This window comes from Stenotrophomonas sp. AN71, assembly GCF_050435725.1.
Taxonomy (GTDB): domain Bacteria; phylum Pseudomonadota; class Gammaproteobacteria; order Xanthomonadales; family Xanthomonadaceae; genus Stenotrophomonas.
The window spans coordinates 1-53862 of the sequence record NZ_JBNDKU010000016.1 but is presented as its reverse complement, the minus strand read 5'-3'; the positions used below and the strand labels follow the sequence as shown (position 1 = coordinate 53862).

The following is a 53862-nucleotide window of genomic DNA, read 5'->3' as shown; positions in this document are numbered from 1 at the left end:
CCACCCGATCCCATCCCGAACTCGGAAGTGAAACGTAGCTGCGCCGATGGTAGTGTGGCCTAAGCCATGCGAGAGTAGGTCATCGCCAGGGTTTACACCCAAAACCCCGCTGCTCACGCAGCGGGGTTTTTCTTTGTGCGCAGGAAACACCGGGTAGTGCCGGCCGCTGGCCGGCAACCCCATGGCCCTGCGTCGCCCCGGTGGATCCACGCCGTGCGTGGATGGGCTGTTCCCGGGAAAAGCGGCGCCAACCAAGGTTGGCCGCTACCAACAGCAGGCCCACACAGCGATCGTTTGCCGGCCAGCGGCCGGCATTACCGTAGATCCAGGCCATGCGTGGATGCTCTCCGCGCGGAACCACGGCTGGCAGCTGGATCGCATGCAAAAAAAAACGGCGCCCCGTGGGGCGCCGCTCTGCTCCAAACGATGTGCAGTCGAGCATGGCTCGACGCTACTTGGCCGGGGCCTTGTCCTTCATCATCGCGTCGCGGGCCGCCTTGAACGGGTTGCCTGCATACCAGTTCGGCCAACGATCGCCACCGGCCAGCTCCTTGCCGACGCCGTACATCAGCTGCAGATCTTCGATGGTACCGTCCAGCTTCCAGGTGGCCGCATCGAACTCATCCTTCGGGCCGTGGTAACGGTTGGCGCCGTAGTCCGCCGCGGCCTTGCGGCCGGCGTCCACGCCACCCTCGCGCAGGTCCTCGCCGCCATCGGCATACAGGGCCGGCACGCCGGCCTTGGCGAAGTTGAAGTGGTCCGAACGGAAGTAGAAGCCACTCTGCACCGAGCTCTCACCGTGCAGGGTGCGGTCCTGTGCGGCGGCCAGCGGCTTGAGGATGTCCTCCAGTTCCGAGCTGCCGAAGCCAGTGACGGTCACGTCCTTGGCACGGCCCGCCACCGACATCGCGTCGATGTTGATCACGCCGGCGATCTTGTCCAGCGGGAAGGTCGGGTGGGTGACGTAGTACTTCGAGCCCAGCAGGCCGGATTCCTCGAGGGTCACGGCCAGGAACACCACCGAACGTTCCGGCTTCGGCTGCTGGTGGGCCATCGCTTCGGCCACTTCCAGAATGCCGGCCACACCGGTCGCGTTGTCGACCGCGCCGTTGTAGATGTTGTCGCCCGTCTCGCCCTCGTGCTTGCCCAGGTGGTCCCAGTGGGCCATGTACAGCACGGCTTCGTCGGCACGCTTGCTGCCCGGCAGCACGCCCACCACGTTGCGCGACTGCTTCTGTGCGATCTGGCTCTTCAGGTCGACCGCGGCAGTGGCTTTCAGCGGCACCGGCTTGAAGCCGCGCTTGCTGGCGTCCTTGTACGCCTGGGCCAGGTCCAGCCCCGCACCGGCGAACAGTGCCTTGGCGGCGTCGGCACTCAGCCAGCCCTGCACCGGGATGCGGGCGTCCGGGTCACCCTTGGCCGGCAGGTCGTACTGCGGGCCGGCCCAGGAGTTCTTCACCACGTCCCAGCCGTAGGATGCGCCGGCGGTATCGTGCACGATCAGCGCGGCGGCGGCGCCCTTGCGCGCGGCTTCTTCGAACTTGTAGGTCCAGCGGCCGTAGTAGGTCATGCGCTTGCCATCGAACAGCTTCGCGTCATCGACGTGGAAGCCGGGATCGTTGACGAACATCACCACCGTCTTGCCCTTCCAGTCCTGGCCGGCGTAGTCGTTCCACTTCTGCTCCGGCGCATCAACGCCGTAGCCGACGAATACCAGATCGCTGGCATCGACCTTCACTTCGGCCTGGCCGGTGCGGGTGCCGACCACCATGTCGGTGCCGAACTTCAGCTCGGCGGTCTTGCCGCCCTGGGTAATCTTGAGCACGGTCGATGCGTCGGCCGTGGTCTCGGTCATCGGCACATCCTGGAACCAGCTGTCGCCGTTACCGGGCTGCAGGCCGATGCGCTGCATCTGGTCGCGGATGTAGTTGACCGTCAGCTCTTCACCCTTGCTGCCCGGGGCACGGCCTTCGAACTCATCCGAGGCCAGGGTCTTGACCATCTCGGCGAAGTCGCCGGCGTTGATCTCTGGCGAGAACTGATGAGTGGCGGGCTTGGCAGCAGCGGTGTCGGTGGCCGGCGCGGCGGCCGGAGTGTCTTCGCCTTTGCAGGCGCTGAGCGCGGCCGCAGCGGCCAGGCACAGAAGGAGTTTGCGGGGCATCGTCGTTTCCTGGAAAACAAAGGGCGGCCGCCGCTGATGTGCGGCCGGTAGCAGCGAGTATCACCGAACCGATGGGCTCGGTGCGCTCAGTCCGCCGGAGCGGTTTCGGTGTCGAACGGGATGGGTTCGGCGCCGGTGACCGGCCCGATGCGCGCGGTACGATGCACGTACAGCACGACTTCGCGTTCGAACTGCAGCGGGCCGTTGACCACGGCATTCGGACCGATGATCACGCGCGGTTTGCGACTGGCGGTCAGCGAGACACTGAAGTTCGGCTTGCGCACGTGCACGCCACCGTTCACCTGCGAGCCGATACCGACGGTGATGTCTCCGTTGACGGTCTCCACGTCCTTGCCGACGCGGCTCTCGACCAGGCCGATGCCACCGTTCACGGTTTCAACGCCGCCTTCGATCTGGCTGCCGCGATCGGTGAAGATGCTGCCGTTGACGGTGCTGACGCCGCCACGAGCGATGACTTCACGGCCGAGCCGGACGCCTCCGTTGACGGTCTCGATCTTGCCGGTACGCGCGCGATCGGCGACTTTCACCCCGCCGTTGACGGTGTCGATGCTGCCGGTCTCGACGCCTTCTCCGACACGGATGCCACCGTTGACGGTATCCAGCTTGCCGTAGCGTTGGCCCGGTTCGGCGCTGATGCTGCCATTGACCTTGCTGATGTTGTCCTGGGCACAGACCGGGCCGGTGGCCAGAAGTACGCCCAACAGCAGCGGAATGGAAAGAGTTTTCATGGGGCCCTCGATGGATGTGCGGCTGGCAGGCCGCGTGCGGAGATGTCACCATTCCCGGGTACCCCCTGCAACTGCCTGAAGTCACTGGAAAGCCCTTGCGCGACAACGCCTCTCCATCACGCCGACATCACGCTGCCGCTGCCCGCGGCGGGCGTTGCCTGCTGCTGGGGCTGGTCCTGGCGCTGGCGCTACCGTTGCCTGGCGCTGCACAGACAACCCGCGAGACCGAGCGCAAGCTGCAGAAGCTGCGCAATGAGCTCAAGGGCGTGGCGCAGGAACGTCGGCAGATTGAAGGGCAGCGTGGACAGGCGTCGCAGCAGCTGCGCGCTGCCGATGAGAAGGTGGCACGCAGTGGTCGTGCACTGGCGCAGACCGAGTCGGCACTGCGCGAGCAGAACCATGCCCTGACTGTGGCCGAACAGCGCCGCAGCACATTGCAGACCAACCTCGCCCAGCAGCACCGTGAGCTGGCCGGCCTGCTGCGCGCGGCCTACCAGCTGGGCAACCACGCGCCGTTGAAGCTGCTGCTGTCACAGGACACCGTGGCCGACGCCAACCGCGCCCTGGCGTATCACCGTTACCTGCAGCGCGAGCGGGCCCAGCGCATCACCACGCTGACGGCTGACCTGAAGGAGTTGGAGGCGCTGCAGGCGCAGATCGCCGAGCGCCAGCAGAAGCTGCAGGGCGCACAGCGTGACCAGAAGCAGCAGGCCGCCACGCTGGCGGCCGACCGCCGTGACCGCGCGCAGACCGTGGCGTCGCTGGACGAGCGCTTCAAGGACCGGCGCGAGAAGGAACAGGCCCTGGGCCAGGATGCCAAGGCGCTGGAATCGCTGTTGGCCAACCTGCGTGCTGCGGCCGCCCGTGCCGAAGCCGAACGCCGGGCCGCCGCACGCCGGGCCGCCGCGGAAAAGGCTGCCGCCGAACGTGCTGCTCGCCAGGCGGCGGCACAGGGCCGTCCGCCACCGCCGACCAAGGTGCCGCCTGCGGTGGCCTCGGCACCGGCGCCGAAGGTCGGCGGCCTGGGCTGGCCGTTGTCCGGCAACCTGCTGGCCCGCTACGGCGGCAAGCTGCCGGATGGCCGTACCAGCAGCGGCGTGCTGATCGGCGCGCCGGCCGGCAGCACCGTCACCGCCGTCGCCGATGGCACCGTGGTGTTCTCCGATTGGATGACCGGCTACGGCATGATCCTGATCGTCGACCATGGCAACGGCTACATGAGCCTGTACGCGCACAACGACACCCTGCTCAAGGATGCCGGCGCACGGGTCAGCCGCGGCGATGCGGTGGCCAAGGTCGGCAATTCCGGCGGCCAGGGTGTCACCGCGCTGTACTTCGAGCTGCGTCGTGGTGGGCAGCCGGTCAACCCGGACAGCTGGCTGCAGCGGCGCTGAATCCGGCGCCGCCGATTGCGTAGTCGATTCAACGGGAATTTAGCTGTGCTTCGCGCATAATCGGCGCATGTGCCTTGGGCACGATGCCACCGTCGACAGGAGTGATCCATGCGCGCAGCCCGTACCGCCACCCTCTTGCTGGCCCTGTTGCCGGCGCTGTCCTGGGCGCAACAGACCGCGCCCGCCCCGAGCCAGGAAACCAGTGGGCAGGCAGCGAGCAGCGAGGAGGCGGTGACCTCGAAGGTGCCGCTGGAGGAGATCCGCCGCTTCGTGGCCGTGTACAACGCGGTGCGTGCCGCCTATGTCGATCCGGTCGATGACAAGAAGCTGATGCAGTCGGCGGTACGCGGCCTCCTGCTAGACCTCGATCCGCACAGCACCTACTTCAACAAGGAAGATGCGCAGGCCTTCGACGAGCAGGCCAACGGCGCTTACGAAGGCATTGGCGTGGAGCTGCAGCAGCAGCCGGACAACGCCAGCATGAAGGTGATCTCGCCGATCGACGACACGCCGGCGGCCAAGGCCGGCATTCTCGCCGGTGACCTGATCATCGCCATCGACGGCAAGCCGATCAGTGCGATCGATGCCAGCGAACCGCTGCGCGGCCCAGCCGGCAGCAAGGTGGTGCTGACCATCGTGCGCGCCGGCAAGCCCAAGCCGTTCGATGTCAGCCTCACCCGCCAGACCATCCGCGTGACCAGCGTGCGCGGCCGCCTGCTGGAACCAGGCTATGGCTACATCCGCCTGAGTACCTTCCAGGCCGATACCGGCTCGGACTTCCAGAAGCAGGTGCAGCAGTTGCAGAAGCAGTCCGGTGGCCAGCTCAAGGGCCTGGTGCTGGACCTGCGCAGCAACCCGGGCGGCCTGCTGACCGCCGCGGTGCAGGTGGCCGACGACCTGCTCGACAAGGGCAACATCGTCAGCACCCGTGGCCGCATCAGCATCAGTGATGCCCGCTTCGACGCGACCCCGGGTGACCTGCTGAAGGGTGCACCGGTGGTGGTGCTGGCCGATGCGGGTTCGGCCAGCGCCTCGGAAGTGCTGGCCGGCGCGCTGCGCGACAACAAGCGTGCACGTGTGGTCGGCAGCCGCACCTTCGGCAAGGGCTCGGTGCAGACCGTGCTGCCGCTGGACAACGGTGATTCGGTGAAGCTGACCACTGCGCGCTATTACACGCCCAGCGGCAAGTCGATCCAGGCCACCGGCATCGTGCCGGACGTCGAGCTGAAGCCAGCCGCCACGCCGGCGGAGGAAGCACTGCCGGCCAGCCTGAGCGATTACAGCGAAGCGACCCTGCCGGGCCATCTGCGTGGCGACGACGAAGGCACCGAAGGCTACCGCGCCGGCGCAGTGCTGCCGGGCGACGGCCCGATCAACGACGCACTGGCCGAGCTGAAGAACCCGGGCTCGGTGGCCGCACGGTTGAAGGCCGAAGCGGCCAAGGCAGAGGCGGCCAAGGCCGCGAAAGCCGCTGCAGCGAAGCCGGACGCGAAGGCCGAACCGAAGGCCGAGAGCAAGCCAGAAGCCAAGCCAGAAGCCAAGCCAGAAGCCAAGCCAGAAGCCAAGCCAGAAGCCAAGCCAGAAGCCAAGCCAGAAGCCAAGCCAGAAGCCAAGCCAGCACCGGCGCCGGTCAAACCCTGACGGTAGCGCCGGGCCACGCCCGGCGTCGGCTTGGGCCGGAAGAAGACGGCGATTGCCGGCCAGCGGCCGGCACTACCTGGGGTCAGAACCCGTGCCGCTTGCGCAGCCGGCGGGCGATCGCTGCGCGTACGTACACGCCGTACAGCAGGCCGAACAGAAAGCCACCGATGTGCGCCCACCAGGCCACCATGCCGAAGCTGGGGCCGATGTGGGCGAACACCACCTGCAGCGCGGCCCATACGCCGATCAACAGGTAGGCCGGGGCCCGCACGAACTCCAGGAACAGGCCGAGCGGGATCACCACGCCCAGCCGCGCGCCCGGGAACAGGGCCAGATAGGCGCCGATCAGTGCCGAGACTGCGCCGCTGGCGCCGATGATGATCTGGTCCGGGCTGCCCATGGTGTAGATCGCCACCAGGTTGGACACCGCGCCGCCGACCAGGAACAGCAGCAGCAGGCGCCACGGCCCCAGCACCCGCTCGGCGGGCAGGCCGAAGATCAGCAGGAACACCAGGTTGCCCAGCAGGTGCGACCAGTCGGCGTGCAGGAACAGGGCGGTGAACAGGCGCAGGACGCTGCCGTCCTGCAGGGTCGCCCACCAGTCCAGCGGGTGGGTCAGGCCGGTGGACAGGGCGCCCCAGTCCAGCCAGAGGCTGCTGCGGGCATCGTCCGGGCGCGAGATCGACCACAGGAATGCCAGCCACAATGACGCGAACAGTACGGGCGTAGCCCAGCGCAGGGCCGCCTTCTTGCGCGACGGGAGAGAGACGAACATGGGTACTAGCCTAGCCTGACGGCGCTTCCGGCGGGGATTGTCCTGTTCAGCTTTTGAGACGAAAAAAGCGCCGTTGCTGTTATTGTTTCATTAACAGCTCTGGGTAATACTCGCATACGGCGTCGTATGTCGGGAGGGGAATCCGGCGCGCTCCGAAAGGCCCCAGGGCCGGCCGGGCGCAGGCGCACTCAGAGCAACATCACCGCTTACCGGAGAGAGAACTACGATGCAAACCGCTTCCACCATTGCCCGTCTGACCCTGCTGGCCGTCGGCGTTGCCGGTGCGCTGGCCGCCGCCGATGCCAACGCCGCCGCCTTCCAGCTGAAGGAAAACAGCGCCAAGGGCCTCGGCCGCGCGTTCGCCGGCTCCACCTCCGCCGAAGGCGATGCCTCGGTGGTCGCCACCAACCCGGCCTCGATGCGTCTGCTCGAAGGCACCCAGATCCAGGGCGACGTCAGCGCCATCAGCTTCGGCGCCAAGTTCCGCGGCCAGGGCAAGTACGGCAACGGCGCTCCGATTTCCGGCGGCAACGGCGGCGACGCCGGCATGATCGCGCCGGTTCCGGCTGCCTACTTCCACCTGCCGTTCGGCGAGAACGACAACATGCACTTCGGTGCATCGCTGACTGTGCCGTTCGGCTTCAAGACCGAATACGACCGTGACTGGGTCGGCCGCTACAACGGCGTCAAGACCGAGCTGCAGGCGATCGACCTGGGCGTCGCGTTCTCCTACGACATCAACCCGTACCTGTCGTTCGGTGCGTCGGTGTTCGCCGAACGCCTGAACGTCGACCTGACCAGCGCTGTCGATACCGGCACCGCGATCAACGCCAGCGCCCAGCAGAAGGCTGCCGCTGCGGTCCTGGCCGCCGGTGGCAGCGCCGCCCAGGCCGCCGCTGCTTCGCGTCAGGCCGCCGTGGCCATGGCCCAGCAGGGCTTCGCCCCGGGCACCGCCGATGGTTACCTGCGCATCAAGGGTGATGAAGTGTCCATGGGTTACACCCTGGGCATGACCGTCAGCCCGGTGGAAGGCACCAACATCGCCTTCAGCTACCGCTCGCAGGTCAAGCACAAGATCAACGACGGCAAGGCCGATTTCACCATTCCGGGCAACGCTGCGACCTTCCTGGCCGCTGCCGCTCCGGGCACCTTCATCGACAGCAAGGGTCGTGCCTCGATCACGCTGCCGGCCAGCGCCACCGTCAGCTTCACCCACCGCGTGAACGACCAGTGGAAGATCATGGCCGACGTCTCGCGCACCGCGTGGAGCAAGTTCGACCAGGTCACCGTCGACTATGACTCCAACCAGCCGGACAGCGTGCTGCCGTTCCACTACCGCGACACCACCTTCGCGTCGATCGGTACCGAGTACCGCATGAACGAGAAGCTGACCCTGCGCGGCGGTCTCGCCTACGACCAGACCCCGACCACCGACGCCCACCGCGACGTGCGCGTGCCGGACACCACCCGCAAGTGGCTGTCGCTGGGTCTGACCTACGCGGCGTCGGAGAAGATGGAATACAGCGTGGGCTACACCCACCTGTTCACCAAGGATCCGAACGTCACCTCCACCTCGGCCACGGCCAACACCGTGACCGGCAAGTACAAGGTCAGCGGCGACGTGCTGGCGGCTTCGATGCAGTACAAGTTCTGATCCAGGCGATTGCCTGACGCAGGACACGGAGGGCCCCGCGCAAGCGGGGCCCTTTTTTGTGCTGCGCTGGGGCGTCCACGCATGGCGTGGATCTACCCGGGCGTTCACGCGGGGCGCGGATCTAAGACAATAGCGACATGAACCTGTCCGACCCGAACTTCCAACTGGAGCTGGCCGCCAACATCGCTGTTGCCGGCTCGATCCTGCTGGCCGGCCGCAACAACGTGCATACCTGGTGGCTGGGCATCGTCGGCTGCGCGCTGTTCGCGGCGGTGTTCGAGCGTTCGCACCTGTATGCGGACATGGTCCTGCAGTTCTTCTTCATCGCCATCAGCGTGCTGGGCTGGTGGCAGTGGCTGCGCGGCGATCACGGCGAGCCCCTGCCGATCACCCCGGTGCGCCCGCGCGCCTGGGCCTGGCTGCTGCCGTTGGCGGTGCTGGCGACTTTCGGCTACGGCTGGATGCTGACCCGACTGACCCATGCCTATGCGCCGTACATCGATTCGGCGGTGCTGGTGCTGAGCGTGATCGCGCAGATCCTGATGATGCGGCGCAAGCTGGAGTCGTGGTGGATATGGCTGCTGGTCAACACCATCGCGGTGCCGTTGTACTACAGCCGTGGCCTGCATCTGACGTCGATCCTGTACGTGGGCTTCTGGATCAATGCGCTGGTGGCATTGCGCCATTGGCGGACGCTGATGGATGCCCAGCCGCGCAGCACGTGAAACGGGCCCAGCTGCCTGGTTTCCGGGGCGGGGCTAGAAGTCGATCCGGTCCCGCAACAGCTTGGGCTTGTAGCTCGGAAGATACGCCGAGCCATGGAAGGTCATGATGTCTGCCTTCGGCGATCGCTCGACGAACTGTCGCAGCCGACCGGCCATGACCAGGGCGTGCTCGATCAGCGCGTCGATCTCCGACGCGCCGCCCAGCGGAGACAGCTTGCCAAGTGCAGCGTGCAGCCGTTGCAACCGTTGCAGCGGGGTTGGGTGGCTGCCGGACAACGCCATCGCCTGCATCCCGCACAGGTCGGCGATCTGGTTGAGGAACTCCAGGTAAAGCATCACCATCGTTGCGCTGCTGGCGACGGCAGCGCGTGCCTCGCGGTCATGTTCGATATGGCGGATGGCGTACTCGTCGGCTTCGAACTCCAAGGCGTGCGCATAGGTGCGCGCCTCGCCGGCACCGGCAACCTGGATGTCGTCCTGTTCCAGGTGCCCGCGAAGCAGATGGGCGAACTCATGGCCAAAGGTGAACTGCATCTGGGCGCGGACGCGTTTATGGATCTCCCGCGCCAACGGGGGATCCAGCTGGCCACGCGGGTCGATATCGAAATCGGCCGCTTCGCTACCGCGCGCAATGCGTGCGGCAATCAACAGCGCATGCAGCTGATCGATCATCGGGACGCCGAGGTCGGCACCGAAGAAACCCAATGTCATGAAGTGGTAGAAGTGTTCCAGGTTTTCCGAGGCGACGATCATGTCGCCGGCCAGCGAACGCACGCACATCGCGTTCATTTCCGGTACCCATGCCATTCCGCAGGGAAGGCCACGCAACTGCTTCTGATGCGCACGTGACAGCAGCGAAATGTAGCTTTTGTGGTGTGCGTCGAATGCGTGGTAATGCGCGCTGAGCGACCAGGGCCGTCCACCCGGCTCGAACGCCTGGCGCCGCGCCCGCATGACCCGGATGCCGCGTGGGGAATCGACCAGCGCACTGGCACGCAGGCGCAACAGGTAGTCGTGGCCATTGCGAAGCTCGCGCAGGCGGAGGATTTCCGTGCGGCTGCAGAACGCCGCGAAGAACTGCTCGTTGGCTGTCAGGTCCTGCAGTGAGGATGTGTCGACGATATCCTGCACATGGTAGAAGCCGCCGTCCTCCAAGGGCAGAAGAACACCGCCATTGGCTGCACGGCGTGCACCGGGTACCTGCAGGAAAGCGCGTTGCATCTCTTCACTGATGACCATGTCCTGCATCCTTGCGGGTGATTCCAGAGCATACCCGAGGAAGAAGGCAGGCCAGTCCTCACCGACAAAAAACCCCGCTTTCGCGGGGTTTTTCGTTCACTGCATCACGCAGGCAATCAGTCGCCCAGGGTCAGCAGCGAGGCGTTGCCGCCGGCCGCAGTGGTGTTCACCGTCACCGTCTTTTCGGTGGCGAAACGCAGCAGGTAGTGCGGTCCGCCAGCCTTCGGGCCGGTGCCGGACAGGCCCTGGCCGCCGAACGGCTGCACGCCGACCACCGCACCGATCTGGTTGCGGTTGACGTAGACGTTGCCGACATGGACGCCATTGCTGATGCGGTCGACCGTCTCGTCGATGCGCGAATGCACACCCAGGGTCAGGCCGTAGCCGGTGGCGTTGATCTGGTCGATCACCGCATCGAGCTGGTCGCCCTTCCAGCGGATCACGTGCAGGACCGGCCCGAAGATTTCCTTGTGCAGCTGGCCCAGGTCCTTCAGCTCATACGCACGCGGTGCGAAGAAGGTGCCATTGGCTGCTTCGGCAGACAGTTCAGCGGAGGCGATCAGGCGTGCTTCGCGGTCCATGCGCTCGGCGTGGTCCTGCAGGATCTTCAGCGCGTCTGCGTCGATCACCGGGCCGACGTCGGTGGACAGCAGGCCGGGGTTGCCGACCTTCAGTTCCTTCATCGCGCCGGCGAGCATGGTCATCACCTTGTCGGCGATGTCGTCCTGCACGAACAGAACGCGCGCGGCCGAGCAGCGCTGGCCAGCGGAGGTGAAGGCTGAACCGATCGCATCCTTGACCAGCTGTTCCGGCAGCGCCGAGGAGTCGGCGATGAAGGCGTTCTGGCCACCGGTCTCGGCGATCAGCACGCCGATGGCGGCATCGCGTGCGGCCATCGCGCGGTTGATCGCACGCGCGGTCTCGGTGGAGCCGGTGAAGGCCACGCCGGCCACGCGCGGGTCGGCGGTCAGTGCGGCACCGACGGTGGCGCCGTCACCCGGCAGGAACTGCACGACCTCGGCGGGCACGCCGGCGTCGTGCAGCAGCTTCACGGCGTAGTAGCCGATCAGGTTGGTCTGCTCGGCCGGCTTGGCGATGACGCTGTTGCCGGCAGCGAGGGCTGCTGCCACCTGGCCCAGGAAGATCGCCAGCGGGAAGTTCCACGGGCTGATGCAGACGAACACACCGCGGCCGTGCAGCTGCAGTTCGTTGGATTCGCCGGTCGGGCTGGGCAGCTTCTCGGCGTGGCTGAACTGCTCGCGCGCCTGTTTGGCGTAGTAGCGCAGGAAGTCCACCGCTTCGCGCACTTCGGCAATGCTGTCGGGCAGGCTCTTGCCGGCTTCCTTCACGCACAGCGCCATGAACTCCGGCATGCGCGTTTCCAGCTGGTCCGCGGCGTGCTCGAGGATGGCGGCGCGGCTGGCGGCCGGCGTGCGGTTCCAGGCCGGCTGCGCAGCCACGGCATTGGCCAGTGCCTTCTGCACGGTGGCGGCATCGGCGGCAAGCCACTGACCGACCACTTCGCGGCTGTCGGCCGGGTTGGTCACCGGCAGCGCGGCGCCGGCCGGGCTCGCACCCGGTACCAGCGGGGCGGCCTGCCAGGGCTTCACAGCCGCGTTGATCTGCTCGGCCAGGGCGCGCAGTTCGTTGTCGTTGGCGAGGTTGGCGCCCATGGAGTTCTTCCTGTCGTGGTTCTGGCTGCGCAGCAGGTCAACCGGCAGCGGGATCTTGGGATGCGGAATCGAAGCGAATGAGGCGACCATCTCGACCGGATCACGGATCAGGTCGGCGATCGGCACGCGCTCGTCGGTGATGCGGTTGACGAAGCTGGAGTTGGCGCCGTTTTCCAGCAGGCGGCGCACCAGGTACGGCAGCAGGTCTTCATGCGAGCCGACCGGTGCATACACGCGGCATGGCAGGTTCAAGCGATCGGCCGGCACGACTTCGGCGTACAGGTCATCGCCCATGCCGTGCAGCTTCTGGTGCTCGTACATGCCACCGTTGGCGATGCTGCGCACGGCCGCAATGGTGTGCGCATTGTGCGTGGCGAACATGGGGTAGATCGCGTCGGCATGCGTGAACAGACGCTTGGCGCACGCCAGGTAGGAGACGTCCGTGTTCTGCTTGCGGGTGAACACCGGATAGCCCGGATAGCCTTCGATCTGCGCGCGTTTGATCTCGGCATCCCAGTAAGCGCCCTTGACCAGGCGCACCTGCAGGCGTCGACCAGCGCGGCGTGCCATGTCGGCCAGGTGGTCGATCGTGTACGGCGTGCGCTTCTGGTAGGCCTGCACGACCACACCGAAGCCATCCCAGCCGGCCAGCGAGGCATCGGAGAACACCTGCTCGATGATGTCGAGCGAGAGTTCCAGGCGGTCGGATTCTTCGGCGTCGACGGTGCAGCCGATGCCGTAGCTCTTGGCCAGCTGCGCCAGTTCCAGCACGCCCGGGACCAGGTCCTTCAGCACGCGCTCGCGCTTGGCGTGCTCGTAGCGCGGGTACAGCGCCGAGAGCTTGATCGAGATGCCCGGCGCATTGTTGACGTCGCCGTCCGGACGGCCGCCGCGTGCCTTGTGATCGCCGCCGATGGCGTGGATCGCACGGCGGTAGTCCTCCAGGTAGCGCAGCGCGTCCTTCATGGTCAGCGCGCCTTCGCCCAGCATGTCGAAGGAGTAGCGGTAGCTGGCGTTGTCGCCCTTGTGCGAGCGCGACAGCGCTTCGCTGATGGTGCGGCCCATCACGAACTGGTGGCCCATGATCTTCATCGCCTGGCGCACGGCCAGGCGCACCACCGGCTCACCGACGCGGCCGACCAGACGCTTGAATGCGCTGGGCGCGTCGGCGCGGGTGGCGTCGTTCATCTGCACCAGCTTGCCGGTCAGCATCAGGCCCCAGGTGGAGGCGTTGACCAGCACCGAGTCGCTGCCGCCCAGGTGCTTTTCCCAGTCGGCGTCGGCCAGCTTGTCGCGGATCAGCTTGTCGGCGGTGTCCTGGTCCGGAATGCGCAGCAGCGCCTCGGCCACGCACATCAGCAGCACGCCTTCCTCGCTGCCCAGGTCGTACTGGCGCATGAAGGCTTCGATCGCGCCCTGGTCCTTGGCGCGCACACGCACGCGGCCGACCAGGTCGGCGGCCAGCGCCTGCACCTTGGCCTGCTCATCGGCGGGCAGGCGGGCCTGCGCCAGCAGCTCTCGGACGTGGCTGGCCTCGTCCTTCAACCAGGCGTCGGTGATGGCCTGGCGGAACGGGTTGGGGGACGCCGGCAGTTCCGGCGACAGCAGCGCGCCCGGACGCGGAGCGTCGCTGGCGGCAGGGGAGGAGGAAGGTGCGTTCATGCCGGTCCGGCCAATGGAAAACTTGGCGATTTTAAACATTTTTGCGGCCTTCGGAAGTGCCCCGCAGACACCTTCATGAAGGGCTGATAGCCCCTAACGGTGGTGGATTCAGCGTGTTCATAAAACCTTTCATTATTTGTGCCGAATTCGTCATTCGTGCCGCCGGTCTCATGCTGTGTTGCAGCATGGAAAAAGGTGTGAATGCACCCTTGCTACGGGTGAGAGGGCAGGGCTACCATCGAGACGTTTCCCGCGGCAGGAACGCGGTTGCGACATGATCGAGGTGCTTCAAGCTCCGGATGGGTCAGGTACGCAGCTGCGGCTGCGTCCCCCACGGGCGCTCGATGCCCGGCAGTTCGTCCTGTTGTTCACCGTGTTGTCGGGAGCGATGTGGCTGGTGTCCGCCTTCGGGTGGTTGGCCGGCAATGCATTCGCCCCCCTGTTCGCGCTGCTGTACAGCCTGGTGCTGGCGGCGGCGCTGCGTGCCTTGTGGCGCAGCGGTGAACGGCAGGAGGAGATCCGGGTAGTGCCGGCGTACGTGGAGGTCATCCCCGTACCCGGTGGATTGCCGGTGTTCCGGGCCCACCCCCACTGGGTGCGCCTGCTCACCGACGATGAGAGGGTCCGGCTGGCATCCAGCGGCCGGCAGGTGGAGGTGGGGAGTTTCCTCGCGCCGGCCGAACGTAAGACGCTCGCAGAGACACTTGAAAGCTTGCTCGCCGCCAGCGATGGCGGCAACCGACGACGCTAAGGGTCTAGGCAATGAAGCAAAGCAGCAGGTGGGGCACGAAGTGCGTCAACGCGGTCGCCGCAATGCTGGCGGCCGGGGGACTGATTCCGGCATCGGCCTGGGCCCAGGCGGCCGACCCGAAGCCGTGGCAGCTGAACATGGGCAAGGGGGTGACCCAGACCTCACGCCTGGCCTGGGAATCGAACAACCTCTCGTTGATCATCTGCACGGTGATCGGCGTCATCGTGTTCGGCGCGATGGCCTACGCCATCTTCAAGTTCCGCAAATCCAAGGGTGCGGTCGCCGCCACCTTCAGCCACAACACCAAGGCCGAAGTGATCTGGACGGTGATCCCGGTGATCATCCTGATCGTGATGGCGTGGCCGGCGACGGCCAACCTGATCAAGATGTACGACACCCGCGACGCCGAGATGACCGTCAAGGTCACCGGCTACCAGTGGATGTGGAAGTACGAATACCTTGGTGAGAACGTCACCTTCACCAGCCGCCTGGACCGCGAGTCCGATCGCATGCGGCAGAGTGGCAAGGTGCCGACCCGCGAGAGCCATCCGCACTACCTGCTGGACGTGGACAACCGGCTGGTGCTGCCGGTCGATACCAAGGTGCGTTTCGTCATCACCTCCGACGACGTGATCCACGCCTGGTGGGTGCCCGCGCTGGGCTGGAAGCAGGATGCGATTCCCGGCTTCATCAACGAGGCCTGGACCAGCATCGAGCAGCCCGGTGTCTACCGCGGCCAGTGCGCAGAACTGTGCGGCAAGGACCATGGCTTCATGCCGATCGTGGTCGAAGCCGTGTCCAAGGAAGACTTCAAGCAGTGGCTGGCGCAGCGCAAGCCGGCGCCGCCCGCCGAGCCGGCAACACCTGCCGAACCGGCTGCACCGGCGGGCGAGGCACCTGCTGCGCCTGCCGCTGCGGAAACCGGCAGTGCACCTGCCACCGCGGCCAGCGGAGCGTGATGTAAAGCCCGCGGCCGTCCGCGGCCGTGGCGACAACCGATTCTGAGAGGTGTTTTGCGATGGCGCACTCGGCAGTTGGGCACGACGATCACCACCACCACCCGGGCTTCTTCGAGCGTTGGTTCTTCTCGACCAACCACAAGGACATCGGCACGCTGTACCTGCTTTTCAGCTTCATCATGTTCGTCATCGGCGCGGCGATGAGCGTGCTCATCCGTCTGGAACTGGCCCAGCCCGGCATCCAGTACATCCGTCCTGAGATATTCAATCAGCTGACCACGGTGCATGCGCTGGTGATGATCTTCGGCGGCGTGATGCCGGCGTTCGTCGGTCTGGCCAACTGGATGATCCCGTTGCAGATCGGCGCGCCGGACATGGCGCTGCCGCGCATGAACAACTGGTCGTTCTGGCTGCTGCCGGTGGCCTTCAGCCTGCTGCTGCTGACCTTCCTGCTGCCCGGTGGCGCGCCTGCCGGTGGCTGGACGCTGTACCCGCCGCTGTCGCTGCAGGGGGGCTACAACGTGGCCTTCACCGTGTTCGCCATCCATGTGGCCGGCATCAGCTCGATCATGGGCGCGATCAACATCATCGCCACCGTGCTGAACATGCGCGCGCCGGGCATCGACCTGCTGAAGATGCCGATCTTCTGCTGGGCCTGGCTGATCACCGCGTTCCTGCTGATCGCGGTGATGCCGGTGCTGGCCGGTGCAGTGACCATGCTGCTGACCGACAAGTTCTTCGGCACCAGCTTCTTCAATGCTGCCGGCGGCGGCGACCCGGTGATGTTCCAGCACATCTTCTGGTTCTTCGGCCATCCCGAGGTCTACATCATGATCCTGCCCGCCTTCGGCGTAGTCAGCGAGATCATCCCGACCTTCAGCCGCAAGCCGCTGTTCGGCTACCAGGCCATGGTGTATGCGACTGCTGCGATCGCGTTCCTGTCGTTCATCGTCTGGGCCCACCACATGTTCACCGTGGGCATGCCGCTGGGTGGCGAGATCTACTTCATGTTCGCCACCATGCTGATCTCGATCCCGACCGGGGTGAAGGTGTTCAACTGGGTCAGCACCATGTGGCGCGGCTCGCTGACCTTCGAAGCGCCGATGCTGTGGTCGGTGGCCTTCGTGATCCTGTTCACCATCGGTGGGTTCTCCGGCCTGATGCTGGCGATCGTCGCAGCGGACTTCCAGTACCACGACACCTACTTCGTGGTCGCCCACTTCCACTACGTGCTGGTGACCGGAGCGGTGTTCGCGCTGATCGCCGCGGTGTACTACTGGTGGCCGAAGTGGACCGGGCGCATGTACAGCGAGAAGTGGGCCAAGGTGCACTTCTGGTGGTCGATCGTGTTCGTCAACCTGCTGTTCTTCCCGCAACACTTCCTTGGCCTGGCCGGCATGCCGCGCCGCATCCCTGATTACAGCGTGGCCTTCGCCGACTGGAACCTGATCAGCTCGATCGGTGCGTTCGGCATGTTCGCTACGCCGTTCATGATGGCCGCGATCCTGCTGTCCTCGCTGCGCAATGGCGAGAAGGCCGCCGACCGCTCCTGGGAAGGTGCACGTGGGCTGGAGTGGACGCTGCCGTCGCCGGCACCGGCACATACCTTCACCACGCCGCCGACCATCCGCCCGGGTGACCTCGCCCACGACGACATCACGCATTGAGGTGGGGCATGCATAACGAGAGCCCCGGCATCGAGCAGCAGCGGCAGCGCGCCAAGCGCACCGCGACATGGGTGGGCGCCATCGCGGTGCTGGTCTACGTCGGCTTCATCCTCAGCGGGGTGATCGGCCGATGAGCGAGGCGCCGGCCAGCACACCGTCCCGCAGTGCCGGGTTGCCGCGCCTGATTGGTGTGGCGGTTGCGGTGTTCCTGTTGACGTTCTCGCTGGTGCCGCTCTACCGCATCGCCTGCGAGAAAGTGTTCGGCGTGCGCCTGGAGCGCGGCCCGGGTGGCGAGGCCAGTGCGGGCGCGGCGGCTGGCAGGCGCACCGTGCGGGTGGAATTCGATGGCGGCGTCAATTCGCGGCTGCCGTGGTCGTTCCATCCCGAGCAGCTGACCATGGACGTGGTACCGGGTGAGCTCAACGAGGCGCTGTATTTCGCCCGCAACGACAGCGCCCAGGCGGTGGTCGGCAGTGCGGTGCCTTCGGTGGCGCCGGCGCGCGCGTCGGGCTTCTTCAGCAAGACCGAGTGCTTCTGTTTCACCGCGCAGACGCTGCAGGCCGGCGAGAAGCGCGACATGCCGGTGCGCTTCATCGTCGACCCTGACCTGCCGCCGGAAATCAAGACGATCACCTTGTCCTACACCTTCTACCGCAACGATGCGCTGTCCGATCGGCTGGCTCCGGCCGCCACCTCGGAAGGCGCTCACGCCGCACCCTGACCCGGATACCGACATGGCCCAGACACCGACCGACGCCAACGTGTACTTCGTCCCGGCCCAGAGCAAATGGCCGTTCGTGGGCTCCATCGCGATGATGGTGACCATGGTGGGCGTGGCCAGCTGGCTCAACGACGCCAGTTGGGGGCGTTGGACGTTCTACATCGGCGTGGCGATGCTGGTGCTGACCCTGTTCTGGTGGTTCAGCGACGTGGTGCGCGAGTCGCAGGCCGGCAACTACAACCATCAGGTCGATGGTTCATTCCGGATGGGGATGATCTGGTTCATCTTCTCCGAAGTGATGTTCTTCGGCGCCTTCTTCGGCGCGCTGTTCTACACCCGCAACCTGGGCCTGTCGTGGCTCAGCGGTGAAGGCCGCGGAGTGATGACCAATGAGCTGCTCTGGCAGGGCTATTCCGCAGGATGGCCGACCAACGGCCCGGCGGCGATTGGTGGCGCGTTCCAGACCATTCCGGCATGGGGCCTGCCGCTGATCAACACGCTGATCCTGCTGACGTCCGGTGTGACCCTGACCATCGCCCATCACGCGCTGAAGGCCGGCAACCGCCGCCAGCTGCTGATCTGGCTGGGCCTGACCGTGGTGCTGGGCCTGGGCTTTCTGACCCTGCAGGCGGAGGAGTACATCCACGCCTACAAGGAACTGAACCTGACACTGGGTTCGGGCATCTACGGTTCGACGTTCTTCATGCTGACCGGCTTCCACGGCGCGCATGTGCTGCTGGGCACGATCATGCTGGCCGTGATGTGGCTGCGCTCGGCGAAGGGACACTTCACCCGTGACAACCACTTCGGTTTCGAAGCCGCCGCGTGGTACTGGCACTTCGTCGACGTGGTGTGGCTGATGCTGTTCCTGTTCGTCTACGTGCTCTGACCGCGCCGTCGATGGCGGTGTCAGCCGCCGATGCCATGGGGCTTGATCCAGCCCATGTAGATGCTCACGATCACCAGTACGATCAAGGCCACCGACACCGCGATGCGGCGTGTCAGTGCGTTGACCGTGCGCTTGGTCTGGCCGCGGTCGACCACCAGGTAATACAGGCCGGCGCCCAGGTTCCAGACGATGACGATCAGAAACGCGATTACCAGCAGGGTCTTCAGCGAATCACTCATGCGCGGCTCGAGGGCAGGGTGGATGCACCTATCTGACCGCGTTTGCGCGGACTTGTCATGATGCGCCAGCACACGCGCGTGATCGGATGGCTGCTGGCGGTGCTGGCGATGGCCGGTTTCACCGCATTGGGGCTGTGGCAGCTGCAGCGCATGCATGCCAAACAGGCAATGTTGGATGCGCAGGGGCCGGCTTTGGCACAGGCGCTGCCGCTGGCGCGCGCCCTCGCAGCCCCGGGCGCGCTGCACGGTGTGGCCGATCATGGCCGTTTCCTGCCCGGCGTGGTGCTGCTGGACAACCAGACCCGGCACGGCCGTGCCGGAGTGAAGATCTATCGGCCGTTCCGCAGTGAAGATGGCAGCGTGCTGCTGGTCGATCTCGGATGGCGCGCGCTGCCGCCGGACCGCACGCTGCCCGATGTCGTGCCGCCGCCTTCGCCGGTGGCGGTACGCGGACTGCTGGCACCACCGCCGTCAGCCGGGCTGGCACTGGGGCCGGCGTTCTCCGCCACCGGTGAGGCCGGGCGCTGGCTCGCCAGCCGCCTGCCGGCCGAAGGACTGGCGACGGCGCTCGGCTTGCCGACCCTGCCTGAGCGGGTACTGCGGCTGGACCCGGCGCTGCCGTTCGGTGATGAGCGCGATCTGGATCTGCTGCCGAACACGCTGCCGCCGCAACGCCACCTGGGCTATGCCGTGCAGTGGTTCGGGCTGGCCCTGACCGTGCTGGTGGTGACGCTGGTGCTGGAGTGGCGCAGGAGGCCCCGCATCGCTCGGTAGTGCCGGCCGCTGGCTGGCAACCCCTCGGTTTCCTGGATGCCGGCCAGCGGCCGGCACTACCGGGGCGTCACCCCGGCATCCCCCACCCAACCATGAGAAAATGTCCCGCATGAACACTGCTACGTCCCCGCAGGCGCGCGGCTCTGGCCGCCGGACCCTGGTGCTGCTGTTTGCCGTGTTCTTCGGGGCGATCGCGCTGGCCGCCGTGTTGCGCTTCTCCGGCTGGCAGCCGACCGGGCACCGCAATGCAGGCCAGCTGCTGCAGCCGCCAGTGGACCTGCGCCAGCAGGCGCCGACCCTGGCCACGGGGCAACCGTACCCCTGGAACCCCGAGGCCCGTACCTGGCGCCTGCTGGTGGCGCCGGCCGGCGTCTGCGACGCGCAGTGCGTCACTTTGTCGCAGGGGCTGGGCAAGGTGTGGCAGCTGTTCGGCCATAACGCCGATAATGTCGAGATCCTGTGGCTGGGTACGCCACCGGCGTCGATCGCCTCGCTGCCCGCGCTGCGGCCGCTGGCCCCCTCGCCGGCCCTGCGTGCGGCGCTGCCCGGGGTCGACGATCCGGCTGGCCTGCCGGTCTACGTGATTGATCCGAACGGCTTCGTGATCATGCGCCATGCGCCAGGCAGCGACCTCGGTGGCCTGCGCAAGGACATGGCCACGTTGCTGAAACTGAAGTGAGTCCCGTTTGATGAGCCTTTCCGCGCGTCCGGCGCTGCACCGCAATTTCCACCGCCTGGCGTGGTTCGCCATGATCATGACCGCGAGCACGATCATGTTCGGCGCCTTCGTGCGCCTGTCCGATGCCGGCCTGAGCTGCCCGGACTGGCCGACCTGTTATGGGCAGGCCACCTGGCCGCAGCACGTGGAAGAGACCATCGGCCATCCGGCCGCGGACATCCGCCCACTGGAAACGCACAAGGCCTGGCGTGAGCAGGTGCACCGCTTCCTGGCCGGCGCACTGGGCATCGAAATCCTGACCCTGGCCCTGCTGGCCACGCGCAGGCGGCGCTTTGGAAGCACGGCGGTAGTGACCGCCTGCGTGCTGGTGGCTGCCGGCATACCGCTGTACATGATGGGCTGGCATGGTACGGCCAGTGCCCTGGCATTGATCGGCGAGGCGATACTGCTGATCGCCGCGCTGCGCTGGAGCAATATCGATCTGGCACGCGCTGCCGTGCTGACCCTGGCGGTGGTGATCTTCCAGGCCCTGCTGGGCATGTGGACGGTGACCCTGCTGCTCAAACCCATCGTGGTGATGGGCCACCTGCTCGGCGGCATGCTGATGTTCGCGCTGCTGGTGTGGATGGCGTGGCGGGCCACGCACCGGCCGATCACCCTGGCCGAAGCGCCGAAGCTGAAGTGGCTGCTGCGCATCGGCGTGGCGGTGCTGGTCACCCAGATCGCGCTGGGCGGCTGGGTCAGCGCCAACTACGCGGCGCTGGCCTGCGGCGGCGGCAGCGCCTCGCTGGACAACTTCCCACGCTGTGCCAACCAGTGGTGGCCGCAGCACAACTTCGCCGAAGGCTTCACCCTGTGGCGCGGCATCGGTGTTGATTACGAAGGGGGCGTGCTGGATGGCGCCTCACGCATCGCCATCCAGATGGCGCACCGCCTGTTTGCGGTGGTGGTGGCTGTGTACCTGCTGTGGCTGGGCGTGCGCCTGTTCCGCCTGCCGAGCATGCGTGGCTGGGCCAGCGCGCTGATCGCGCTGCTGCTGCTGCAGGTCACCCTCGGCATCCTCAATGTGAAGCTGGCGCTGCCACTGGAAGTGGCCGTCGCCCACAACGGCGTAGCCGTTGCCCTGTTGTTCGTGCTGGTCAGCCTGCTGGCCCGCCTGCGTGCCCCGGACTGATTCCATGTTTTCCAACTATCGCCAGTACTGGGACCTGACCAAGCCCAAGGTCGTCGCCCTGATCGTCTTCACCGCCCTGGTCGGCATGGTCCTGGCCATCCCCGGGGTGCCCAGCTGGGAGCAGGTGCGTGCCGGCCTGCTCGGCTTCCTCGGCATCTGGCTGGCGGCGTCGGCGGCCGCGGCGATCAACCAGCTGCTGGATGCGCACATCGATGCGCAGATGGCGCGCACCTCGTGGCGGCCGCTGGTGGTGGGCAAGGTCAAGCCGTGGCAGGTGCTGGTGTTCGCCGGCGTGCTGATCGTGCTGTCGATGGTCATCCTGGTGCTGTGGGTGAACCTGATCACTGCGGTGCTGACCTTCGCCTCGCTGATCGGTTATGCGGTGATCTACACCGTGTACCTGAAGCGCGCGACCTCGCAGAACATCGTCATCGGCGGCCTAGCCGGCGCGATGCCGCCGATGCTGGGCTGGGCGGCGGTGACCGGCATGCAGGGTTCGTCGGACTGGGCGTACTCGTCACTGCTGGTGCTGATCATCTTCATCTGGACGCCGCCGCACTTCTGGGCGTTGGCGATCTTCCGCCGCGAGGACTACGCCAAGGCGAAGATCCCGATGTTGCCGGTGACCCACGGCGTGGTGCACACCCGCAAGCAGATCATGGCGTATTCGGTGGTGCTGGCGCTGGTGTGCCTGCTGCCGTACCTGGTGGGCATGAGCGGCGCGTTCTACCTGGGCGGTGCGATCGTGCTCAACGCCGTGTTCCTCTGGTACGCCTGGCGCATGCTGAACCCGCCGGACGAACTGTTCTCGATGAAGATGTTCCATTACTCCATCCTCTACCTGATGGCGCTGTTCGCCTTCCTGCTGGTCGACCACTGGATCCTGCCCTGGCTGTGACGGGCTGATGCATCCACGCCATGCGTGGATGTTTTCCCGCAGCAACCCGCGCGTTCAGTAGATCCACGCCATGCGTGGATGAAGCCTGGCAGGTCAGGGCTTGCGCCTGGCGTAGCGCTGTGCGATCACGCCGCAGACGATCAGCTGGATCTGGTGATAGATCATCACCGGCAGCACGATGGCACCGAGGCTGCCGCCGGCGAACAGCACCTTGGCGATCGGCACACCGGTGGCCAGGCTCTTCTTCGAGCCACAGAACACGATGGCGATCTCATCTTCGCGGTTGAAGCGCAGGCGGCGGGCGATGAAGGTGATCAGCGGCATGGCGATGCCCAGCAGCACAGCGGCCACGACCGCCACCGCGAACAGCGACAGCAACGGCGTCTTGCTCCAGAGTCCTTCAGTGACCGCTTCGCCGAACGCGGAATACACCACCAGCAGGATGGTGGCCTGGTCGGTATAACGCAGCAGCGCGCGCTGCTTCTCGACCCAGCCGGCGATCCACGGCCGCAGCAGATGGCCGGCCACGAACGGCACCAGCAGCTGCAGCATGATGCCGCCGATGGCATGCAGCGGGTCATGCACGCCGCCGGAGGTGCCGGCCAGCGCGGTCAGCAGCAGGGGCGTCAGGAACACGCCGAGGATGCTCGACAGCGAGGCGCTGCACACCGCTGCGGGCACATTGCCGCGCGCCATCGAGGTGAACGCAATGGACGACTGCACGGTGGACGGCAGGGTGCACAGGAACAGCACGCCCAGATACAGCTCGGGGGTCAGCAGCCAGCCCGACAGCGGCTTGAACAACAGCCCCAGCAGCGGGAAAAGGATGAAGGTGCAGGCGAGGATCGTCAGGTGCAGCCGCCAGTGCAGCATGCCGCCGATGATCGACTCGCGCGGCAGGCGTGCGCCGTGCAGGAAGAACAGCGCGGCGATGGCGACGGTGGTGACGTCGTCGAGAACGATGGCGGCGGCGCCTTTCATCGGCAGCAGCGAGGCCAGGCCGACGGTGCACAGCAGGGCGAGGGTGAAGTTGTCCGGTCGCAGGCGCGACCACCAGCGGGTCATGGTGGATAGGCTCCTTGGTGCGGGGAATCAGGGGGTGGGAGAGGGGATCGCCAGGCGCTCGCGGGTGGCCGCTTCCAGCGACTTCAGGCCGGCACGCTGGCCCAGCTGCAGCGCCTGTTCCGGGCTGGCGTGTTCGTAGCGCGCGTTGAGCAGGCCGAGCACGGCACCGGCGCGGTTGCCGGAGGCGCAGTGCAGCAGCGCCGGGCCCTGGCTCTGCTGGAGCGCCTGGTGCACGGCGCGCACGTTGGCGGCATCCAGGCCCTCGGCACCGGCCACCGGGATGCGCACATAGCGCAGGCCCAGTGCTTCGGCCTCGCGTATTTCATCGAAGCCGCGATCTTCATCGGGTTGCCGCAGGTCGATCACCGTGCGCACCCCTTGTGCAGCCAGTTCGCGCAGTTGCGCGGCCGTGGGCTGGCCGCCGGCGTACAGGCCGGGGCGGACTTCAGCAAGGGCGGGGTCCGCAGCCCAGGCCGGCAAAGCGGGACAGAGCGACAACAACAGCAGGCAGGTCAGGCGCAGCAGCATGGTCTCTCCGGGAATGTGTTCTGCCGCTACAGGCGCAGATTGGCGCGGGCCTTCAGCAGCTCGCGCATCTCGTACTTGTCAGTATCGTCCAGACCCTGTTGTCGCTGCTTGGCGTTAAGGTCGTCGATCCGCTGGAACAGCAGCTGCTTCTCCAGCTGCCCGACCGCGTCATGCAGCTCCACCGTCCACATCGCTTCGTCGCCCGCCAGCGTCTGCGCGGCCAAGGTATGCAGTGAGGCCTGTTCTTCGCGGCCGTCGAAATGCTCCAGCAGGGCGCCGGTACTGATGTCCGGGCGCTGTTCGACCAGGCCCAGCAGTTCCAGCAGCAGCTCCACCCCCGGCAGGCGCAGGCCCTGGAAGTGGTGCTTGCCGCCCAGGGTCAGGGCCAGCGAAGGCTGCTGCAGCAGCACGGCGATCGCGCCGCGCACCAGGCTGCGCCTGGCCACGGGTTGGATCGTGCGGGACGCCGCGCGCTGTGGCATCGACGGGCGAGACGCCTGCGGGTTGCCGCCGCCAAGCCCGGTCAGCTGTCCCAGCTGCTGTTTCATCAGGTCGCCAAACGCACCGTCGGGAATCTGCGCCAGCATCGGCTTTGCCCGCTCGGCCAGGCGGGCCTTGCCGTCCAGCGTGCCCAGGTTGATCTCGCGGGTCAGCTCGTCGAAGAAGAACTGCGACAGCGGCGTGGCCAGCTTCAGGCGCTCGTCGAACGCCTCGGCGCCTTCCTTGCGCACGATGCTGTCCGGGTCTTCGCCATCGGGCAGGAACAGGAAGAAGGCCTGGCGGCCGTCCTTCATGCGCGGCAGCACCGATTCCAGCGCCTTCCAACCGGCGCGGCGGCCGGCGGCGTCGCCGTCGAAGCAGAAGAACACGTCCGGCGCGTTGCGGAACAGCAGCTCGGCATGGTCCGGCGTGGTTGCCGTGCCCAGCGTCGCCACCGCCTGGGTGACGCCGAACTGGAACAGCGAGACCACGTCCATGTAGCCCTCGACCACGATCAACCGCTCGATCTTCTGGTTGGCCTGGCGTACCTGCCACAGGCCGTACAGTTCGCGGCCCTTGTGGAACAGCGCGGTCTCGGGCGAGTTGAGGTACTTGGGGCCGTCGTCCTTCTCGAACACGCGCCCGCCGAAGGCGATCACCCGGCCACGACGGTCGAAGATCGGGAACATCACCCGGTCGCGGAACTTGTCGTAGACGTGGCCGCGGTCGTTCTTGGAGAACAGGCCAGCGCGATCGAGCAGCTTCATCCGCCGCTCGTCCTTGCCCAGCGCATCGCGCAGGCCGCTGTAGCCATCGGGCGCATAGCCGATCTGGAAGCGCGCGCGGTTCTCTTCGTCCACGCCGCGACCATCGAGGTAACTGCGCGCCTTCTCGCTGCTCTCCAGGTTCTTCTGGAAGAACTTGGTAGCGGCGTCCAGCGCGGAGTACAGCTCGCGGCTGTCATCCTGCTGCTGCGCACTGCGCGGGTTCTCGCTGCGCGGCACTTCCATGCCGGCACGCTTGGCCAGTTCATCCACCGCATCGAGGAACTCGAGGCGGTCGTAGTTCATCAGGAAGCTGATCGCGGTGCCGTGCGCGCCGCAGCCGAAGCAGTGATAGAACTGCTTGGTCGGCGAGACGGTGAACGAGGCCGAGCGTTCGTCATGGAACGGGCAGCGTGCGGCATACTCCTTGCCCTGGCGTTTCAGCGGCACGCGGCTGCCCACCACCTCGACGATGTCGGAGCGGGCCAGCAGGTCGTCGATGAAAGCGTCGGGGATACGGGCCATGGGCAACAGGACGGGGCGCGGCCGCCAGGGCGCGCTGCGGGGGCGGCAGGTCCCCTAGTTTACTCGCTGGCGGCGGCCGGGCCGGTTTCCTGCGGGGCCACATCGGCGCTGGCCAGGCGCGCACGTGCGTACTGGCGTTCGTCGATCACCGCGGTCATCAATGCACCGACGAAGAACACGGCAGTGGCGTAGTAGATCCAGACCAGCGAAATCACCAGCGCGCCCATCGAGCCGTACGCGCTACCCGGCGCCACGGTGGCGATGTAGACGCCGATGCCGTAGCGGCCCAGGGTGAACAACACCGAGGTGATGGCGCCGCCGATGAAGGCCTGGCGCCAGGCTACGCGCCGGTCCGGCAGGTAGTGGTAGAGGAAGGCGAAGGCCAGCGTGTACAGCAGCAGCGAGCTCAGGTAGCCGATGGCCGGCAGCACCGAGGGCAGTTGCGCGAACACCACCTGCAGCGCGGTGGTGGCGGTCATTGACAGGATCAGCAGGAAGCCCAACGCCAGCACCACGCCGAACGAGAACACGCGCTTGCGCAGCCAGGCCTTGACGCCTTCCAGGCGCTGGCCGCTGGTGTGGAAGATCCGGTTCAGTGCGTTCTGCAGCTGGGCGAACACGGCGGTGGCACCGACGAACAGCAGCAGCGTGCTCCACAGCCCGGCCAGCGAACCGACGCTGGGTTGGCTGTTGGCGTTGTGCAGCACGGTGTCGGCGACGCTGGCGACGCTGCTGCCGGCCACCGAGCCGATCTGGCTGATCAGCGCCTGCTGTGCAGGCGGATACAGCGAGGCGGTCAGCCACAGCAGCAGCACCAGCAGCGGTGCCATCGACAGCAGGGCATAGAAGGAGACCGAAGCGGCCTGGGTCAGCACGTCGATTTCGACGAAACGCTTGGCGACCGCCATCGGGAAGCTGTCCTGCAGGCGATCGGCGTAGTGACGAAGGCGGGCAGGGATACCGTGGGGCCGCGTATCGGCTGGGGAGTGCGATTGCTCGACCATGGGAATGTTGTAGCAGCCGGGGGCCGAAGGTGCGGTGAAGCGGGTGTTGCATCGGTAACGCCGGGCATGGCCCGGCACTACCGGATCAGGGCCGGCTTACGCCAGCAGCTGCTTGACCAGCTTGGACACCAGGCCCATATCGGCCTGGCCGGCGAGCTTGGGCTTCAGAGCGCCCATCAGCTTGCCCATGTCGGCCGGGCTGGCGGCACCGGTTTCGGCGATGGCGGCCTGGATGGCGGCCACGATCTCGGCTTCGCCCATCTTGGCTGGCAGGTAGGCCTCGATGACCACGATCTCGGCACGCTCGATCTCGGCCAGGTCTTCGCGGTTGGCGGCTTCGAACTGGCTGACCGAGTCCTTGCGCTGCTTGACCATCTTGTCGAGCACGGCGATTACGGCGGTGTCGTCCAGTTCGATGCGCTCGTCCACTTCGCGCTGCTTGATCGCCGCGTTGATCAGGCGGATCACGCCCAGCTTGTGCTTCTCGCCCGCCTTCATGGCGGCCTTCATGTCATCGGTGAGCTGCTGCTTCATGCTCATGGGAGGGACCTCGTGAGTGGTGGGACAGGGCGGATGCCGGAACCTGGAAACGCAAAAAGCCGGCGACGCTCGCGCGTGCCGGCTTCGGCTTCACCGCGGTAGGACGAGCCTGCCGCAATGAAGATGCGTCCGATCAGTACAGGCGCTGACGCTTGGTGACGTCGCGCGACGAGCGGCGCAGCTGACGCTTCACAGCAGCGGCGGCCTTGCGCTTGCGCTCCTGGGTCGGCTTTTCGTAGAACTCGCGCTTGCGGGTTTCGGCCAGCACACCGGCCTTTTCGCAAGTGCGCTTGAAGCGGCGAAGAGCAAACTCGAAGGGCTCGTTCTCGCGGACTTTGACGCTGGGCATGGAATCTCCGGGACACAGTAGAACCGGGTCACGCCCGGCGAGCCGCACATTATAGCGGCGAATAGACAAACTGCAAGCGGCCAACCCTGAATACGGGCCAGGGGTTCGAAAGCAGTGAGGTCTGCACATCCCCCGAGGGGGCGGCAGGGGCGTCATAATAGCAGGCATGCGAGTCCTTGGCATCGAATCTTCCTGTGATGAGACCGGCGTGGCGGTGTATGACACCGACCTGGCCGGCAGCGCGGCTCTGCGCGCCCATGCGGTCTACAGCCAGATTGCCCTGCACGCCGAGTACGGCGGTGTGGTGCCCGAGCTGGCCAGCCGCGACCATGTCCGCAAGCTGCTGCCGCTGGTGCGCCAGACCCTGGCTGAAGCCGGCCTTGGTGTGGACGACATCGACGGCGTGGCCTACACGGCGGGCCCCGGCCTGGTCGGCGCCCTGCTGGTCGGCGCAGGCGTGGCCCGCTCGCTGGCCTGGGCGCTGGAGGTGCCGGCGGTGGGTGTACACCATATGGAAGGGCACCTGCTGGCCCCGCTGATGGAGGACGACCCGCCGCAGGCCCCGTTCGTGGCGTTGCTGGTGTCCGGTGGGCATACCCAGCTGGTGGCGGTGGACGCGATCGGCCAGTACCGCCTGCTGGGCGAGACGCTGGACGATGCCGCCGGCGAGGCCTTCGACAAGACCGCCAAGCTGATGGGACTGCCGTATCCGGGCGGCCCGCAGCTGGCCCGGCTGGCCGAGCAGGGCACGCCAGGCGCGTACCGTTTCACGCGGCCGATGACCGACCGCCCGGGGCTGGATTTCAGTTTCTCCGGTTTGAAGACCCAGGTCCTGATGGCCTGGCGCGACAGCGACCAGAGCGAGCAGACCCGCGCCGACATCGCCCGTGGCTTTGAAGACGCGGTGGTGGAGACCCTGTCGATCAAGTGCGAGCGCGCACTGGAGGCGGCCGGGACCAACGTGATCGTGGTGGCCGGCGGCGTCGGGGCCAACACGCGCCTGCGCGCGCGCCTGCAGCAGATGGCCGAGCGCCTCGGTGGCCGTGCGTGTTTCCCGCGCCCGGCCCTGTGCACCGACAACGGCGCAATGATTGCCTTCGCCGGCGCGCTGCGCCTGCAGGCCGGCCAGCACAGCCCGCCGAAGGTTGAGGTGACCCCGCGCTGGGACATGGCGACCCTGCCGGCGGTGTGAGCTTCTGTTTGTAGAGTCGAGCTTGCTCGACTCTACGGGCGGGCACCCAGCGGCGACGCCGCCAGTACCGTTGTGGCCCGCTCATGGCGCTGCAGCCACCCCAGGGTGTGCGGGCAGCGCGCATGGATCAGCCGCCCTATGGCGGCCAGGTCAGCGCCGATATCACGTTCCAGGATCGGCTCGTGGTGGGCGCTGCGGTTGCGCAGGTGGCGAATGCGTCCGACATCGGCGTGGATGGCCTTCCTGATGACACTGGGATGTGCCACAGGCGCATGGCGTAGAACCCGACCAAGTGCGGGTATCCATAACGTGGCGTCGAAACGACAGGTGAAGAGCTGCTGCCAGAAGACCATCGGCAGGTTGGCGACGATCTCGAGTGTGTCGGTTGCGCGATTGGCGGCCTGCTCCAGCGCGGTTCTCGCCGAGGTGGATGAAGCTGCGGGCAGCCTGCGTCGGAAGGCATCATTCCATGGCCATCGCGGACCGTGCTGTCGGGCCAATACCGATGCCGCTGCGTTGCGAATGACTACTTCGCACAGATGGACCGGCATCATCAGTGCACCGCACATCCGCATGTTCCAGACGTACAGGGCTTCGGCAGTGACGTCAGGGCTGCAGGTTGATGCGATTCTCTCGTAGGTCGACAGTCGCTCCGCTGACAACGCGCGCCTCAATGCATCGTATGCAGCCATCGTGATGTGCGGTGGTGAAGGGAAGATGGATGTTGGCAAGGGATCGAGCCGGTCACCATCAGGGAACATCCTTGTGTAGGTAGCCTGTTTCCTGCGTTTCGGCCAGGTCGAATCGGCCGAGGCGAACACGTTGGTCTGCGCTGTCGTGATTGGCCTTGACCCGCCATTTGCTCATTGACTAGTCTGGGCACCTGCGCCACCGGGACTCGCGGCTTGAGAAAGCTCCCCCCGGGGACAAACGGCAGTACCAAAGGGCCCCGCTAGCAGGGCCCTTTGTCTTTTCCTGGCCCGCCCCGTGCCGGCCACCGACCGCCCGTTCCGGGCAGGCTCACCGCCGTGCCGTTACCATGGCCGCCTGTATTCGGCTGGTAACCGCAATGGACAAGGTTTTCATCGAGGGGCTGACGATCGATGCCCTGATCGGTATCTACGAGTGGGAGCGACGGATCCGCCAGGACCTGGTGTTCGACCTGGAGATGGGCTTCGACAACCGTCGCCCTGCGGCTACCGACGACATCGCCCACACCCTGAATTACAAGGCGGTGAGCAAGCGCCTGGAGCAGTTCGTGCGCGAGTCGGAATTCGGTTTGGTGGAGACCCTGGCCGAGCGCTGCGCGCAGATCGTGCTGGACGAATTCGACGTGAAGTGGCTGCGCCTGAAGCTGAGCAAGCCTGGTGCGGTGCGCGGCGCGCGCGCGGTAGGCGTGATCATCGAGCGCGAACGCGCCTGAACCGGTAGAGCCGGCCGCTGGCCGGCAACCCCGGCAACAACGAAAAGGAAAGGAGACAACCGATGGTGGACGCGGTAGTGGCAGTACAGTGGCTGGAAAAGCTGCAGAACACACTGGAACCCTATCCTGGCGCCTACCTGGCGTTGATGATCTCGGCCCTGCTGATCGCTGCGGGCTTGGCGAACTGGGTGACCAAACGCATCCTGGTGCGCGGCCTGCGGCGCTTGATCCAGCGTCTGCCGGGCGCCGCGTCGGGGCGCGGCAGCCACCTGATGCGGGTGATCGCGCGCCTGTCGAACGTGGTGCCCAGCCAGGTGATCGCTTCGGGCATCACCCTCATCCCCGACCTGCCGGAAGGCCTGGTCAAGGTCATCATCAAGCTGTGCATCGTGTGGGCGGTCCTGACCGTATCGATGGCGTTCTCGCATGCGCTGGATGCAGCCAACGACCTGTACGAGCGCAAGCCCGATGCGCGCAACAAGCCGATCAAGGGCTACCTGCAGGTGGTCAAGATCGTGGTGTTCGTGGCCGCAGGCCTGTCCATCGTCGCCACTCTGCTGGGGGTGAAGCTGGGGCCGCTGGTGACCGGCCTCGGCGCCGCTACCGCAGTGCTGATGCTGATCTTCCAGGACACCATCCTGTCGCTGGTGGCCAGCGTGCAGATCAGTGGCGATGGCCGCGTGCGCATCGGCGACTGGATCGAGATGCCCAGCCAGAACGCCGATGGTGATGTCATCGACATCGCCCTGCATACGGTCACCGTGCAGAACTTCGACAAGACCATCACCACCATCCCGACCAAGAAGCTGGTGACCGAGTCGTTCAAGAACTGGCGGGGCATGCAGGAGGCCGGTGGCCGCCGGATCAAGCGCGCGCTGTACCTGGACCAGCACAGCGTGGGCTTCCTGGACGAGGGCGACCTGGCTTTCCTCGGCGAGTTCGCCCTGCTGCGCGACTACCTGCGCGAGAAGGAACAGGAGCTGGGGCAGTGGAACGGGCGCCTGCGCGAGCAGGGCGTGGCCGAGGTCAACAGCCGCCGGGTGACCAACCTGGGCACCTTCCGTGCCTATGTGGAGCGCTACCTGCGCAGCCACCCCGGCATCCACACCGACATGACCCTGCTGGTGCGGCATCTGCAGCCGACCACCGAGGGCCTGCCGCTGGAGCTGTACTGCTTTACCCGCAGCACCGCGTGGGGCGAGTACGAGGCGGTGCAGTCGGACATCTTTGACCACCTGTTGGCGATCCTGCCGGCCTTCGGCCTGCGGGTGTTCCAGGCCTCCAGCGATGCCATGTTGATGGCTGGGCAGCGCCAGTTGGCCGGCTCGGAGTAAGCTGCGATGCCTCCGGCCGGACCGTACGGATCCGGCTGGAGCCTGAAACTGAATGACGAAACCTCTCGCCAAATGGCTCCGGATCGCTAGAATGCCGGGCTTGTAAACGTTTTCATCAAGGACTGCTGGTGGCCTCCGATCGCATCGAATCCCTCATTGCCCAGATGACCGTCGAGGAAAAGGTCGGCCAGCTGGGTGTCTTCGCGGACATGGTCCGCCCGTTCGCCCCGGACGTGAACCCGGAAGCCAACGTGCGCAATGCCGACCAGGTGCTGCAGCAGGTGCGCGAGGGCAAGGTCGGATCCCTGTTCAATGGTGTCGGCGCCGAGCTGGGCCGCCGCATCCAGCAGGTCGCCACGGAGGAGAGCCGCCTGGGCATTCCGGTGATCCTGGCCGCCGACGTCATCCACGGTATGCGCACCGTGTTCCCGATCCCGCTGGGCGAGGCCGCCAGCTTCGAGCCGGAGCTGGCAGAGCGTACCGCGCGCGCCACCGCCGTCGAGGCCACCGCCGCCGGCCTGCACTGGACCTACGCACCGGCCGTGGATATTGCCCGCGACCAGCGCTGGGGCCGTGGCGCCGAAGGTGCCGGTGAAGACGTGGTGCTGGGTTGTGCGTTCGCCGCCGCCCGCGTGCGCGGCTTCCAGGGCAGCGACCTTCGCGCCGACGATTCGCTGCTGGCCACGCCGAAGCATTTCGCCGCCTATGGCGCGGTGATGGCTGGCATGGAATACAACATGGTGGACATCTCGCCGCAGACCCTGCGCGATGTGCACCTGCCGCCCTTCAAGGCGGCGTTCGACGCCGGTGCGATCACCGTGATGTCCTCGTTCAATGACATCAACGGCGTGCCGGCCAGCGCCAACGCCGAGCTGCTGACCGACATCCTGCGTGGTGAATGGAAGTTCCCGGGCGTTGTGATTTCCGACTACACCGCCGACATGGAACTGGTCGCGCACGGCTATGCCGCTGACGATCGCGACGCCACTGCCAAGGCGTTCACCGCCGGCCTGGACCTGAGCATGCAGAGTGGCTTCTACGCCGAGCACCTGCCGGGCCTGGTCGAGAGCGGCGAGGTGCCGATGGCGGTGCTGGATGAAGGCGTTCGCCGCATCCTGTGGCTGAAGGAAACCATCGGTCTGTTCGACGACCCGTACCGTTCGCTGGACCCGGCGCGCGAAGCGGACACCTCGCACATTGCCGCCCATGACGAACTGTCGCGCGATGCCGCGCGCCGTTCGATCGTGCTGCTGAACAACCGTGACAACGTGCTGCCGCTGCAGAAGAACGGGCAGAAGATCGCGCTGATCGGCCCGTTCGTGCAGGACCGCGAGAACATCGAAGGCTGCTGGACGCTGTTCGGTGACAAGCAGCGGTATGTGGACCTGGAAACCGGCGTGCGCGCCGCCATCGGTGATGAGGCGCTGCTGGAGATCGTGCCGGGATGCGAGCTGGAAGTGGCCATTCCCGGTGGCACCGAGGCGGCGGTTGCCGCCGCATTGCGCGCCGACGTGGTGGTGCTGGCACTGGGCGAACCGCAGCGCTACAGCGGTGAAGCGCAGTCGCGCGTGGAGATCACCCTGCCGCCGGCCCAGCAGGCGCTGGCCGAGGCCGTGGCGATGACCGGCAAGCCGCTGGTGGTGCTGCTGCGCAATGGTCGCGCGCTGGCGCTGCAGGGCGCAGTGCGCAATGCCCACGCCGTGGCGGTGACCTGGTACCTGGGCACGCAGACCGGCCATGCCGTGGCCGATGTGCTGTTCGGCGACTACAGCCCTTCCGGCCGCCTGCCGGTCAGCTTCCCGCAGGTGTCCGGCCAGCAGCCGTACTTCTACAACCACCCGCGCACCGGCCGTCCGGAACTGCCGACCATGTCGGAGTTCAAGGCCCGCTGGCGCGAGATTCCGAACGAGCCGCTGTATCCGTTCGGCCATGGCGTCGGCTACACCACCTTTGCTTACGGCGTGCCGCAGTTGAGCGCGGCCCAGCTGGGCTGGGATGACACCCTGACCATCACCACCACGCTGACCAACAGCGGCAGCGTGGCCGGTGAGGAAGTGGCGCAGCTGTACATCCACGACCGCGTCGCCAGCCGCGTGCGTCCGGTGCGCGAGCTGAAGGACTTCCGCAAGGTGGCGCTGCAGCCGGGCGAATCGACCGAGGTGGTGTTCACCCTGACCCGCGAGCAGCTGGCCTTCACCGGCCGCGACGGCGTGCTGCGCGCCGAGCCGGGTGTCTTCGACCTGTGGGTCTGCGCCTCCTCGGCTGCCGGTGAAGCGGTGCAGTTCGAGCTGCTGAAGGGCTGAGTGAAGAAAAAGGGGGCGGAGGGGATTAAGTCGTTTGTGCCACAAACGACTTAATCCCCTCCGTCCCCTTTTTGTTGCCGTCACTGCGACGGCGCTACCATCGGGTTCCCTGTTTCGATGGAGTGCGCGCATGCGCCGGATGGCCTGTCTGATTCCCGCCCTGATGCTGGCCGCCTGTTCGCAGCCGGCGCCCCCGGCCGAGCCCGCGGCGGATGCTCCGCCGCCGATGGAGGCCAGCGCTGCAGCGACGCCTGCTGCCGAAGCCACCGCAGCCGCACCGGCTGCGGCTGCTGCTGCGGATGTGCCCGCCGAGGATGCGCGTGCGCGCATCGAGAGCGTGCTTGGTGATGCCGCTCAGTACGAAAAGGTCTTCAACGCGTTCAAGATCGCGGTGGTTGGCGGAGATCGCGCTGCGGTGGTCGAGGAAGTGCGCTTCCCGCTGAACATCGCCGGTGGAAAGAAGATCACCGGCCCCGGCGAGTTCCAGCGCAGCTACGAGAAGATCATCACTCCGGCGGTCGTCAAGGCGGTGTCCGAACAGGACTTCAGCAAGGTCTTCGTCAACCAGCAGGGCGTGATGATCGGTGATGGCCAGATCTGGCTGATAGGCGAGTGCCTGGACAAAGCCTGTGCGCGTGTCGAGGTAAAGGTCGGCACCATCCAATGAACGCAGACGGCCCCGCTTGCGGGGCCGTTTCATAGGGGCGATGCCGGCCAGCGGCCGGCACTGCCGTGCTGTCAGGCCTTCGGCGTCAGCTTCAGCAGGCGCGCCTTGCTGCCGTCTTCCAGCAGCCACAGCGCGCCATCCGGGCCCTGTTCCACTTCGCGGATGCGTTCGCCCATGTTGAAGCGCTCGGCTTCGCGCGCGCTGTCGCCGTCGAAGGCCACGCGCACCAGCGAGGTGGACGACAGGCCGCCGATGAAACCGCTGCCCTTCCACTGCGGGAACAGACTGCCGCTGTAGATCACGAAGCCGGCAGGCGAGATCACCGGGGTCCAGGTCACCTTCGGTGCGGCGAATTCCGGGCGGGTGTCGTGGTCGGGAATCGGACGGCCATCGTAATGGTCACCGTTGGAGACGATCGGGTAGCCGTAGTTGGCGCCGCGCACGATCAGGTTCAGTTCGTCACCACCGGCCGGGCCCATCTCATGCGCCCACAGCTTGCCGTTGGCATCGAATGCCATGCCAAGGATGTTGCGGTGGCCCAGCGACCACACCTGCGCGGCCACGCCGCCCTGCGAGGCGAACGGGTTGTCCGCCGGCAGGCTGCCATCATCATTGAGGCGGATGATCTTGCCGAGGTTGCTGCCCATGTCCTGCGCCGGATCGAACTTCTGCCGCTCGCTGGAACTGATCCACAGCTTGCCGTCCGGGCCGAAGGCGAGACGATGGCCGTAGTGGCCTTCACCGCTGACCTTGGGGCTCTGCCGCCAGATCACCTTCAGATCCTTCAGCTGGCCACCGCCGTTGGCGTCCAGCGCCAGCGTGGCGCGGGCCACGGCAGCACCGCGCGTGTCCAGCGTGCCTTCCTCGGCATAGCTGACGTAAACGACATGATTCCGAGCGAAGTCGGGGTGCAGGATGATGTCGCCGAAACCGCCCTGGCCACCGTAGGCGACCTTCGGAACGCCGGTGACCTCGTGCTTCTGGCCGCTGGCCAGGTCCAGATGCTGCAGCTTGCCGCGCTTTTCGGTGACCAGCAGGCTGCCATCGGGCAGGAAGGTCATCGCCCAGGGCTGGTCGAAGCGGCTGACTTCGGTGGTGGCGAACGGGCGTTGGTCCGAGGGGGCGGACGCTGAAGGCATGGCCTGCGCACCGCTGGCAGCCGGATCGGCGGCATTACAGGCGGAGGTGGCGAGGATCGGCAACAGGCCGAGGGCGAGCAGCAGGGGCGTGCGGGTCATGGGGATCTCCAGTGCGGGGATGCGGATGGCCAGGCTGTCCCTTGTATACCACTGCGGCCGTGACCGTCGTGGCCCGAAGGTCCTGCGCCCTCTGTGCGACGGCGGCGGGATCGTCTAGGGTGGGCACGCCCGGGCAAAGCGTGCCCGACTGACCGCCAAGGATCTGCAATGAACGCACCGATCATCCATCGTCCCTCGCCTGCCTTCATCGCCGCTTCCTGGGTGGCCCTGCTGCTGGGCGCAGTGGCCTATCTGGTAGGCCTGTTCAACGCGGAGATGCCGCTGAATGAAAAGGGCTATTACCTGACACTGCTGTTGTTTGGCCTGTTCGCGGCGGTGTCGTTGCAGAAGAGCGTACGCGATCGGGTCGAAGGCATTCCGGTCAGTGGCCTGTACTACGCGCTGTGCTGGTTCGCGCTCTTGTCTGCCCTGTTGCTGCTCCTGGTCGGCCTGTGGAATGCCACGCTGGTACTGAGCGAGAAGGGCTTCTATGGAATGGCATTCGCACTTTCCCTGTTCGGCGCGGTGGCGGTGCAGAAGAACACCCGCGACCTGATTGCTGCCGGTGGTGGTGAGGGCAGCCGCCGCACCTCGAGCGTGCCGCCGTTGCCGGAACAGGAGTGATGCAGGAACGGCAACGCCGGGCCATGCCCGGCGTTGCCGCGTATCGGATCGGTCAGGGGCCGCGCAACAGCCGTGGATCTGCCAGCTGCGCATCTTCCCAGCCACGGCGCACGGCATTGCGCGCCTGCGCCCATTCCAATCGGCTGCGACCACGTTCGTTGGTCCAGCGCGACTCCAGCTCGGCTTCGACCTGCTCGTAGGCGCGGATCATGTCCTGCGCGCGTGCAGCGTGGCCGATGCGGTAGGCCGGCTCGTAGTCCTCGAAGAACAGCTGATCATCGTAGTACGGCTCGGCGCTGTAGCGCTCACGCCAGTAGTTGCTGATCGCATCGCGCGGCGTGCTGTCGTCCGGCACGCGGCCGGGGATCTGGTACTCGGGGCTCATGGATCGGGCTCCGTGGTGGGTGAGCTTCGATCCTGACCCGTGGCCGGTTAACCCACGGGCCCGACGGTGTGATCGTCAGATCAATCCGCACGCAGCGGCGCTACCGATCAGTCGGTGTCGGCGTCCTTGCGTGGCAGCTTGTAGATCACCGCGCCGATGGCAAAGGCGACCAGCGCGGCGGCGATGTTCTGCCAGCTGGCACTGGCGAACAGTGCCAGGCACAACAGCAGCGCCAGCACCGGAATCAGCGGGCCGCCGGGCAGTTTCAACGCGCCAGGCCGGTCGGCGAAGCGCTTGGCCAGCACCAGCACCGCAGCAGCAGTACCGATATAGGCGAACAATCGCGTGGTCATCGACAGCAGCGCCAGCTGCACGAACGAACCGGACAGCGCCAGGCCCAGTGCGATCAGGCCCTGGCACAGGATCGATGCGGCGGGGGTGTGGAAACGCGGATGCACCTGCGCCAGGATCTTCGGTCCGTAGCCATCGCGGGCCAGTGCGAACAGGAAGCGTGGGCCCATCATCATCGTGTTGCTGTTGGTGCCCAGGATGGAGATGGTGGCGCCGACGGTCAGGATCAGCGCCAGTGCTTCGCCGCCGAAGCCGGCGGCGGCATCGGCCAGTGGCGTGGCCGAGCCGGCCAGGCCGGCCAGCGTGCCCTGTGCCACCACCTGTACCGCACCGTAGATGACGGTGACGGTGATGATCATGGTGATCAGCGCGAACGGAATATCGCGGCGCGGATTGCGGTATTCGCCGGCGGCAGCCGGGATGTTCTCGAAACCGGCGTAGGCGTACAGCAGCAGAAGCGCAGCCTCGCCCATGCGCTGCAGGTCGTGCGGATCCGGGCGCTGGCCGGAAAACACCTGTTGCGGGTCGATGTAGAACGCACCGATGGCCACGAACAGCAGCAGCGGCAGCATCTTGCCGATCACCAGGACCACACCGGTACGCGCAGCTGAACGCACGCCGATGATGTTGACCCCGGTGAGGAAGCCCAGCGACACCACGATCACCGCGATGCGGCCCATGCCGGCGCCAGCCCACGGCCAGAAGCGCGCGACCGCGTCGGCCAGCGCGTTGCTGAGCGCGGCGGCCGAGCTGATGCGGGTCAACCAGATCATCCAGCCGATCTCGAAACCGGCGAAGCGTCCGAATGCCTCGCGGGCATACAGGTAGCTCCCGCCGGGTTCATCGAAGTAGCTGGCTGCCTGTGCATAGCAGAGCACCAGCAGGGCGACGACGATGCCGGCGGCGACCACGCCCCACAGGCTGAAGGGACCGAGCAGGGCCACGGTGGCGGCGGGCAGCAGGTAGATGCCGCTGCCGATCACATCGTTGATCGACAGCCCGACGATCTGCCAGCGGCTGACCGCGCGCTGCAGCTGCGGTTCGTCCTGCGCGCTCATCGGGCGTCTCCGGTCAGTGCGGGCAGCTGCCACCGTGCCTGCAGCCGCTTGTATTCGGCGCGCGGCAACAGCACGAAGCGCGGCCCATCCTGCGGCCGCAGCCAGTCCAGCAGGGCCTGCATGCGCGCCTGCGGCATGGCGGTGCACCCGGCCGTGGCCTCACCTGGCTGGCGCCACAGGTGGGCAAAGATGCAGCTGCCCTTGCCGGGCTGGTTGTCCGGGTTGTGGGCGATCACGAAGCCCTGCTGGTAACGCACGTCGCCCTTGTTGTGCAGGTCCAGCCGCATCGGCTCGGTCGAACCTTCCACGGCCGCCTTGCCCACCTTTTTCGCGTCGACGATGCGGTTATAGAACGGTGACGCCGGCACATCCATGCAATAGCTGCTGTCCAGCATCGGCTGGTAGGGGATCGCAGTGCCGGGGCGGGTGACGGCATAGCCGAACGCGCTGCCGAGCGCGAACACGCCGGCCGGGCTGCGGCCATCCCCTTCCCGTTTCTGCGGGCCGTCGGCCTGCGCCGGATGCAGGCCCAGGCCCCATGCGCTGCCGGTGCGGCCAAGCGCGACCGGGAAGGCCTGCCCATGCGCGTGCCAGCCCTTGCCGTCGCGCACATAGGCCTGCAGCTGCCCCTGGGTGCTGTCCCAGCTTTCACTGGTGACCACGATCAGCTGGCGCGCGCCATCGAGGGGCGCAGCATGGACGGACAGCGCCGCGGCAAGCAGCAGCGTAGCGGTGGCAAGGCGGGCCAACGATTTCATCAGCGTGCGCTCCGGTCAGGAATCCAGCAGGTGATCGATCCGCTCCAGGTTCACCGCCAGCTGCTGCTGGCGGTCCGGATTGGCATGGCAGAGCAGCACGAACAGGAAATCGAGCAGGGCGTGCATCGCGCTACGGTACAGCAGCTGTGCGGCCTGCGGTGCGCGGTCGTGCGCGCAAACCACCAGCGCGGCATCGGCGTGCGCGCGCAGTGGGTTGGCGGTGTGGCGGGTGATGGAAATCACCTTGCCGCCCATGTCCTGGAACTGCCGCGACAGCTGCGCGAGCTGGGGCAGGTTGCCGAACTCGGAGAACACCAGCAGCACGTCCCCGGTGCGCGCGGCTGAGAGGTTGGCCAGCATCAGGATCGGGTCGGTGTGCGGCACCACCAGCAGGCCGAGCAGCGACAGCCGCATGGCGAACTCGCGGGCATACAGGCCGTCATCACCCAGCCCGTACACGAACAGCTTTGGTGCGCCATCAAGCAGCTGCACGATGCGTTCGATTTCCTCGCGCGGGTTGGCCTGGCGGGTCTCCTCCTCGGCCTGCGCCTTGCTGCGGCGCAGGGTCTCGCCCAGGCGCAGGTAGTCATCGCCGTTGTCGGGTGTACTGGGCGCCTGCTGCGGATCGGCTCCGGCGCGGGCGATGTCCTGGCCGATGGAGTACTTCAGATCCGGATAGCCCTTGAAGCCGAGCTTCTGGCTGAACTTCACCACGCTGGACTGGCTGATGCCCAGCGCGCTGGCCAGCTGCTGGGACGAGTAGTCGCGCAGCAGGTGGGCATTGTCGAGAATGAAGTCGGCGATCCGGCGTTCGATGGCCGACATCTGCCCGCGCTCGGAACGGATCTTCAGCAGGGGCGGCATGCGGGGTGTCCGGGCATGGATAGGCGCGTTGCGGTTGGCAGCGTAGAGCGTGTCATGGAATGGGTCGGGCGGGTGGGGTTTGCGGGGGACGCCGCACGTACGTCCCTGTAGGCTTGGCCGCCGCATTCATGCGGCGGACACCCCTGCAAGACCCCGGACCTACCGCGCGCGTGCCAGCCGCGAGGGGGATACGGGGTAGTGCAAAAGCAACGCCAAAAGCAAGTGAATCCACGCATGGCGTGGATCTACTGGTCACCCCAGCATCTCCAGCCCGCGCACTTCGGTGATGCCCAACCCGGGCACATCGCTGATGCTGATCTCCGATTCGTTGAAATGCACGCCGCCGCTGACCGGGTCGAACTGGCCCAGTGAGGGACCGTCCAGGTCGACCTTGGTGATCACATCGCTCCTGGCCACGGCCAGGTGCACGGCCGCGGCCACGCTGATGCTGGATTCGATCATGCAGCCGATCATGCACGGCACGCCGTAGATGCCGGCGATATCGGCGATGCGGATGGCGTTGGACAGGCCACCGGTCTTCATCAGCTTGATGTTGATGATGTCGGCCGCGCGCTGCTGGATCAGGTCCATCACCTGGCTCGGGCTGAACACGCTCTCGTCGGCCATCACCGGCGTGTTGACCCGGTCGGTGACATACTTCAGGCCGCTGATGTCGGCGGCTTTCACCGGCTGCTCCAGCAGCTCCAGCACCACGCCGGCGTCTTCCAGCGTACGCATCGCATGCACCGCCTGCTTGGCGGTCCAGCCCTGGTTGGCATCCAGGCGCAGCAGTGCACGTCCCTCCACGGCCGCGTGGATCGCCTTGACCCGTTCGATGTCCAGGCCGATGTCCTTGCCGACCTTGATCTTCAGCGACTCGAAGCCGCGTTCGATCGCGGACAGTGAATCGGCCACCATCTTGTCGATGTAATCCACGCTGATGGTGATGTCGGTGGTGATCACCGGGTCACCGCCGCCGAGCATCTGGTACAGCGGTGCACCGTGCAGCTGCGCCCACAGGTCGTACAGCGCGATCTCCACCGCTGCCTTGGCGCTGGTGTTGCGCTCCATCGCGGTCTGCACCAGACCGCACAGGCGGTTGAGGTTGACCACCTCCTGGCCGATCAGGCGCGGGGCGATGAAGTGGCGGATCGCTTCGATGATCGAACCGTGCGTATCGCCGGTGATCACTGCGGTGGCCGGGGCTTCACCGTAGCCGGTGTTGCCGGTGTCGGTGCGGATCAGCACCACCACGTCTTCCACGGTCTCCACTGTGCGCAGGGCGGTCTTGAACGGTGTCTTCAACGGCACGCGCAGCATGCCCAGTTCGATGGCGGTGATCTTCATTCAGGAGTCTTGGCCCGCAGGCGCTGGATGTTGGTGATGCGGTCGATGTAGCGGACGGTATCGCTGGCCATCATCGGCTCCAGCGGCGTGACCGAAACACCATTGAGATGGGCCTGCACGCGCGTGCCGTCGGCGCCGAACCAGCTGCCGCCAGCGGTATCGTGGATGACCCAGGTGCGGCCGTCGACGTGGCCGATGGCCATCATCACGTGTCCGGGGATGTAGACCAGATCGCCGACCTGCAGGTCGGTGACGGCGTGATCGCGCACGGCCTTGCGGTCCTTGTCGGTGAACGGCAGGCGGTCCAGCGCCGGGCTGACTGCCTGTGCGCTGGTATTGCGCGGCAGCAGAACGCCGAAGCTGCGGTAGATCTCGGAAACGAAACCGCTGCAGTCGCGGGTGTCGTAGTCGTGGCCCCAGCCGTAGCGCTCGCCAAGGAACTTGAAGGCCTGCTGCAGCAGCAGGCGCGGGGTCAGTGGCAGGTAGTCGGCGGCAGTGTCCTGCGAGCGCGGCAACAGGGCCGGCACCAGCTTCAAGCGGCCATCGGCTTCGCGCACCGGCAGCTGCACCACCCACGACGCATGTGCCTGTTGGCCGTTCACCGGTTCGGCGGCTGGCCAGTCGCTCAGCACCGGCAGGCGCACGCCCATGTCCAGCTGCAGCCGCGAGACGCGCGGTTCTTCCGGGGTGTAGGCGGTCTGTGCAGTGGCACCGGTGACGATCCGATACGGTCCCTTCGCGCCGTAGCCGAGCACTGTGGCCTTGTCGCCGCCGGCGATGGCATCGGCCTGGATCCATGCGCTGTAGCGCTCGCTGTGCACGAACAGCCAGCGACCGTCGGTACTGCGGTGGACCACGGCCACCTTGTCGCCGGGGAACAGTGCCGATTCCTGGAAGCGGTCGATGTCGGTGTCACCGGCGGTGCTGAAGACGCGTTCGCGGGTGGGGAAGGTGCGCAGTGCGGCGCGCTTCACTACCAGGCCATAGGCAGGTGTCACCTGGGCGGGAATCGTATCCAGACCGAGGTTGGCTTCGATGGCGCGGCGCGCACCTGCAGCGATGGTCTGTCCCTTCTCGTCATACAGCGCCCGCGTGGGCCAGCGCGATAGCGCGGTGATGCTGTCGCGGACCTGCGTTACGCCGAGTTGTGCAGGCAGTGCGGCGATGTCCTGGATATGGCTGTCCTGCGCGCGCATCCGCGCGTTCTGCGCGTCGATCTGCGCGCGGTCGAGGATCGGAGCATCGGCGTTGTCCAGCCGAGCCGCCCAGTACTGCGGGGTCAGGTAGGCCTCATGCAGGCCGATCACATACGGCAGCGGCGCGCCGGGATCGGGGGCGGGAGCGGCCTGGACAAAGGCCGGCGCGGCCAGCAGGCACACGGCCAGGGTCAGCCGGCGCGGCCATCGCCACTGCCGTTGCGGTTCGCGGGAAGACTGGATCATGCGGTGCACACCCTCCTCGAATGCTCCATGGAATATTTATTCCTTTTGATGGCGAAAGCAAGAATAAATTATTGACCAGTCCTCCGGCCCGTGTTACACAGCCATTACCACCCGCGCTGGGGAAGTGTCGCTGTGGATCCTGCTGTTCGCAAACCGCGTCTGCCTGCTGCTGCCGGCCTGTGTGCCGCGCTGCTGCTGTGCGCGTCGGCTGCGCAGGCAGCGGATGAGTGCAGCAGCCCGCAGCGTGCGCGCGAAACCCAGGTGATCGATCTGATCGACAGCGGCCGTTTCGGTGATGCCGATGCGCGTTTGGCAACCGGAAAAAATGACGCCGAAGGCGAATTCCAGCGCGAGCGCATGCGCCGCATCCGCCTGGATTTCAGTCTCGACGAAGCCGCGGCCAAGGCGGCGGTGCGGCGTTGGATTCCCGATCTGAGCGACGAGGAGTTCGCGCGCTGGGATCAGCTCAGTCTGATCGAACATCTCGATATCGACAGCACACGCTGGTACTTCAAGCGTGCACCGTCGAACCTGTTCCTGCTCAGCGATGAAGCGCGCGCACGCCGCCGCGCGGACGCACCGATGCCGGCGCCAGGCCCGAATGAGGTGCTCAACGCACACCATGCGCGCGTGGTTGCTGCGGTCGAGCAGAGCGGACAGGCCTCGGTGCTGCCGCAGCGCATTGAATTCACCCAATCGCTGACGGTGAAGGCTGATGCCGTGCCGGCCGGCGAAACGGTACGCGCCTGGATTCCGTACCCGCGCGAGATCCCGGGCCAGCAGGAGCAGGTGCAGTGGCTGGGCAGCAGCCCGGGCAAGGCGCGGGTGGCACCGGCCAGCACCTTGCAACGCACGGCCTATCTGGAAGCCAAGGCGGTGGCCGGGCAACCGACCCGTTTCGAGATCCGCTATTCGGTCACGATCTTCGCCAGACACACGTCAATCGATCCGGCGAGGGTGCAACCCACACCGGCCGATCCGGCGCTGAAGCCCTACCTGGCCGAGCAGCTGCCGCACGTGCGATTCACGCCGGCGCTGAAGCTGTTCTCCGACCAGGTACTGCAGGGAGAGACGCGGCCCTATGAAGTGGTGCGCACGCTGTTCGCAGCGGTAGATCGCATTCCCTGGGCCGGTGCGCGCGAGTACTCCACGATCAGCAACATCAGCGACTATGCGCTACGTGCCGGGCATGCCGACTGCGGGCAGCAGACGCTGCTGCTGATCGCGCTGCTGCGCCTGAACGGCATTCCCGCGCGCTGGCAGTCGGGCATGGTTTTTTCCAGCGATGGCAGCGGCTACACCAACCTGCATGACTGGGGGCAGTTCTACCTGGCGCCGTACGGCTGGCTGCCGATGGACGTGACCACCGGTGCGCTGGCCAGCGATGTGCCGGCGCTGCGTGACTTCTATCTGGGTGGCCTCGACGGCGACCGCATCACCTTCAACGATGATTTCGGCCAGGCCCTGGCGCCGGCCAAACAGCATTTCCGCTCGGAAACGGTCGACTCGCAGCGTGGCGAGGCCGAGTGGGCAGGCGGCAACCTGTATTTCGACCAATGGAGCTACGACTTCCAGTGGCGGGTACTGCCAGCCAGGCAACGCTAGCGCGGCACATCGCATTCCACACCATTCAATTCTTGCAGGAGAGAGCAGGGGATGAAGGCTTACAGCATCAAGCGGGCGGCGTTGTGCGTCGCCCTTGGGGCGTGTCTGGGCGTAGTGCTGCCCGGTATCGCGATGGCACAGAACGTGAGCGGCGCAGTCGCCGGCCGTGCAACCGCCGGCGACCAGGTGACCGTGGTCAGCAGCAGCACCGGCCTGACCCGCACCGTCACCGTCGGCGCCGATGGCAGCTACCGCTTGGGCCAACTGCCGGTGGGTGATTACCAGCTGCAGCTCAGCCGCGAAGGGCAGAAGCTGGGCGATCAGGTGGCTGTCAGCGTTGCCGTCGGCGGAACCACTACGGTCAATCTGGCCAGCGCGGGAGGCGTCACCAACCTCGATGCGCTGCAGGTGGTCGGCACCCGCGTGGTCAATCGCGTGGATGTGTACTCCACTGAAACCTCGTTCAACATCAACCGCCAGGAGATCTCGCGCCTGCCGGTTGCGCAGGATCTGTCGGCGGTGGCACTGATGGCACCGGGCGTTGTCGGCGGCAATTCGTCGTTCGGTGGCCTGTCCTTCGCCGGTTCATCGGTGGCCGAGAACGCGGTCTTCATCAACGGCCTGAACGTCACCGACATGTATACCCGTCGAGGCTTCAGTACCGCGCCGTTCGCCTTCTTCAACGAGTTCCAGGTCAAGACCGGTGGCTACTCGGTCGAGTTCGGCCGCTCCACCGGTGGTGTGATCAATGCCGTGACCCGCTCCGGCAGCAATGAATTCGAAGGCGGTGTGGAAGTGACCATCGAGCCCAGCGCGTGGCGCTCCAGCGGTGGTGACCATTTCCACCGCGACGGCACGCCGCATTCGTATGGCAGCCGTGACAACAATTCGTTCCTGAAGACCAATGTCTGGGGCTCGGGGCCGATCATCAAGGACAAGCTGTTCCTGTTTGCGATGTACGAAGACCGCAGTGACAAGGGACACAACACCGCGTCCGATGGCAGCACCTGGTTCAAGAATGATGCCGGCAACGGCTTCTGGGGCACCAAGCTGGACTGGAACATCAATGACAACCACAGCCTGGCGCTGCTGGCGTTCTCCGATGAAGGCGACGTCACCAACGCGTCGTATGGCTACAACTGGAACACGGACCAGCTCGGTGCCTGGGGCGGCGACTCGGTCACCGAAACCGGTGGCCGCAACTGGTCGGCGACCTACACGGGTCACTTCGGCCAGAACTTCACCGCACGTGCCATGGTCGGCCAGAACAACCAGCGCGCGTTCACCAGTTCGTCGCTGGACCAGGCCTGCAGCCCGGTATTCACCGACAGCACCTACGGCCCGCGGCTGGGCAAGCTGCAGGGCCTGCGCGCAGGCTGCCATCCGACCGGTGCCGCCGTCGCCGAGCGCGACGATACCCGCGACGTCGCGCGCCTGGATTTCGAATGGCAGCTGGGCGATCACCTGCTTCGCTTCGGCGTGGACCGCGAGCTGATGACCACCAAGCAGTCCACCCGCTATCCCGGTCCAACCGAGCGGAGCTACACCGCCTACGTGGCGCGGCCGGGTGATGAGGTGTGGGACGGCGCCAACGCCTATGTGCCAGCAGGCGTCACCGAGATGCTGCGCGCGCGCAACCGCAAGTCCGGTGGCACGTTCGAAACCGAGGCCAATGCCTTCTATCTGGAAGACATCTGGAACATCACCCCGAACCTGATGCTGAACCTCGGTGTGCGCTGGGATCGATTCGAGAACCGCACCGCCGCCGGCAAGGCGTTCATCAAGATGGACGACCTGATCGCGCCCCGCGTCGGCTTCTCGTGGGACATGCGCGGCGATGGCAGCACCAAGCTGTTCGGCAACGCCGGCCGCTACTACCTGCCGGTCACCAACAACATCAACGTCAACTTCGCCGGTGGCCTGACCGACGAGTACAGCTACTACGTGCTCAACGGTTGGGAGCAGAAGTCCTCGCCAACCGGCTCGCCGTACATGGCACCGATCATCGGCCAGCAGATCGGGCCGACCGACACCCGCATGAACACCGGTGGCGCCGACCTGCGGCAGAGCGTGGACCGCGATCTGAAAGCGGTCTACCAGGACGAGTACATCCTAGGCTTCCAGAACATGATCAACCAGGCTTGGTCGTGGGGCGTCAACGCCACCTACCGGCGCATGACCCGCGCGCTGGATGACATCCGCATCAACTACACCCCCTGCGGACCGACCCCGAGCACGCTGTGGCCGATCGCCAACCCGGGCGAGAGCCTGACGATCTGGGGCGACAAGCGCATCGGCTGCGCCAACGAGGGATGGATCACCATCGATACCGCCAACAGCGGCTACCGCAAGGGCGGCAGTGGCGAGGTGATCGGCTATTCCAAGCCCAAGCGCACCTACAAGGCGCTGGAATTCCAGATCGACCGTGCGTGGGACGAGAAATGGATGTTCAACGCCTCCTATCTGTGGTCGAAGAGCGAGGGCAACTTCGAAGGCCCGGTGAACTCCGATACCAACTACGGCGACACCGGCATGGTGCAGTTCTGGGACCATCCGGCCACCAATGAGCGCTATGGCGTGCTGTTCAACGACTTCCGCCACCAGTTCAAGCTGCGCGCCGCGTATGCGCTGAACAAGCAGTGGTCGTTCGGCACCACGTTGCAGGTGCAGTCCGGTGGCCCGATCACCGCCTATGGCGTGATGTGGCCGAACGATTCCATCGCTGGTGGCAGTACGTCCAGCGAAGGCAGTGGTGGCGGCACCGGCTGGCTGTGCGTGGCCAACTGTTCCGGTCCATACGACAAGCGCCAGTTCGAATACAGCCCGCGCGGTGCCTTCGGTCGGCTGCCGTGGACCTGGACCATGGGCGCCAACGTGACCTGGCGTCTGCCGGTGGAAGGCATCGACCTCAGCGCACGTCTGTCGGTGTACAACCTGTTCAACAACCAGAAGACCATCAACGTGCATCAGCGCTACGAGGCACAACCTGGCCAGTATCGTGAGGCCACCTTCGCCACGGGTACACGCTGGCAGGCACCGCGTTACACCCAGCTGGTGGTGACCTGGAACTTCTGAGACCACGAGCCGCGCCGCCTCGACCGGCGGCGCGGATACCGGACGGGAAATCTGCATGCATCACCTGGTGATCCTGGCGGCTGCACTGGCTGCACCGTCCGTTTCGATGGTCGACACCGCCTCCATCGATACCGATGTCGCGGCCGTGGTCCAGCACGAGCATCTGCCGGCGCTGGCCATGGCCGTGGTCGAACAGGGGCGGGTGGTCTACCGGCACGCCGAAGGTGCGCGCGGCGATGGCGGACGCATCGACGAGGACACGTTGTTCAAGATCGCCTCCAACAGCAAGGCGATGACCGCCGCATTGCTTGCGCGGCTGGTACAGCAGGGAAAGCTGCACTGGGATGATCCGGTGCAGCGGTATCTGCCGGATTTCCGTATGTATGAGACCTGGGTGGGCGGGCAGATGCAGGTGCGCGACCTGCTGATCCACAACAGCGGGCTCGGCCTGGGCGCGGGCGACCTGATGCTGTGGCCGGAACCGAACGCGTTCACCCGCGCCGACATCATCGCAGGGTTGGCGCACCTGAAGCCGGTCAGCAGCTTCCGCAGCCGCTACGCCTACGACAACCTGATGTATGTGGTGGCCGGCGAAGTCGCGGCAGCCGCCGGCGGCAAGCCCTATGACCACCTGATGCGCGAGCAGGTGTTCCAGCCGCTGGGCATGTCACGCTGCCAGGTCGGGGCGTGGTCGGTGAAGCGCGTGGGCAACGTGGCACAACCGCATGCTTGGCGTGGCGACCGCAATTCAGTGGTGAACGCCGATGCTGCAATCAGCCCGGATCTACCCTCGATGGCCGCCGGCGGCATCCGTTGCTCGTTGCGTGACATGACCCGATGGATGCAGGTATTGCTGGACCCGGCTTTGATGCCGGATTGGCTGGACATCGAGCAACGCCGCACGCTGTGGACCCTGCACATGCCGATGCCGCTGGGTGAACGCCAGCGGCGCTGGGACAGCGCGCACTTCTACGGCTATGGCTACGGCTGGCGCGTCTCTGACATGGATGGTCAGTGGAAGGTGGCACATACCGGCACGCTGTCGGGCATGTATTCGTCGCTGGCATTGCTGCCCGACCGCAAGGTGGGTGTAGTGATGCTGATCAATGGTGAAGGCGAGGACGCGCGCACGGCGCTGATGCAGGCGATGCTGAAGCGCTTCACCGCAGCGGGCGATGCGCGGCCGGCGATGGAATACCTGGCCGAACTGAAGGCTGACCAGGCCGCGCGCGCGGCAACGGGGCATCAGCGGCCGGACACCGCAGGTGCACGGCAGGCGTCGCATACCGAGCTGTCACACTGGCAGGGCCGGTACAGGGATCCCTGGCTGGGTCCGGCCTCGCTGTGCCCGGGCAAGGACGGCCTGCGTTTCAGCGTGGACAAGTCGCCAAAGCTGCAGGCGGCCGTGCTGCAGTTGCAGGGGCGCTGGCTGCTGCGCTGGGATACGCTGGACGACGAGGCGCAGGCGTGGCTGCGGCCGGGTGAAGGCTCGGCACCGACACTGGACCTGCGCGCCATCGATCCGGACATCGACTTCAGCTATGACTTCCAGGACCTGCATTTCACTCGTACTGGCGAATGCCCTGGCGGCGACCGCCGGCGCCGCTGAGCCGCCACGCATTTCGCCAGCCACCGATGCAGCCGGTGCCGGGCTCGTGGAGATCCGCGCGCTGTCGCCGCGCATCGACATGGATATCCGCTACGCCGGTACCCACAACTTCACCGGCGCGCGCGTGCCCGGGTATGAGGCGCCTTCCTGCTACCTGCTGGCGCCGGTGGCCAAGGCCTTGGCACAGGTGGAACAGGATCTGCGCGCGGACGGCTTTGGCCTGCGTCTGTACGACTGCTACCGGCCGGTGCGCGCGGTGCAGGCCTTCATGGCCTGGGTGAACGATCCGAGCGAGCGCTCGCGCAAGGCGGTGCAGTATCCGGACCTGGACAAGCCGCGCCTGTTGGCCGACGGCTACATCGCCGAGCGCTCCGGCCACAGCCGCGGTGCCACGGTCGATCTTGGTCTGCTGGACTGCCGCAGCGGTGCATGCACGCCGCTGGACATGGGCACCGACTTCGACTTCTTCGGCCCACGTGCGCATACGCAGACGAGCGGACTGACCGACGCGCAGCAGGCAAACCGCCAGCAACTGGTGCAGGCAATGGCGCGGCGTGGTTTCGTGAACTATCCGCAGGAGTGGTGGCATTACACGTTGCAGCCCGAACCGGACCCCGGCACTGCCTACGACATACCCGTGCGGTAGGGGTTATCGGCAGGGCCGCGCCCTGCACCCGATAGATTCCTGGTGGGGGGAGTAGATCCACGCCATGCGTGGATGAATCTCCATCGAAATCGGATATCTCAAAAATTGAACGAAGAGCATCCACGCGTGGCGTGGATCTACCGGATTGCGTCCGGGGCAGATCCCTTACACTGGCCGCCTTCCCCTCGCTGCCCACCTGATGAACCTTCCCCTGCACTTCGGCCTGCTCGGCACCCTGGAAGCCGGCGTCATCGCCCTGCTGGTCGGCCTGCTGGTGTATTTCCTGTGGTCGCGGCTGTGCCGGCTGCTGCACTGGTCGATGGGGTACGCGATCGGTTGGGCCTGCGTGTTCTCGGTGGTGATCTCCGCCGGTATCGACGCGTGGAAATTGTTCTACATGGGCATCGTGCGGCTGGAATCGCCGCTGTACGCGCGCCTGTTCCTGGCCACCATCCACGATCCGAACGAACTCGGCAGCCGCGTGGTGCTGGAGATTGCCGGTGCGCTGGCTGGTGTTGCGCTGGGATGGGTGGTGTTCAGTTCGCGGTCATCGGAAAAAACCGTCGACTGACGCAGGTTTTTCGTTGCCTGCCGGTTAAATGCAAAGGCGCTGAATGCGCATCTTATGAGCCACTCACTTCACCCTAACCACCGCGCTAAAGCATGCGTGGTGGCGAGTGGTTAATCGTGTGTGTGCACGCAGGTCGCGGGGCAAAATCGATTCAGAAACGCGGTGGCAGGGTAGGTGCCGTGCGGAAACAACAGGCCGCGCAACACCACCCAATAGGTAGGAGACACCCCTGATGACTATTCGCAACCGCAAGCCCCTGATCGCCCTGATCGTCGCCGCCGGCAGCGTGCTGGCCATCCCGGCGATGGCCCAGTCGGCCAAGCAGCAGGCCGCGCACGCGCAGAACGAAGCGGCGCATGCCCAGCAGGCGGCAGCCCAGGCGGGCCAGGCCGCTGACCAGGCGACCGATGCGGCCGCGGCGGCATCGGCACAGGCCAACGGCGGTGGCCAGACCTGGGCCAGCATCGATACTGATGGCAACGGCACCATCAGCAAGAGCGAGGCACAGGTCAACGCGGGCCTGGCCCAGGTGTTCGACCAGGCAGATACCAACAAGGACGGCGAACTGAGCGCCGATGAGTACAAGGCCTACGTGGCAGCCCAGCAGGCTGGGGCCGGTGCCGGTGCCGGCGCGGCGCAGGGTCGCTGATCCACACCTGATTCGGGACAACCGGTGCATGGGGACCCGGGCGGCTGCGGCCGCCCGGGTTTTTCTCGTCATCGCCGCCCCTGTATCCTTGACCGATGAACACCTCCACGCCTGCGCCGTCGCGCGCCATCGGCCTGGTCGGTTTTGACGGTGACGATACGCTGTGGAAGAGCGAGGACTACTACCGCAAGGCCGAGCAGGATTATCTTGACCTGCTGTCGCGCTACGTCGACGTGCATGACACCCAGACCGCGCGCCACCTGCTGGAAGTGCAGCAGCGCCATCTGGGCACCTTCGGCTATGGCGTGAAGAGCATGACGCTGTCGATGATCGAAGCGGCCATCGACATCACCGGGCAGCGCATCGACGCCAAGGACATCCAGCGCATCCTCGACATCGGCCACGACACCCTGCGCCACCCGGTGGAGCTGATCGACGGCGTGCGCGAAGCGGTGGCGGCCATTGCCGAGCACTACCCGGTGGTGCTGATCACCAAGGGTGATCTGTTCCATCAGGAAGCGAAGATCAAGGTCGCCAACCTGGGCGAGCTGTTCCCGCGCATCGAGATCGTCTCGGAGAAGGACCCGGAAACCTATGCGCGCGTGCTGGCCGAGTTCGACCTGCCGATGGAGCGCTTCGTGATGGTCGGCAACTCGCTGCGCTCTGACATTGAGCCGGTGGTCACCCTCGGTGGCTGGGGCGTCCACACCCCGTACGCGGTGACCTGGGCCCACGAGACCCAGCACGGCGTGGCCGATGACGAACCGCGCATGGTCACTGCCGATACCGCCCACGATTGGCCGGCCGCGCTGGCGGCCATCGAAGCCAAGGCCGCCGCGGCGGCCTGACAGGAGGCGGCGGCTGCGGCAGAATCGGTCCATGAACCTCCGACTGCGCGCGCTGCTGTTGTCCCTGCTGCTGGCGCCGGCCACCGTGCTGGCCCAGCAGACGGCCGAACGTTCGGCCACCTATGAGGTAAGCACCGGCGATCGCTGGGTCGATGCCCAGCTGCAGGACATCAACCACTACGCCGAACGCTACCCCGACGCCTTTCTCGACGAAGTGTCGCGCTATGCCGACGTGCCGCGTGGCTACGTCAGCGCGCTGTTCACCACCCACGGCTGGCAGGCGGGGGACATCTACTTCGCCTGCTTCTGGGCCAAGGCCAGCGGCCAGACCTGCCGCGACAGCGTGCGCGCCTTCAGCCAGGACCCGCAGGGTGGCTGGGAGGCAGTGGTGAAGCGCATGCCGGTGAAACCACAGAACCTGCATGTGCGCGCCGTGCGCCACGCCATCGTGGCCAGCTACCAGCACTGGGACCGGCCGATCACCCTGGATGCCACGTTGAAGCGGCAGCTGCAGCGGTAATGCCGGGCTACGCCCGGCGAGCGCGCGGCGCGGCCCTGGGATCCGCCGGGCATGGCCGGGCGCTACCAATATTTCTCATGTTGCTCTGCGTATCGCCGCCGCCGCGCGCTCCGGCGACAATGGACCCAGTAGCGCCGGGCCATGCCCGGCGGAATCGCTTCCCGTTCCCGTAATCGAGTGACTGATGAGCGCCTCTTTCGTTTCGCCCGATGTGATCCGCCGCCTGTTCGCACAGGCCATGTCCCGCATGTACCGCGCCGAAGTGCCGTTGTACGGCACGCTGGTGGAACTGGTGGAGCGGATCAACGCCCAGGTGCTGGAGCAGGACCCGGCGCTGGCTGCGCAGCTGCAGCGCAATGACGAACGTGCGCGGCTGGACGAGGAGCGTCATGGCGCGATCCGCGTCGGCACCGTGCAGGAGCTGGCCACGCTGCGCCGCGTGTTCGCGGTGATGGGCATGTACCCGGTCGGTTACTACGACCTGTCGGTGGCCGGCGTGCCGGTGCATTCCACTGCGTTCCGCCCGCTGACCGGCGCGGCGCTGGCGCAGAATCCGTTCCGCGTGTTCACCTCGCTGCTGCGCCTGGAGCTGATCGAAGACGAAACCCTGCGTGCCGAGTCGGCGAAGATCCTGGCCCGTCGCCGCATCTTCACCGACGGCGCGCTGGCGCTGATCGACCAGGCCGAGCGTGACGGTGGCCTGTCGCAGGCCGATGCGGAGCGCTTCGTGGAGGAAGCACTGGAGACCTTCCGCTGGCACGGCGATGCCACGGTCGATCTGCCGACCTATCACGCGCTGCACAACGCGCACCGCCTGGTGGCCGACGTGGTCAGTTTCCGTGGCCCGCACATCAACCACCTGACGCCGCGCACGCTGGACATCGACGCTGCGCAGGCGGCAATGATCGAGCACGGCATGGCGGCCAAGGCGGTGATCGAAGGCCCGCCGCGCCGTGCCTGCCCGATCCTGCTGCGCCAGACCAGCTTCAAGGCACTGGAAGAAGCCGTGCAGTTCCCGGACAGTGAGGGGGGCGATGCCGGCACCCATACCGCGCGCTTCGGCGAGATCGAACAACGCGGCCTTGCACTGACCCCGAAGGGCCGCGCGCTGTACGACCAGCTGCTGTCACAGGCGCGCAACACCGAAGGTGCCGGCAGCACCGGTGGCGACTACGGCCAGCGCCTGCAGGCGGTGTTTGCCAGCTTCCCGGATGACCATGACACGCTGCGCCAGGAAGGACTGGGCTACTACCGCTACCAGTTGACCGACGCCGGCCGTGCCGCGCCGGAGCGCGTGGCCGATCTGCCGGCCGAAGTGCTGGTGGCCGTGGGCCTGGCCACGGCCGACCCGATCGTCTATGAGGATTTCCTGCCGGTCAGCGCTGCGGGCATTTTCCAGTCGAACCTGGGTGGTGAAGAGCAGCGCGCCTATGCCGCGCATGCCAACCGCGAGGCCTTCGAGCAGGCGCTGGGCGTGGCGGTGAATGACGAGTTCGAGATCTACGAGCGGCTGCAGGCCGAGTCGCTGGCGAGTCTGCGCATCGCGTGAAGGTAGAGCCGGGGGGGGGGGGGGGGGGGGGGGGGGCGGCCCCCCGCGGGGGGGGCCCCCCCCCCCCCCGGGCGCTTTTCGCCGCCCCCCCCCCCACCCGCCCCCGCCCCGCCATCCCACGGAAT

49 protein-coding genes and 1 rRNA gene are annotated in these 53862 nt (G+C 66.4%); 30 read left to right on the top strand and 20 right to left on the bottom strand.

Annotated elements, in window-relative coordinates:
• Positions 1 to 91, top strand: a 5S ribosomal RNA gene (gene rrf, locus ABH900_RS19355); the annotation flags it as partial.
• Positions 92 to 451: 360 nt separating this feature from the next.
• Here rrf and ABH900_RS19350 read toward each other — a convergent pair.
• Both ABH900_RS19350 and ABH900_RS19345 read right to left on the bottom strand, forming a co-directional pair.
• The gene (locus ABH900_RS19350) at positions 452 to 2161 is read right to left on the bottom strand and encodes a M28 family metallopeptidase (RefSeq protein WP_429624793.1); all 1710 of its coding nucleotides are present in this window, start codon (positions 2159 to 2161) and stop codon (positions 452 to 454) included.
• A gap of 86 nt (positions 2162 to 2247) precedes the next feature.
• Positions 2248 to 2910 carry a hypothetical protein gene (locus tag ABH900_RS19345; protein WP_429624791.1) on the bottom strand — a complete coding sequence of 221 codons (663 nt, stop codon included), beginning with the start codon at positions 2908 to 2910 and terminating at the stop codon, positions 2248 to 2250.
• A gap of 95 nt (positions 2911 to 3005) precedes the next feature.
• Here ABH900_RS19345 and ABH900_RS19340 point away from each other — a divergent pair, with 95 nt between their 5' ends.
• A complete protein-coding gene (locus ABH900_RS19340; RefSeq protein ID WP_429624790.1) occupies positions 3006 to 4304 on the top strand; it encodes a murein hydrolase activator EnvC family protein in 1299 nt (432 codons plus the stop codon).
• Between the two features lie 108 nt (positions 4305 to 4412).
• Positions 4413 to 5945: a S41 family peptidase gene (locus ABH900_RS19335; protein ID WP_429624788.1), complete on the top strand. Its 1533-nt coding sequence runs from the start codon at positions 4413 to 4415 to the stop codon at positions 5943 to 5945.
• Between the two features lie 82 nt (positions 5946 to 6027).
• On the opposite strand, the gene ABH900_RS19330 is transcribed toward ABH900_RS19335, so the two are convergent.
• Positions 6028 to 6720, bottom strand: a complete 693-nt coding sequence (locus tag ABH900_RS19330; protein WP_429624787.1) for a rhomboid family intramembrane serine protease — start codon at positions 6718 to 6720, stop codon at positions 6028 to 6030.
• A gap of 226 nt (positions 6721 to 6946) precedes the next feature.
• Here ABH900_RS19330 and ABH900_RS19325 point away from each other — a divergent pair, with 226 nt between their 5' ends.
• Together ABH900_RS19325 and pnuC are read left to right on the top strand one after the other, a co-directional pair.
• Positions 6947 to 8374: an outer membrane protein transport protein gene (locus ABH900_RS19325; RefSeq protein ID WP_429624786.1), complete on the top strand. Its 1428-nt coding sequence runs from the start codon at positions 6947 to 6949 to the stop codon at positions 8372 to 8374.
• A gap of 137 nt (positions 8375 to 8511) precedes the next feature.
• Positions 8512 to 9099, top strand: coding sequence for a nicotinamide riboside transporter PnuC (pnuC, locus tag ABH900_RS19320; protein WP_429624784.1), 588 nt, complete (start codon positions 8512 to 8514; stop codon positions 9097 to 9099).
• Between the two features lie 33 nt (positions 9100 to 9132).
• Here pnuC and ABH900_RS19315 read toward each other — a convergent pair whose 3' ends face one another.
• The gene (locus ABH900_RS19315) at positions 9133 to 10338 is read right to left on the bottom strand and encodes a hypothetical protein (RefSeq protein ID WP_429624782.1); all 1206 of its coding nucleotides are present in this window, start codon (positions 10336 to 10338) and stop codon (positions 9133 to 9135) included.
• Positions 10339 to 10454: 116 nt separating this feature from the next.
• A complete protein-coding gene (gene putA / locus ABH900_RS19310) occupies positions 10455 to 13673 on the bottom strand; it encodes a bifunctional proline dehydrogenase/L-glutamate gamma-semialdehyde dehydrogenase PutA (protein WP_429624780.1) in 3219 nt (1072 codons plus the stop codon).
• A 274-nt stretch (positions 13674 to 13947) separates the two neighbouring features.
• On the opposite strand from putA, the gene ABH900_RS19305 reads away from it, so the two are divergent.
• The 6 genes from ABH900_RS19305 to ABH900_RS19280 are packed head-to-tail and all read left to right on the top strand — an operon-like array spanning position 13948 to position 18660.
• Entirely contained in the window at positions 13948 to 14424 is a 477-nt protein-coding gene (locus tag ABH900_RS19305) for a DUF2244 domain-containing protein (RefSeq protein WP_429624778.1), read from the top strand.
• An 11-nt stretch (positions 14425 to 14435) separates the two neighbouring features.
• Entirely contained in the window at positions 14436 to 15383 is a 948-nt protein-coding gene (gene coxB, locus ABH900_RS19300; RefSeq protein ID WP_429624777.1) for a cytochrome c oxidase subunit II, read from the top strand.
• 59 nt (positions 15384 to 15442) lie between these two features.
• Positions 15443 to 17050 (top strand): cytochrome c oxidase subunit I, encoded by a 1608-nt coding sequence (ctaD, locus tag ABH900_RS19295; RefSeq protein ID WP_429624775.1) that lies wholly within the window; start codon positions 15443 to 15445, stop codon positions 17048 to 17050.
• Positions 17051 to 17058: 8 nt separating this feature from the next.
• The gene (locus ABH900_RS19290; RefSeq protein WP_429624795.1) at positions 17059 to 17184 is read left to right on the top strand and encodes a hypothetical protein; all 126 of its coding nucleotides are present in this window, start codon (positions 17059 to 17061) and stop codon (positions 17182 to 17184) included.
• Entirely contained in the window at positions 17181 to 17771 is a 591-nt protein-coding gene (locus ABH900_RS19285) for a cytochrome c oxidase assembly protein (protein WP_429624774.1), read from the top strand. Before ABH900_RS19290 ends, ABH900_RS19285 begins: the two co-directional genes overlap by 4 nt.
• Before the next feature lie 13 nt (positions 17772 to 17784).
• Entirely contained in the window at positions 17785 to 18660 is an 876-nt protein-coding gene (locus tag ABH900_RS19280) for a cytochrome c oxidase subunit 3 (protein ID WP_429624772.1), read from the top strand.
• A 20-nt stretch (positions 18661 to 18680) separates the two neighbouring features.
• Here the strand turns inward: ABH900_RS19280 and ABH900_RS19275 are convergent, their stop codons facing one another.
• Positions 18681 to 18899, bottom strand: a complete 219-nt coding sequence (locus ABH900_RS19275) for a twin transmembrane helix small protein (RefSeq protein WP_099551637.1) — start codon at positions 18897 to 18899, stop codon at positions 18681 to 18683.
• Positions 18900 to 18956: 57 nt separating this feature from the next.
• On the opposite strand from ABH900_RS19275, the gene ABH900_RS19270 reads away from it, so the two are divergent.
• The 4 genes from ABH900_RS19270 to cyoE all read left to right on the top strand — a co-directional run bounded on the left by ABH900_RS19270 (position 18957) and on the right by cyoE (position 22424).
• Positions 18957 to 19673, top strand: coding sequence for an SURF1 family protein (locus ABH900_RS19270; RefSeq protein WP_429624770.1), 717 nt, complete (start codon positions 18957 to 18959; stop codon positions 19671 to 19673).
• Between the two features lie 109 nt (positions 19674 to 19782).
• Positions 19783 to 20352, top strand: coding sequence for a hypothetical protein (locus tag ABH900_RS19265; protein WP_429624769.1), 570 nt, complete (start codon positions 19783 to 19785; stop codon positions 20350 to 20352).
• 10 nt (positions 20353 to 20362) lie between these two features.
• Positions 20363 to 21526 (top strand): COX15/CtaA family protein, encoded by a 1164-nt coding sequence (locus ABH900_RS19260; protein WP_429624768.1) that lies wholly within the window; start codon positions 20363 to 20365, stop codon positions 21524 to 21526.
• A gap of 4 nt (positions 21527 to 21530) precedes the next feature.
• The gene (gene cyoE / locus ABH900_RS19255; protein ID WP_429624767.1) at positions 21531 to 22424 is read left to right on the top strand and encodes a heme o synthase; all 894 of its coding nucleotides are present in this window, start codon (positions 21531 to 21533) and stop codon (positions 22422 to 22424) included.
• Between the two features lie 93 nt (positions 22425 to 22517).
• Here the strand turns inward: cyoE and ABH900_RS19250 are convergent, their stop codons facing one another.
• From ABH900_RS19250 to rpsU, 6 genes are all read right to left on the bottom strand, one after another.
• Entirely contained in the window at positions 22518 to 23489 is a 972-nt protein-coding gene (locus ABH900_RS19250; protein WP_429624765.1) for a bile acid:sodium symporter family protein, read from the bottom strand.
• A 27-nt stretch (positions 23490 to 23516) separates the two neighbouring features.
• A complete protein-coding gene (locus ABH900_RS19245; protein WP_429624764.1) occupies positions 23517 to 24017 on the bottom strand; it encodes a fused DSP-PTPase phosphatase/NAD kinase-like protein in 501 nt (166 codons plus the stop codon).
• A gap of 26 nt (positions 24018 to 24043) precedes the next feature.
• Positions 24044 to 25786 carry a DNA primase gene (gene dnaG / locus ABH900_RS19240; RefSeq protein ID WP_429624763.1) on the bottom strand — a complete coding sequence of 581 codons (1743 nt, stop codon included), beginning with the start codon at positions 25784 to 25786 and terminating at the stop codon, positions 24044 to 24046.
• 59 nt (positions 25787 to 25845) lie between these two features.
• The gene (locus ABH900_RS19235) at positions 25846 to 26790 is read right to left on the bottom strand and encodes a YihY/virulence factor BrkB family protein (protein WP_429624762.1); all 945 of its coding nucleotides are present in this window, start codon (positions 26788 to 26790) and stop codon (positions 25846 to 25848) included.
• A 96-nt stretch (positions 26791 to 26886) separates the two neighbouring features.
• Complete coding sequence (locus ABH900_RS19230) at positions 26887 to 27330, bottom strand: GatB/YqeY domain-containing protein (RefSeq protein ID WP_429624761.1); 444 nt, start codon at positions 27328 to 27330, stop codon at positions 26887 to 26889.
• Positions 27331 to 27463: 133 nt separating this feature from the next.
• Positions 27464 to 27679: a 30S ribosomal protein S21 gene (gene rpsU / locus ABH900_RS19225; protein WP_002808376.1), complete on the bottom strand. Its 216-nt coding sequence runs from the start codon at positions 27677 to 27679 to the stop codon at positions 27464 to 27466.
• A gap of 166 nt (positions 27680 to 27845) precedes the next feature.
• On the opposite strand from rpsU, the gene tsaD reads away from it, so the two are divergent.
• Positions 27846 to 28871 (top strand): tRNA (adenosine(37)-N6)-threonylcarbamoyltransferase complex transferase subunit TsaD, encoded by a 1026-nt coding sequence (gene tsaD, locus ABH900_RS19220; RefSeq protein ID WP_429624758.1) that lies wholly within the window; start codon positions 27846 to 27848, stop codon positions 28869 to 28871.
• 32 nt (positions 28872 to 28903) lie between these two features.
• On the opposite strand, the gene ABH900_RS19215 is transcribed toward tsaD, so the two are convergent.
• Positions 28904 to 29563, bottom strand: a complete 660-nt coding sequence (locus ABH900_RS19215) for a hypothetical protein (RefSeq protein WP_429624794.1) — start codon at positions 29561 to 29563, stop codon at positions 28904 to 28906.
• 377 nt (positions 29564 to 29940) lie between these two features.
• On the opposite strand from ABH900_RS19215, the gene folB reads away from it, so the two are divergent.
• From folB to ABH900_RS19195, 4 genes are all read left to right on the top strand, one after another.
• The gene (gene folB, locus ABH900_RS19210) at positions 29941 to 30294 is read left to right on the top strand and encodes a dihydroneopterin aldolase (RefSeq protein WP_429624757.1); all 354 of its coding nucleotides are present in this window, start codon (positions 29941 to 29943) and stop codon (positions 30292 to 30294) included.
• Between the two features lie 62 nt (positions 30295 to 30356).
• Complete coding sequence (locus ABH900_RS19205) at positions 30357 to 31628, top strand: mechanosensitive ion channel family protein (RefSeq protein ID WP_429624756.1); 1272 nt, start codon at positions 30357 to 30359, stop codon at positions 31626 to 31628.
• A 128-nt stretch (positions 31629 to 31756) separates the two neighbouring features.
• Positions 31757 to 33931: a glycoside hydrolase family 3 N-terminal domain-containing protein gene (locus tag ABH900_RS19200; RefSeq protein ID WP_429624755.1), complete on the top strand. Its 2175-nt coding sequence runs from the start codon at positions 31757 to 31759 to the stop codon at positions 33929 to 33931.
• 130 nt (positions 33932 to 34061) lie between these two features.
• Positions 34062 to 34598 (top strand): hypothetical protein, encoded by a 537-nt coding sequence (locus ABH900_RS19195; protein WP_429624754.1) that lies wholly within the window; start codon positions 34062 to 34064, stop codon positions 34596 to 34598.
• 71 nt (positions 34599 to 34669) lie between these two features.
• Here the strand turns inward: ABH900_RS19195 and ABH900_RS19190 are convergent, their stop codons facing one another.
• Positions 34670 to 35836 carry a PQQ-dependent sugar dehydrogenase gene (locus ABH900_RS19190; RefSeq protein WP_429624752.1) on the bottom strand — a complete coding sequence of 389 codons (1167 nt, stop codon included), beginning with the start codon at positions 35834 to 35836 and terminating at the stop codon, positions 34670 to 34672.
• Positions 35837 to 36004: 168 nt separating this feature from the next.
• Here ABH900_RS19190 and yiaA point away from each other — a divergent pair, with 168 nt between their 5' ends.
• Positions 36005 to 36460 (top strand): inner membrane protein YiaA, encoded by a 456-nt coding sequence (gene yiaA / locus ABH900_RS19185; RefSeq protein WP_429624751.1) that lies wholly within the window; start codon positions 36005 to 36007, stop codon positions 36458 to 36460.
• 52 nt (positions 36461 to 36512) lie between these two features.
• Here yiaA and ABH900_RS19180 read toward each other — a convergent pair whose 3' ends face one another.
• The 6 genes from ABH900_RS19180 to ABH900_RS19155 form a co-directional block, all read right to left on the bottom strand.
• Complete coding sequence (locus tag ABH900_RS19180) at positions 36513 to 36845, bottom strand: hypothetical protein (RefSeq protein WP_429624749.1); 333 nt, start codon at positions 36843 to 36845, stop codon at positions 36513 to 36515.
• 107 nt (positions 36846 to 36952) lie between these two features.
• Positions 36953 to 38254 carry an APC family permease gene (locus ABH900_RS19175; RefSeq protein ID WP_429624747.1) on the bottom strand — a complete coding sequence of 434 codons (1302 nt, stop codon included), beginning with the start codon at positions 38252 to 38254 and terminating at the stop codon, positions 36953 to 36955.
• Positions 38251 to 39012, bottom strand: coding sequence for a L,D-transpeptidase family protein (locus ABH900_RS19170; RefSeq protein WP_429624746.1), 762 nt, complete (start codon positions 39010 to 39012; stop codon positions 38251 to 38253). The genes ABH900_RS19175 and ABH900_RS19170 overlap by 4 nt, the downstream gene beginning before the upstream one ends.
• 15 nt (positions 39013 to 39027) lie before the next feature.
• On the bottom strand, positions 39028 to 39876 hold the full coding sequence (locus ABH900_RS19165) for a MurR/RpiR family transcriptional regulator (protein ID WP_429624744.1): 849 nt from the start codon (positions 39874 to 39876) through the stop codon (positions 39028 to 39030).
• A gap of 252 nt (positions 39877 to 40128) precedes the next feature.
• Positions 40129 to 41223 (bottom strand): dipeptide epimerase, encoded by a 1095-nt coding sequence (locus ABH900_RS19160; protein WP_429624742.1) that lies wholly within the window; start codon positions 41221 to 41223, stop codon positions 40129 to 40131.
• Positions 41220 to 42665: an SH3 domain-containing protein gene (locus tag ABH900_RS19155; RefSeq protein WP_429624740.1), complete on the bottom strand. Its 1446-nt coding sequence runs from the start codon at positions 42663 to 42665 to the stop codon at positions 41220 to 41222. Before ABH900_RS19155 ends, ABH900_RS19160 begins: the two co-directional genes overlap by 4 nt.
• 132 nt (positions 42666 to 42797) lie before the next feature.
• Between ABH900_RS19155 and ABH900_RS19150 the strand changes: the two genes are divergently transcribed.
• The 9 genes from ABH900_RS19150 (at position 42798) to hglS (ending at position 53737) form a co-directional block, all read left to right on the top strand.
• Complete coding sequence (locus ABH900_RS19150; RefSeq protein ID WP_429624738.1) at positions 42798 to 44270, top strand: transglutaminase-like domain-containing protein; 1473 nt, start codon at positions 42798 to 42800, stop codon at positions 44268 to 44270.
• A 51-nt stretch (positions 44271 to 44321) separates the two neighbouring features.
• Positions 44322 to 47345, top strand: a complete 3024-nt coding sequence (locus tag ABH900_RS19145; RefSeq protein ID WP_429624737.1) for a TonB-dependent receptor — start codon at positions 44322 to 44324, stop codon at positions 47343 to 47345.
• Positions 47346 to 47400: 55 nt separating this feature from the next.
• Positions 47401 to 48954 carry a serine hydrolase domain-containing protein gene (locus tag ABH900_RS19140; RefSeq protein WP_429624736.1) on the top strand — a complete coding sequence of 518 codons (1554 nt, stop codon included), beginning with the start codon at positions 47401 to 47403 and terminating at the stop codon, positions 48952 to 48954.
• Positions 48887 to 49600, top strand: coding sequence for a M15 family metallopeptidase (locus ABH900_RS19135; protein WP_429624734.1), 714 nt, complete (start codon positions 48887 to 48889; stop codon positions 49598 to 49600). The genes ABH900_RS19140 and ABH900_RS19135 overlap by 68 nt, the downstream gene beginning before the upstream one ends.
• Positions 49601 to 49799: 199 nt before the next feature.
• Positions 49800 to 50171, top strand: coding sequence for a hypothetical protein (locus ABH900_RS19130; protein ID WP_429624733.1), 372 nt, complete (start codon positions 49800 to 49802; stop codon positions 50169 to 50171).
• A gap of 232 nt (positions 50172 to 50403) precedes the next feature.
• A complete protein-coding gene (locus ABH900_RS19125; RefSeq protein ID WP_429624731.1) occupies positions 50404 to 50820 on the top strand; it encodes an EF-hand domain-containing protein in 417 nt (138 codons plus the stop codon).
• A gap of 95 nt (positions 50821 to 50915) precedes the next feature.
• On the top strand, positions 50916 to 51668 hold the full coding sequence (locus ABH900_RS19120) for an HAD family hydrolase (RefSeq protein ID WP_429624730.1): 753 nt from the start codon (positions 50916 to 50918) through the stop codon (positions 51666 to 51668).
• Positions 51669 to 51699: 31 nt separating this feature from the next.
• Complete coding sequence (locus ABH900_RS19115) at positions 51700 to 52188, top strand: hypothetical protein (protein WP_429624728.1); 489 nt, start codon at positions 51700 to 51702, stop codon at positions 52186 to 52188.
• A gap of 184 nt (positions 52189 to 52372) precedes the next feature.
• Positions 52373 to 53737, top strand: a complete 1365-nt coding sequence (gene hglS / locus ABH900_RS19110; protein WP_429624726.1) for a 2-oxoadipate dioxygenase/decarboxylase HglS — start codon at positions 52373 to 52375, stop codon at positions 53735 to 53737.
• Positions 53738 to 53862 lie beyond the last annotated feature (125 nt).

What these genes read in the sequence shown, in the direction of transcription:
- yiaA (WP_429624751.1), top strand. Translation starts at nt 36,005, where the DNA reads ATGAACGCACCGATCATCCATCGTCCCTCGCCTGCCTTCATCGCCGCT.
- ABH900_RS19115 (WP_429624728.1), top strand. Translation starts at nt 51,700, where the DNA reads ATGAACCTCCGACTGCGCGCGCTGCTGTTGTCCCTGCTGCTGGCGCCG.
- ABH900_RS19120 (WP_429624730.1), top strand. Translation starts at nt 50,916, where the DNA reads ATGAACACCTCCACGCCTGCGCCGTCGCGCGCCATCGGCCTGGTCGGT.
- ABH900_RS19330 (WP_429624787.1), bottom strand. Translation starts at nt 6,720, where the DNA reads ATGTTCGTCTCTCTCCCGTCGCGCAAGAAGGCGGCCCTGCGCTGGGCT.
- ABH900_RS19205 (WP_429624756.1), top strand. Translation starts at nt 30,357, where the DNA reads ATGGTGGACGCGGTAGTGGCAGTACAGTGGCTGGAAAAGCTGCAGAAC.
- putA (WP_429624780.1), bottom strand. Translation starts at nt 13,673, where the DNA reads ATGAACGCACCTTCCTCCTCCCCTGCCGCCAGCGACGCTCCGCGTCCG.
- ABH900_RS19245 (WP_429624764.1), bottom strand. Translation starts at nt 24,017, where the DNA reads ATGCTGCTGCGCCTGACCTGCCTGCTGTTGTTGTCGCTCTGTCCCGCT.
- folB (WP_429624757.1), top strand. Translation starts at nt 29,941, where the DNA reads ATGGACAAGGTTTTCATCGAGGGGCTGACGATCGATGCCCTGATCGGT.
- ABH900_RS19305 (WP_429624778.1), top strand. Translation starts at nt 13,948, where the DNA reads ATGATCGAGGTGCTTCAAGCTCCGGATGGGTCAGGTACGCAGCTGCGG.
- ABH900_RS19170 (WP_429624746.1), bottom strand. Translation starts at nt 39,012, where the DNA reads ATGAAATCGTTGGCCCGCCTTGCCACCGCTACGCTGCTGCTTGCCGCG.
- ABH900_RS19350 (WP_429624793.1), bottom strand. Translation starts at nt 2,161, where the DNA reads ATGCCCCGCAAACTCCTTCTGTGCCTGGCCGCTGCGGCCGCGCTCAGC.
- ABH900_RS19235 (WP_429624762.1), bottom strand. Translation starts at nt 26,790, where the DNA reads ATGGTCGAGCAATCGCACTCCCCAGCCGATACGCGGCCCCACGGTATC.
- ABH900_RS19140 (WP_429624736.1), top strand. Translation starts at nt 47,401, where the DNA reads ATGCATCACCTGGTGATCCTGGCGGCTGCACTGGCTGCACCGTCCGTT.
- ABH900_RS19190 (WP_429624752.1), bottom strand. Translation starts at nt 35,836, where the DNA reads ATGACCCGCACGCCCCTGCTGCTCGCCCTCGGCCTGTTGCCGATCCTC.
- ABH900_RS19165 (WP_429624744.1), bottom strand. Translation starts at nt 39,876, where the DNA reads ATGCCGCCCCTGCTGAAGATCCGTTCCGAGCGCGGGCAGATGTCGGCC.
- ABH900_RS19270 (WP_429624770.1), top strand. Translation starts at nt 18,957, where the DNA reads ATGATGCGCCAGCACACGCGCGTGATCGGATGGCTGCTGGCGGTGCTG.
- ABH900_RS19345 (WP_429624791.1), bottom strand. Translation starts at nt 2,910, where the DNA reads ATGAAAACTCTTTCCATTCCGCTGCTGTTGGGCGTACTTCTGGCCACC.
- ABH900_RS19290 (WP_429624795.1), top strand. Translation starts at nt 17,059, where the DNA reads ATGCATAACGAGAGCCCCGGCATCGAGCAGCAGCGGCAGCGCGCCAAG.
- ABH900_RS19160 (WP_429624742.1), bottom strand. Translation starts at nt 41,223, where the DNA reads ATGAAGATCACCGCCATCGAACTGGGCATGCTGCGCGTGCCGTTGAAG.
- hglS (WP_429624726.1), top strand. Translation starts at nt 52,373, where the DNA reads ATGAGCGCCTCTTTCGTTTCGCCCGATGTGATCCGCCGCCTGTTCGCA.
- ABH900_RS19335 (WP_429624788.1), top strand. Translation starts at nt 4,413, where the DNA reads ATGCGCGCAGCCCGTACCGCCACCCTCTTGCTGGCCCTGTTGCCGGCG.
- dnaG (WP_429624763.1), bottom strand. Translation starts at nt 25,786, where the DNA reads ATGGCCCGTATCCCCGACGCTTTCATCGACGACCTGCTGGCCCGCTCC.
- tsaD (WP_429624758.1), top strand. Translation starts at nt 27,846, where the DNA reads ATGCGAGTCCTTGGCATCGAATCTTCCTGTGATGAGACCGGCGTGGCG.
- pnuC (WP_429624784.1), top strand. Translation starts at nt 8,512, where the DNA reads ATGAACCTGTCCGACCCGAACTTCCAACTGGAGCTGGCCGCCAACATC.
- coxB (WP_429624777.1), top strand. Translation starts at nt 14,436, where the DNA reads ATGAAGCAAAGCAGCAGGTGGGGCACGAAGTGCGTCAACGCGGTCGCC.
- ABH900_RS19135 (WP_429624734.1), top strand. Translation starts at nt 48,887, where the DNA reads ATGACTTCCAGGACCTGCATTTCACTCGTACTGGCGAATGCCCTGGCG.
- ctaD (WP_429624775.1), top strand. Translation starts at nt 15,443, where the DNA reads ATGGCGCACTCGGCAGTTGGGCACGACGATCACCACCACCACCCGGGC.
- ABH900_RS19260 (WP_429624768.1), top strand. Translation starts at nt 20,363, where the DNA reads ATGAGCCTTTCCGCGCGTCCGGCGCTGCACCGCAATTTCCACCGCCTG.
- ABH900_RS19175 (WP_429624747.1), bottom strand. Translation starts at nt 38,254, where the DNA reads ATGAGCGCGCAGGACGAACCGCAGCTGCAGCGCGCGGTCAGCCGCTGG.
- ABH900_RS19280 (WP_429624772.1), top strand. Translation starts at nt 17,785, where the DNA reads ATGGCCCAGACACCGACCGACGCCAACGTGTACTTCGTCCCGGCCCAG.
- ABH900_RS19285 (WP_429624774.1), top strand. Translation starts at nt 17,181, where the DNA reads ATGAGCGAGGCGCCGGCCAGCACACCGTCCCGCAGTGCCGGGTTGCCG.
- ABH900_RS19130 (WP_429624733.1), top strand. Translation starts at nt 49,800, where the DNA reads ATGAACCTTCCCCTGCACTTCGGCCTGCTCGGCACCCTGGAAGCCGGC.
- ABH900_RS19265 (WP_429624769.1), top strand. Translation starts at nt 19,783, where the DNA reads ATGAACACTGCTACGTCCCCGCAGGCGCGCGGCTCTGGCCGCCGGACC.
- ABH900_RS19230 (WP_429624761.1), bottom strand. Translation starts at nt 27,330, where the DNA reads ATGAGCATGAAGCAGCAGCTCACCGATGACATGAAGGCCGCCATGAAG.
- ABH900_RS19145 (WP_429624737.1), top strand. Translation starts at nt 44,322, where the DNA reads ATGAAGGCTTACAGCATCAAGCGGGCGGCGTTGTGCGTCGCCCTTGGG.
- ABH900_RS19275 (WP_099551637.1), bottom strand. Translation starts at nt 18,899, where the DNA reads ATGAGTGATTCGCTGAAGACCCTGCTGGTAATCGCGTTTCTGATCGTC.
- ABH900_RS19155 (WP_429624740.1), bottom strand. Translation starts at nt 42,665, where the DNA reads ATGATCCAGTCTTCCCGCGAACCGCAACGGCAGTGGCGATGGCCGCGC.
- rpsU (WP_002808376.1), bottom strand. Translation starts at nt 27,679, where the DNA reads ATGCCCAGCGTCAAAGTCCGCGAGAACGAGCCCTTCGAGTTTGCTCTT.
- ABH900_RS19215 (WP_429624794.1), bottom strand. Translation starts at nt 29,563, where the DNA reads ATGGCTGCATACGATGCATTGAGGCGCGCGTTGTCAGCGGAGCGACTG.
- ABH900_RS19195 (WP_429624754.1), top strand. Translation starts at nt 34,062, where the DNA reads ATGCGCCGGATGGCCTGTCTGATTCCCGCCCTGATGCTGGCCGCCTGT.
- ABH900_RS19250 (WP_429624765.1), bottom strand. Translation starts at nt 23,489, where the DNA reads ATGACCCGCTGGTGGTCGCGCCTGCGACCGGACAACTTCACCCTCGCC.
- ABH900_RS19325 (WP_429624786.1), top strand. Translation starts at nt 6,947, where the DNA reads ATGCAAACCGCTTCCACCATTGCCCGTCTGACCCTGCTGGCCGTCGGC.
- cyoE (WP_429624767.1), top strand. Translation starts at nt 21,531, where the DNA reads ATGTTTTCCAACTATCGCCAGTACTGGGACCTGACCAAGCCCAAGGTC.
- ABH900_RS19180 (WP_429624749.1), bottom strand. Translation starts at nt 36,845, where the DNA reads ATGAGCCCCGAGTACCAGATCCCCGGCCGCGTGCCGGACGACAGCACG.
- ABH900_RS19315 (WP_429624782.1), bottom strand. Translation starts at nt 10,338, where the DNA reads ATGGTCATCAGTGAAGAGATGCAACGCGCTTTCCTGCAGGTACCCGGT.
- ABH900_RS19125 (WP_429624731.1), top strand. Translation starts at nt 50,404, where the DNA reads ATGACTATTCGCAACCGCAAGCCCCTGATCGCCCTGATCGTCGCCGCC.